We start from the raw sequence: 56805 nt of genomic DNA on the forward strand, positions 1-56805 counted from the left end.
TGAGGTGGGTGTGCCGAGGTTGCTGGCGGCGATGAGGTAATACACCCCCTGAGAATCAGGTACCGAAAAGAGAAAAGCCCAGCTGAAATCAGCTGGGCTTTTTAGTTCAAGGCCGCTAGAGCGTGTTTTTACACAGTCTCGTTCAGGGGCCTTTTTTCTATCTCTATCATCCATCCCCCGGCCGGGGGCCTGGCCATTCGCATTCGCAGTTGGAAAACCGGGCGCATGCCGGAACTTGAGCTATGCTTTCTCAGCTGGATAACCAATAACGGGATCAGATGATGGATATTTTACAGGCGGGTGCGCGATTGCTCTCGGAAGAGCTGGGATTGCAGGTGGACACTGACGCGGTAAGCAGCGCGCTATCCTCGCTGCTCGGTGACGGGCAGGGCAACATCGACCTGGGGGCGTTGACGAGCAAGCTGGCGGCCAATGGCAATCTGTCCAGCCTGGTCAACTCCTGGCTGGGCGATGGCGCCAACGCTCCGATATCGGCCGAGAGCCTGAAGAGTCTTTTGGGAGAGGGTGCTGTAGCCGATTTCGCCGCCAACATTGGTGTCAATACTGATACGGCGGCGAGAGGCCTATCCGATGTATTGCCTCAGATGGTCGACAAGGCCAGTAGCGGCGGCAGCCTGCTGGATGCCGCGGGCGGGATCGATGGCCTGCTTGGAGCCGCCAGGTCCTTCCTGAAATAGCGGCTCTAACGTGCCCGACGTCGCCCGGTCTGTGCTTACTGGGCGATGGCGGTCATGGCTACCTTTTGCACCACGCCTGCGCTGATCAGGCGCATCAGTTCAGCTTTCTGTATTTTGCGCACGACGATGCCGTTCTGGTTGCCCAGCACGAATTCTTCTGCCTGGGGGTCGTACATACTCAGGCTGGCCAATGTAGGTATGTCCTGGTCGTGAAATGCCAGCCAGGTGCCCATTGGCACTGGTGCGACGGATGACGGTTCAGTCAGGCGGCTGTTCAGAGCCAGCGATTCGGCCGCTGGCGATGCGCCACTCTCGGCAGGGTTGACGGGCTTCTCGCTGACAGCGACTTGCGATGGAATATCCATATCTGTGCCTCTTTCGGTTTGTTCGGGCAGGGCGTCCTGCTCTTCTGGTGTTGATGATTCATTCACGGGTTTCCCTGCTGAATAGGCAAGGGAAAGCGAGAGCGTTTCCAGCGCGCCATTCTGTTCCGGGCTGGTAACGGAAGGTTCATCTGCGATCGGCAAAGTTGCCACCGCGAGTTGTTCTGCATCTGCAACGGCGCTGGAGGGGCTCTCCGACGCCTGTTCTTCTTCGCATGCCTGCTCTTCTGCGCGTGCGTGTTCTACAGCGCCGGGTTCGTTCTCGGCGCCGCCTTCCTGCTTGTCCGACAAGTTGTCGTCCTCCCTGTCATCCTGTTCGAGGCTCGTCGTCGAGGCCTCTGTCTGCTCTTTTTCCATGGCCTCATCTACAGTGGCGATGGGATGCTCTGCTTCGCAGGTGTCTTCAGTGATCTGTGTGGAGATACGCCGTTGTGCGTAATTGGCGGCGCTGACACACATGGAGTGAGCGTCGCCGTCATCGCGCAGGGAGTTCAACCAGATACTGAATCCGTTGAGCGCATCCTTCACGGGTTCGGGATTGTTGCGCTCCAGGCTGGTTTCGATCGCGGTACAGAGTATGCGCGTGAACCACGTCATTCTTCCCCAGGCATCGGATTCATCGCCGTATTGATCGATAACGGCCTGTGCCACCAACCGCCATGGCCCATTGACCAGTCGCTGGTAGCTTTCCGGCAATCCGTAGTCGCACACGATTGCCTTCATGTGGCCGGCGGCGCAGTGGTCCTTGTCTATACTTTCGTCTGGCAGGTTTTCCGGAGTCATGGTTTGCCTTGGTTTCGTTGTGCGCCTTGTTGTGCAGCGCTCTGTCAACGAGTATCAGCAGGGGCCACCTGGCCTTCAATAAAAAAGCGGAGAAAAGTCGCGAAAGTGCTGTCCGGGCCTGCAAATGCAGTGGATTGTGTGACGCGCGTCACACTAAGGCGTGGTGAAGCTTTGCGCTTAAGTGCTTGCCCCGGGAGCCGCAGGTGCGCCGCTGTCGAGGCCGGGAACTACTGCGACTCTTCCGATGCAGGCGCGACTTCTCGCGGCCTGTCGCCCAGGTGATTGGAGAGTTGGCGCAAAAATTCCATAAAGTGCCAGGGCGCCAACATGGCCTCGAGTTCGCTTGCTGACACCGGTGCGCTGAACAGGTAGCCCTGCATATGGTGCACACCCTGGCGGTTGAGAAACTGGTATTGTTCGATTGTCTCCACGCCCTCGGCGAGTAGCCCCAGTTCCATGTTGCGTGCGATATCGATAATGGCTGCGACCAGGTTTGCTTCTTTTTCGTTTTCCAGTGATTTCACCAGGTAACTGCGGTCCAGCTTGATGGAGTCCAGTGGGAAGTTATTCAGGTAGCCCAGTGGTGAATAACCGGTGCCGAAGTCGTCAATACACAGGCTTATGCCCAGCTCCTTCAGGCCGTTGAGTATGTGGATGCTCTCACCGAGGTCTTTCATCGCCACGCCCTCCTGCAGCTCAAGCTGAAGGTGCGATGGATCAACGCCGGTTTCTGCGAGTACTTCCCTGACGGTATCGACAAACTCCATCTTGAACTGCAGCGCCGAGACGTTAACGGTCACCTTGGGCAGCTTCAGATTCTTCGCGTGATAGGCTTTAAGCTGCTGACAGGCCTGCCGTATGGTCCACCTGCCGAGCTCATCGATAATGTTCATTTCTTCCGCAACCGGGATAAACCGCATCGGTGGCACCAGCCCCAGTTCGGGGTGATTCCAGCGCAGCAGCGCCTCGGCACCGACTACCGTGGCAGTGCGCGTTTCCACCTGCGGTTGGTAGACGAGCTCAATCTCGCCGCGTTCCAGAGCGCCGCGCAGGTCCGCTTCCATGCGCAGGCGGGCCTGCGCCGGCTCTGTCATGTGTTCCTGGTAGTAGGCGAAGTGATTCTTGCCCTGACCCTTGGCGTAGTAGAGGGCAATGTCGGAGGCTTTCAGCAGGCCCTGTGCATCCGACGCGTCTCCGGGCGCTATCGCGATGCCAATACTGGGGGTCACAACGAGTTCCTGCCCCTCTATATTAAAGGGGGAACCAATGGCCTCCACGATGCGTTCAGCCACCACGCCGGCGGCTTCAACTCTCTCCAGCTGCGGCAGTACCACGGTGAATTCATCGCCGCCGATCCGGGACACGTTGATGGAGGGGCCCGTGTCGACATTGTGGGCGACCAGGTCACTATCGCGGACGCAGCTGAGTATGCGGCTGGCGACCTCCTGCAGCAGGTTGTCTCCAGCACTGTGACCGACGCTGTCATTGATGCGTTTGAAGTCATCCAGGTCGATGAAAAGAATGGCCAGCTGCTCACCGTGCCTCTCTGCCATCCGCAACAGCTGCTCCAGCTGTTCCCTGAACAGTCGACGGTTGGGCAATGAGGTAAGGCTGTCGTGATAGGCCATGTGATAGAGGTTTTCTCTCGAGGCCTCGATCTCACGCACTGAATCTGCAAGTTGTTGCTTCTGCTGTGCCAGCTCACTGGCATATGCCGCTTCCCGCTCCGCTGCTGCTGCTTCGCTGTCGGCGATCTGTGTGCTCAAGGATTGCAGCTTTGCGCCAGCCCGCGTCAGCAGCGTGCGCAGGTAACGGCTCTGCTGCGTCTCTGCCTCGCCATCCTCACTCTGCAGCCACTGCCGGTCGAAGTCCCTGGCCTGCGATGCGAGCTCTTTGTCGATGACGCGGCTGCGCTGCCGCGCCAGCCGCACGAGAGTCCATGCCAGCAGTCCGGCTATCAGCAGCAGAAGGCCAAGCAAGGCCGTCGTGGGTCCCGTCAATGTCATTGCAAGTGTGCGCCTGTCATGGGCCTGGTTGCGTCTTTATTATCAACTGACCCGGGATTATCGCATGGAAATCCATGATGACGACCGCCAATCTGTGTTGCGAACCGCGTTTCAGGCAAAAATTCTGCGTTAGAGGCCTCGCTGATACGCAACTTCCTGAGGTGATCAACGCGCCTCCTCCATGGTTACCCCGGCTGTGGCATCACTGGCGATGCTGACTTTGGCGGCATGGCCCGGTATGTCCCTGACCAGTCGCGGTACCAGATACCCCGGCAGCTGCGCGCTGATTGCCGAGTGCAATGTGCGGGCGCGATCTGTGGATACATCAAAGTGCGCTGCGCCCTGGACCTTGTCCAGCAGGTGCAGGTAGTAGGGCAGCACGCCGCTCTGGAACAGGCGCTCGCTGAGTTCGACCAGTGTCTGTGCATTGTCGTTGACGCCAGCAAGCAATACGGCCTGGTTGAGCACTGTAACGCCCGCAGCCCGCAGCCTGTGCATGGCTGCAGCCACGTCGCTGTCCAGCTCGTTGGCGTGGTTGGCATGGATGACGACCACCGCGTCCAGAGGTGTCGCGCCCAGTGTTTGCAGTAGCGCCGGCGTTACGCGTTCGGGGATGACGACCGGCAAGCGCGTGTGCACCCGCACCCGTTGCACATGCGGTATTCCTGCCAGGCGTTCCAGCAGCTGCCGGATCTGCCCGTCCGACACCAGTAACGGGTCGCCGCCACTGAGGATAACCTCGGTGATCGAGCTGTCCGCGGCGATCTGTTCAAGTGCCTGCAACCACTCGGCGTGACTCTGTTGGTGTTGTTGATAGGGGAAGTGCCGCCGGAAGCAGTAGCGGCAATTGATGGCGCAGCCTCCGGTGAGAATCAGCAACACGCGACCGTGGTACTTCTGAATGATACCCGGCTGCCGGATGGCGTCGCCGGTTTCTCCAACCGGGTCGTGGCCGAAACCAGGTGCTACCAACAATTCCCTGCCGCTGGCCAGCACCTGGCGCAACAGTGGGTCGGCCGGGTCGCCCTTGCGCATGCGTTGCGCAAAGGCGCGTGGCACCTTCAGTGGGAAGTCCTGGCTGGCGAGCTGCGAGAAGCCAGTCTGTGCTGCCTGCAACTGCAGGTACTGCAGCAGCTCCTCACCGGAGCGAATCACGTCGCGCAGTTGTGTTTGCCAGTCCTGTGGGCTGCAGTCTTGTTGAGGAATCACCTTGCGTTGGCCTGTGCATTGCAAAGTGCAGAGTTTAACAGCAGTGGCGGGTCCTGGTTCAGCCCAGTCTATCGCGGAGGCTGTAGAAGAGCATGCCCGCAACCAGCCCGGGGAAGCGCAGCAGGGTGCCCCCGGGGAAAGTTTTGGAGGGGACCGTGGCCATGACGTCAAAGCGCTCGGCGCTGCCGGAAATGACTTCCGCCAACAGCTTGCCCGCGAGCGTGGCGATGGGCACACCGTGGCCGGAATAGCCGTGGGCGTAAAAAACCTGCGATGACAGGCGGCCAAAATCGGGCATGCGGTTAAGCGTTATGGCCAGCGTGCCGCCCCAGCCGTAGTCGATGCGCGTACTTTCCAGCTCCGGATAGATGCGCAGCATGTACTTGCGCACGAAGCTGCCGATGTCTCGCGGAAAACGCCGGGTGTACGATTCCCCGCCCCCAAACAGCAGTCGATTGTCGGCAGAGAGTTTCCAGTAATCGATAACAAAAAGGCTGTCTGACATCGAGGTGTCGTCGCGAATCAGCTGCCTTGCCAGTGACTCTGGCAGTGGCTCGGTGGCCAGCATGTAATTATTGATAGGCATGATTCGACCTGCGGTGCGCGGTTCCAGTTTCTCCAGGTAACCGTTGCAGGCCAAAACCAGGTAGTCGGCTTTCACGCTGCCGCTATCGGTGTTCACGGTGACGTGCGCGCCTTCTGTATACGACAACACGCGGCTGCCCTCGTGCAGTGTAGCGCCGAGGTCACTGGCGGCACTGGCCAGTCCGAGGGCGTAGTTGAGGGGGTGCAGGTGACGGGCGCCGCTGTCGAGGGTGCCGCCATGAAAACCCTGGCCCGAGGTCATCTGCGCCAGCTCGTCCGGCTCCACGTAGCGGATATCCTCATAACCGTAAACGCTGCGCAGGTGGTCTACTTCTTCGATCAGCCAGGGTTGCTCCTTGGCCTTGGACGCCACATGGAGGTTGCCGTACTTGAGTTCGCAGTCGATCTGGTATTCGTCGATCAGGGAACAGACAGTCTCAACGCCTTCGAGGCCGAGTTGCCACAGGGCTTTGGCGTGATCCAGGCCGACCAGCTTTTCCAGCGTTTCCTGGTCCGCGCGCTGGCCGGTGCCAACGTGGCCGCCGTTGCGCCCGGAGGCGCCCCAGCCCACCTTGTTTGCTTCCAGCACGACGACGCTGTAGCCGCGTTTGCGCAGGTGGATGGCTGTCGACAGCCCGGTGTAGCCACCGCCAATAACACAGACATCGGCCGACACCTCCCCACGCAATGGGGGGAAGTCCAGTTGCTGGTTTGCCGAGGCGGCGTACCAGGATTCAACATGAGGAGTGTTTTGCATGTTGGGAATATACCGTTTTGCAGCGGCGGATGCGCATACCACCATAGGGTTAGCGCCAAGCAAAACGCTTGAATAGCCCCGGGTTCATCGCGATACTCGGGGCTTTGGGCAAAACGGACGCGGTATGAGCACCGACACGCAGGCGATCAAGGACTGGCTCAAGCAACACCAGATTTCAGAGGTGGAAGTGCTGGTGCCGGATATGACGGGCAATGCCCGGGGCAAGTTTATTCCCGCTCACCAGTTTCTGGACATGGGCGAGCCCCGACTTCCGGAAAGCATCATGGTGCAGAGCGTCACCGGTGAATACTGCGATGAACACTGGGACCTGGTTGAGCCTACTGACGCAGATATGATCCTCAAGCCCGATCCCGGAACCATGCGGGTCGTACCGTGGGCACGCGAGCCGACGGCGCAGATTATTCATGACTGCTACACCATGGACGGTAGCTTGCACCCGCTGTCCACCCGCAATGTGTTGCGCAAGGTGCTGGACCTGTACCAGGCTGCGGGATTGCGCCCGGTGGTGGCGCCCGAGGTGGAATTCTACCTGGTCAGCCGCAACACCGACCCCGACAACGTACTGGCGCCGCCAAAGGGGCGTTCCGGTCGCGCGGAAACATCACGCATGTCCTACAGCATGGACGCGGTTTCGGAGTTCGAGGACTTCGTGGAAGACATGTACGATTTCGCTGAAGCGCAGGAACTGCGGGTTGATACCCTGATCCATGAAAATGGCGCCGCGCAGATGGAAATCAACTTCCTGCACGGCGACCCCATGGATCTCGCCGACCAGGTATTCACCTTCAAGCGCACCGTGCGCGAGACAGCGCACAAACATGGCGTATACGCGACATTTATGGCCAAGCCCATGCAGGCCGAACCGGGTAGCGCCCTGCATATCCACCAGAGTCTTGAATCACTGGAGACGGGTCGCAATATTTTCGTCGATGAGCAGGGCGAGCACACGGAAGCCTTCCTCAGTTACATCGCCGGACTGCAGCACTACACGCCCGAATTGATAGCGCTCTACGCGCCCAATGTGAACTCCTACCGGCGGCTGGCGCCCGATATTTCTGCGCCCATCAACCTGAACTGGGGGCTGGACAATCGCACCACCGCGTTTCGGGTGCCCCAGAGCGGCCCGGCGGCCACGCGGGTCGAGAATCGCTTCCCCGGAGCGGATGCCAATCCCTACCTGGCGATGGCCGCGACGCTGGCCTCGGGTTACCTGGGCATGCAGCGGAAACTCACACCCACGCGGCCACACCAGGGCACCGCCAATGAAGACGAGGTTGAAGTCGCCCGAACACTCGAGGAAGGCCTGCGTAACCTGGGTGATTCCCCGGAAGTGGAAGAGGTGTTCGGCGCGCTGTTCCTGAAAGCTTATGCCGCGGTGAAGCTCGATGAATTCGAAGAGTTTAACCGGGTGATTTCTTCCTGGGAGCGGGAGCACCTGCTGCTGCAGGTTTAACCGGGAGCGGCTTCCCCAATGACCAAGGACAGCGACAACCTGCTTGCCAACAGCGCGGTCAACATGCGCCTGTTCACAGCAATAAAATACATTGTCTACCTGCTGCTGAGCTTCAATGTCTACCTGTTCCTGCAGGAAGAGCTATTAGCCCTTGAGCACACCTTTGTTGATGGTTTTGAACTGTCGCAGGTTATCCAGGTGTTCTCCGCAACCATCGATACGGCGGCCTGGGTTATTCTGCTGCTGTTGTTTGAACTCGAGACATCGGTGCTGGATGACCGCAGGATTCAGGGGCCCGTGAAATGGGGTCTGCACGGTATCCGGCTGCTTTGCTACGTCGCTGTGTTTTACGCCTTTACCGGTTATTACGCGGAACTGGTGACGCTGTACGAGGTTACGCCCATGGCCGGCTTCGATGCCTGCGCCAGCGTCGGGCAGGGGTGGTCGCTGCTGGTAGACCTGGACGAGTACATACCCTTGCAGGCGCAGAACTGCGCCGCCGTGGCTGGCGAAATCTATCGCGTCACCGGTTTTGATATTCTGGCGGAAGCCCAGGTTCTGGAGGCAGCACGCAGGCTGGCCTGGGTTGATGTGATCAATTCCGCGGCCTGGCTGCTGGTCGTCATCGTGCTGGAGATCGAGGTGAGGCTGCAACTGCGCGGTGACCTGTCCGATCGCATCATGAACGTGACCAAGTGGGTGAAGCTTATACTCTACGGCACGCTATTTTTGGCCGCAGGCTACTGGGGCGTTGCCGGCGATTTCCTGGATTTCTGGGACGCGGCGCTGTGGTTGTTTGCGTTTATCTTTATCGAGCTCAATGTGTTTGAATGGCAGGCCGAAACCAATCAGCAAGACCCGGCGACAGCCTGAGGATCCGCCATGTTCAGCAACGATGACCTGTCCAGCCTGCGCTGGGATCCGGTAGCCAATACCGTAGAGATCATCGACCAGACCCTGTTGCCGCACACCCTGCGCTGGGTCCACCTGGATTCCCTGGAAGCCTATTGCCACGCCATCGTGCATATGCAGGTGCGCGGCGCACCCCTGATAGGCGTTACGGCGGCCTTTGGCCTGGCGCATGCGGTGGCCCGTGATCCGTCGGACCAGTCCCTGCGCTCAGCCTGCGATGCCCTGCTCGCTACACGGCCCACTGCGGTAAACCTGCGCTGGGCACTGGAGCAGGTATGCGCAGAAATCCAGCCCCTGCTGCCGTGGGCAAGGGCAGAGGCTGCGCTGAACAAGGCCCTTGATCTGCGCTCTGGCGACATCCACAGCTGTTCACTTATCGGGGACAACGGCCTGGCGTTGCTACAGGACCTGTATGCCGGTAGGACCCTGAACGTGATGACGCATTGTAACGCCGGCTGGCTGGCGACCATTCAATGGGGCACCGCCCTGGCTCCGATCTACAAGGCTCACGCGGCGGGTATGCCGGTGCATGTCTGGGTGTCGGAAACGCGGCCCAGGAACCAGGGCGTCAACCTGAGCGCATGGGAGCTGCAGCAGGCCGGTGTGCAATGTACGGTGGTGGCAGATAACAGCTGTGGCCAGCTGATGCGCTCGGGGCAGGTGGATTGCGTTATTGTCGGCTCGGATCGAACGGCGGCCAACGGCGACGTGTGCAACAAGGTCGGTACCTATCTCAAGGCGCTGGCGGCACGGGACAACGAGATTCCTTTCTATGTGGCACTGCCGGAGTCGACGATCGACTGGCGTTGCCCCGACGGGGATGCAATCCCCATCGAACAACGTGATGCCGCTGAGGTGTTGTCCGTCGCCGGTGTTGATGCCGCGGGGCAGGCACTTGAAGTCAATGTGGCCGCCGTCGGCACCCGGGCACTCAACCCGGCCTTCGATGTGACACCAGCCGGGCTGGTGAGTGCACTGGTAACCGAACATGGCGTGTTTGCAGCCAGTGCGGCTGCACTTGAGACCCTGCGGTTGCAGTTGGACAGGTAATAGCGGCGCGGGCCTGCCGCCAGCCTGGCCTGGCGATCAGATTTTTTCGTCCAGGCCGATATGATCAATACGCGGATAGCTGCGCCACTGGAAGGATTGTTTGTGGTCGCAGATCAGGCAGCTGTGTTCTATGTCCCCGGTTGTCGGATCTATTTCGCCTGACTTGGCCATCATGCCCTGCCCACAGGCGTCGCATACATAATTGACCTCAACCGGCCTGACTTCTCGCTTTACTTCCGGCATGCCCCTACAACCTCTCGCGTGCTGTGTGCTGATGACTATCCGGCCGGGCAGCCCTGGCGGGCAGCACGCCTCGTGCATTTAGAGGGTAACAAAGACAATGCCGACCTGATAGCGACGGCAAACAAATCCGGGACCGGGCCTGGCGATATCAGGGCGCGGAGGCGCTAGAAATCATCCAGTTCCAGATCGTAGTAGCCCAGTTCATCCCTCAGGCGTTTCTCTTCCAGCCGCTGTTCAGCGCGGCGGCGTTTCTCCGCCAATCGCTGCTTGCCGCTGATTGCGGGTGCGAGCTCATCGAACTCCTCATCAGACAGATCCCCGAGCATGGGCTCGAAGACATCGTCGAAAGAGTCAGACGTCGCCGGCTCCTGGTTGCGCTCTGCCATAAACCACCTCCCGATGATTTATAAAACGTCACAGACAGAAACCTCTCTGTCTTCTCGCGGAGTAAATCAAAAAACCATTTGCATGGGAATAATTTTTTTGCCTGACATTTTTAACAAAATCGGGTGGCCCGCTGCCGTCCCTGGCTCTCCCTGCCCTCGCTGTGACATCCTTGTCGCGCCGTCCCTGGCATGCGGGTCGGCGGGCCACCCACTGATGGAACTGCAAGGGTCGTGCCAGCACATTCTGCCGGCCTGATGGGCTCGAATGCGGCGAAACAGCGATAATGGGCTGCGCGTGGACATGTCCGGTCGTGTCCGGCACCGTGTCGACTTCAGTCAGTCGCGGGATTTTCCAGGGCATCGCGGATGGCGGTGGCGACAGCCTCGGGGCCACCCTGGGTGGCATCTACCGTATGGTCGGCATATTGCGCATACAGCGGGGTGCGTTCTGCGTACACCTGGGCGAAGCTCTGCTTGCTGTCGCTGGCGATGCCGCGCAGGGGCGCGGCCGCGACACGCTGCTGCAGGGTCTGCAGGTCCGCCTGCAGGTAGATAACCGGTCCCGCCTGCTGCAGTCGCTGCATGCTGGCTGCGCTGTACACCACGCTGCCACCGGTGGAGATCAGTGCACCGCCGAGGTCAATATCCAGTAGCACCTCCTCCTCTACCCGGCGCAGGTAGCGGTAGTCGTGTTGCTCAATGATGGTCTGCAGGGTGGCTCCTTCCCTGACCTGGATGTCGAGGTCAGTGTCCACGAAGCGCAAACCGGTCTGTTTGGCCAGTATCACGCCGACGGTGCTCTTGCCCACGCCGGGCATACCGATGAGGCTGAGCGTATTAAAGCGATGCATGCTGTCGTCCCGGGAAAAGGGCAATTATCGGTGACGCGGCGCCGCGCCGGCAAGTCGCCTTGCAGCGCCTGCTCATGCTGGGTAGAGTTGCGCTTCCCCCACTTTTTCGGAACCGCCAATGAGCCTGTTGACCACCCCACTGGATACACTGCACCGAGAGTTGGGTGCAAAAATGGTGCCTTTTGCCGGCTATGACATGCCGGTTCAGTATCCGGACGGCATCATCAAGGAGCACCTGCATACGCGTGCCGCGGCCGGCCTGTTCGATGTCTCGCACATGGGGCAGGTGGTCATTGAAGGCCCGGGGGCGGCCGCCATGCTGGAGGGTCTGGTACCGGTTGATATCGAGGCACTGGAAAACAACAGGCAGACCTATGCCCTGTTCACCAACACGCGGGGTGGTGTACTGGATGATCTCATTATCACGCGTTGGGCGCAGGACCGCTTTTTCCTGGTGGTGAACGCCGCGTGCAAAGCACAGGACATCGAACATCTGCGCGCGCATCTCAGCGGCCAGTCCCTGCAGGTGCTGGAGCAGCAGGCATTGCTGGCACTGCAGGGCCCACGCGCACGCGAGGTGATGAGCGAGCTTTGCCCTGAGGCGGCGAAGCTGGTGTTTATGCAGGGTTGCCATACCGCTATTGACGGGGTGGATGTGTATATCACCTGCTCCGGATATACCGGGGAGGACGGTTTTGAGATATCAGTGCCCGCGGCGGAAGCCGAGGCTCTGGCACGCAAACTCCTGGCCTGGGAGCAGGTGGCACCAGTAGGCTTGGGTGCCCGTGATTCTCTCCGCCTGGAGGCGGGGCTGTGCCTTTACGGCAATGAACTGACCGAGGACATTGACCCGGTGCAGGCCGGGTTACTGTGGTCGATCAGCAAGTCGCGCAGGGAAGACGGCGAGCGTGCCGGCGGCTTTCCCGGCGCGGATGTCGTGTTCGAGCGAATTCGCAATCGCCCTGCCTTGCGTCGCGTGGGGCTGAAAGTAGAGGGCAAGCGCCCGGTGCGCGCTGGCCAGGCCGTCACGGACGCTGACGGTAACAAGGTGGGCGAGGTGTGTTCGGCCGGTTATGGTGCCAGTGTCGGTGGCCCCGTCGCCATGGCCTATGTGCAGCGGACTGTCGGTGAGCCGGGCACGGCGCTGGCCGTTGATGTACGCGGCAAGCCGGTATCGGTTACTGTGGCGCGGATGCCCTTCACTCCGCAGCGCTATTATCGGGGTTGAGCCGCTCCGGTAGTGCCGGCCTGCGCAGGTCCTGCACCTGCCGCCACAGCCGCAGCGCAGGGGCACGGTAACGCCCGAGCAGGCGCCAGGGGCGAAAACGCAACAGCAGCCAGCCGAGTAGCGCGACCAGTGCGACGCTGGCCCCAAGCACAATAAGATTTTGTCGCTGTAACAGCACCGGTGGGTCAGCGCTGGCACCAACGGCGCCGCCTGCGACCTCAACCTGCAACGCTGGCAGTGACAGCAGTTCCAGTTCGCCGGTAGTCGTATTCCACCAGAAGAAATCCTGCTGTGGCAGCAGGTAGCTGCCGGGTTTTTCGGCGACGTAACTGATCTCCTGTACGCGGCTGGCAGTGATTTGGCCGCGATTGGTGCTGTTTTCCAGCTCTGGCGGTGCCGGGTAGGCAGCGAGCCCGGAGACCGGATCCTCCGCAAACGCCGGCAGCATCATGGCCTGCACATCTCTGGCCGTGAATTCGATGCGCCTGGTGAAGGCGTCGCCGGCCTGCAGCGCGTCGATGCTGCGATCGACGCTCTGGCTAACGCTGAATTCGGGTGCGGCCACCCAGAAAGGAGCCTGCTCCAACTCTGCCGGCAATGACACTGTGAAGCTGACCGCCGGCGCCTCCAGCTCGCCGCTCAGGTTGCCGGCGTCGCCGCCATTTACCTGCACCGTCATGGCGATAGCAGGAATCGTGAATTCCCCGGCGCGCTGTGGGTATACATCCAGCGCCCAGCGCTGGATGACCCAGGTCTGCCCGCCGCGGGTCTCGCTGGCGTTGGCCGCAAACTGTTGTGTTTGCAATATCACCAGCCCGGGTATTTCGGGGATGCGAATGCGGGTGCCGCCGGTAAACCAGTTTTGCGTGGCCACCTCAACCACCAGTTCTGCCCGCTGTCCCGGTACCAGCAGTCCACTGTCCATGCTGCTGTTGACGCTGAGTTCGCCAGCGCGCACCAGTGCCTGCAAATCATCGTCGCCGAGTGCGGGGAACACCGCGGCGAGGGCGAGAATGCAGAACAGCAGCTGGCGCATCATGGCTGCTCCCGGCGCTGCAACTGCATGCTGAACTTGGTGGCGAGGAAGTTGGCCGGATCCTGCTGCACACCGCGCAGCCACATATCACGAGTGGCCTGGCTTTCCAGGATTTCCTCGGCGGTGTACTGTTTCAGTTCGATCTGGTCGAAGCTGATCTTCTCCGCACCCTCGGCGGGGATGGCATCGTCGCCACCCATTTGTTTTTCCTCGCTGCTGCCCTCTTCACCCTGCTGTGACTCGCTCATGCGGTTGATCTCGTCGATGACGGCCTGCACCGTGTCGCGGTTTTCGCGGGCGCCCGGGTAGTCGGGGTTGCGCGCCAGCAACTGGTCATAGCGTTTTACCGCCCGCAGGAAATCCCTGGCATGGGCGCGTGCGTTGGCTTCATTGAACAGGGCGTCATCACTGTCAGTACGGGAGAAATACTCCGCGGCCTCCATGAAATCCTCGTTGTAATAGAAAGCGATGCCTTTCCACATCGGGTCCTGGAAATGCCGGGCAGCGGCGCGGTAATCGCCGCGCTGCAAAAGCCACCGGCCCTGCTGGTCAGGCGTCATCCACAGGTCTGCAAACCACTGGCCAAACGAGAATCCAGCATCTGTGGTTGCGGCAGGCTGGTTGGGATCCTCTGCGGCCATACTGTGATCGGGCGTGCCCCATAACAGTACCGGCACCAGCAGCCAGGTCCAGGTCAGGGTCCAGCCCTTACGGAACCACATCAGGAATAGCGCCAGACACAGGAAAACCAGCGGGTAGCCACCGTCCAGCCATGGCAGCGCATCGTCGTCGATGATCACGTAATGGCTTTCCACGCGGCGCTCCAGCGCACGCACGTCCTTGTCGTCCACGGTGAGGCTGAAATAGTGGCCGCCGCTTGCCCTGGCCAGTTGCTCGAGGTTGCGACGTTCGAGCGGGATCAGCCCATCCTCGTCGCGCTCCGAGCCTACCCCGAGCACCAGCAACTGGTGCTGCCGGGCGTCAAAATAGCCAGCAAACGCGGCCAGGCTGTCGGCGCCCAGCCCGTCCGTGAGTAACACCACCGATGCAGGCGCGGTGGTATCGCGCAGGATTTCATCCACCAGTGGCAGGGCGTATTCGGGGAACTTGCCGGGCCTGGGCATCATCTGAGGGGTAATTGCGGCAAGGTACTGGTCGAGAATCTCGCGATCCGCTGTCAGGGTGAGCACCGTATGTGCGCTGCCCGCGTAGACCACCACGGCCGACTGCTTGTCCGGGCGCAGTGCCAGCAGGTCGGAGGCCTTTTGCTTGGCCCGCTGCAGTCGCGAGGGCTGGATGTCTGTCTGCTCCATGGAAGACGATACATCCACCAGCACGACCATCGCCGCCTCATCCTGGCTCAGCGGTGATGGTTGCTGTCGCCAGCTGGGCCCGGCGACGATGAGGGTCATCGCTATGGTCAGCGCCACGGTAAAGGTGGTCGGACTCAGCCAGCGGGATTCTGTGCGATCCAGCCGCAGGTGCTCCAGCAGGTGGGGGGCGATGATGCCGCCAAACATGTCTTTCTGCTGCTGCCGTTTGAGCAGCATGACGACCAGCCAGAGACCGGGAACCAGCAACAGCAACGCCCAGGGCCTGAGCAGGTGAAAGTGCTCCAGCGCAGCGAGGTCAGGCAGCATCAGCAGCCCTCCTGGCGCGCGCCGTGATCAGCGCCATGGTGACGTGGTAGAGCAGGTATAGCACCATGGCCAGCGCTACAGGCAGCCAGTGCAGGCTTTGCCTGGGGCGGAAACTGATGCTCTCATAGAGCTCCGGTTCCAACTCGCCGATCGTCAGGTAGGCGTCACGCATCTGCTGCTGGTCCAGGGCTTCGAAGGAGCGCCCTCCGGTCAGTTCGCTGACCCGCCGGATCGTCGCCATGTCCAGTGCGTCCTCGCCTACGGTGGTGGGGTCACCGATGGCGATGGTATAGATGCGTACGTCATAACTGGCCGCCACCTTGGCCGCGTCTACCGGTGGCACGGTGCTGCCGGTGTCGTTGCCGTCCGTCAACATGATCAGCACGCGATTGTCAGAATCGCTCTGGGTGAACTGGCGGATGGCCAGGCCGATGGCATCGCCGAAAACCGTGCTTGGCCCTGCCATGCCAATTTCAGTCTCGTCCAGCAACTGCTGCCAGACCTGGTGGTCGTCTGTAAAGGGTGTCTGCAAATAGGCAGCGGCGCCAAATACAATCAGGCCGAGACGGTCCGAGGCGCGCCGATTGGCGAGATCGGCCAGCACGCGCTTCACTGCCTGCAGACGATTCACGCTGCTGCCATCGGGCAGGGTGAAGTCCTGTGCTTCCATGGAGCCGGACAGGTCTACCGCGATCATCAGGTCGCGACCGGATTTCTGTTGTTCAATCGGTGGGCCGATCCACTGTGGCTTTGCCGCGGCCAGCACCAGGCACAGCCAGGTCAGGTTGACCAGCAGCCGCTGCAAGCGATCACGGCGCAATACGCGCGCTCCCTGCTCCGGGCGCTGCTCACTCAGTTCTACCAGCTTCCTGAAGAAGGGCACACGCACCGAATCGCGGCTCTCCTTATATGCCGGCAGCAAGCGCATCAGTAGCGGCAGTGCCAACAGCAGTAACGCGAACGGGTAGGTCAGCTCAATCATCGAAGCGATTCTTGTGTTGTGTCACCCAGTCCAGGCTCGCGCGCAGCAACCGCGAGCGCGCATCCGCCTCCACGCTGGCAGTCCGGTAGACAGTGTCCTCCAGCAGCTTGCACTCGTGCTCATCGAAGGGCGGCGAGTCGCACTGGCTGTTCAGGAAGCCGGTCCAGGCGGTACCGGAAAGGCTGGCCACCTGCTCCCTGGAAAAGGCTTCCATCGCGGCAAGCTTCAGCAGCCGGTTGATTTCTACCACGGCGTTTTCCGCATTTTCCGCCGCGCGCAATCGACGCAGCGCCTCGCTTCGATAGCGGTTGTGATACCAGTGCCGGGCCCGGCGCGCCAGCCGGCGCCCGAGTATGACCAGCAGTGCCGCCGCGACCAGGTACCAGCCGGGTGTTTGCGGCAGCCAGTCGATGGCCGGTGGCGAGACCACTTCATTGAAATCGCCCAGTACATAGTTGCCGAAGATGTCTGGCAGTGCCGGCAGGCTCATCGCACTACCCGTTGGCCGCCCAGCTTTTCACGCAGCTGCTTTTCCGCCGGACGGGCGGTGTGTACCGGGACCACGGGGATGTCATGGCGCAGCAACTCGCTGCGCACGTGCGCCAGTGAGCTTTTGAAGCTGGCTTCGAAGCGCCCGCCAAGATCCTGGTGGGTCGGGTCAATTTCCAGCTGGTAGAAGCCGTCGCTGACCACCAGTTTGTCGGCGCGCGATATGTCCCGTTCCAGCGGGTCGTAAACCAGGCAGCTGATCACGTCATTGTGTTGCGAAATGCGGCGAATACTCTGCAGTGTCCTGTCATTCCAGCCATGGAAATCGGATACCAGTACCACGAGGTAATCATGGCTTACCATGCGCTGTGTTGCCCGCAGTGCCTCCTCCAGTGCCTCCGGCCGGCTGTCGATGCCGGAGTTGACTGACAGTGCGTTATTCATATCAGCGAGGTCGCCGAGCCACCCCATCACCTTCTTTTCACTGCGTGCCGGGCGAGCCTCTGCCAGCCGCTCATCATTGAACACAATAGCGCCTATACGATCGCCCACACCCAGGACTCGCCATGCTGTAATCGCCGCCACCTCGGCGGCAATAACCGACTTCATCTTGTATTCGCTGCCGAAAAACATGGGCAGGCGCTGGTCCACCACCACGATGACCGGGCGGTCGCGCTCTTCGGTATACACGCGAACGTGGGGCTTGCCCGTGCGGTTGGTTACGCGCCAGTCCATGGTGCGGATATCATCACCCGGGCGATAGTGTCGCAGTTCATCGAAGTCCAGCCCGCGGCCGCGCAGCTTGGAGCGTTTGCGCCCCGCCAGCAGTGATCGCACTGGCTGCTGCGGCAAATAGCTGAAACCGCCCGCGGTATAGCGCAGCCTGACCAGCGCGTGCAGGTTGGTATAGATCTGTTCGCTATCCGGGGTGCTCACGGTTCAGCCCACGGCGACCTGGGTGATAATTTCATCGATGACCTGGTCGGGTGAGATGCGGTCAGCCAGCGCATCGTAACTGAGGATCAGGCGATGGCGCATCACCGCGTGCAGTACCGAACGCACATCTTCCGGGGTGACGTGATCACGACCCTCCAGCCAGGCGCTGGCCCGGCTGGTGCGATGCAGGGCGATGGTGGCGCGGGGGCTGGAGCCGGTGTCGATCCAGGCGCCCAGCTTGTCCCCGAACAGGTCGGGCTGGCGGGTAGCCATCACCAGGTCAACGATATATTGCTCAACCGGTTCGGCAATCGTCATGGCGCCAATAACCTCGCGGGCTGCGAAGATGTGTTGCTGGGATATCTGTGTCAGTTCTTCCTGCTGGTGGGCCTCCTCCTCCTGCAGCATCTTTACGATAGCCAGCTCCGCTTCCGTGTCGGGGTAGTTCACGGCGATTTTCATCAGGAAGCGGTCCATCTGCGCTTCCGGTAACGGGTAGGTGCCTTCCTGCTCGATGGGGTTCTGTGTTGCCAGCACCATGAATAATTCGGGCAGCGTGTAGGTCTTCCCGGCCACCGTGACCTGGCGCTCCTCCATGGCTTCCAGCAGCGCCGCCTGTACCTTGGCCGGGGCCCGGTTGATTTCATCGGCGAGCACCAGTTCATTGAATATGGGACCCTGCTGGAAGATCAGTTCCGATACGCCCTGGTTGTCCTGGTAGACCTCGTTGCCGGTCACGTCAGAGGGCAGCAGGTCGGGGGTGAACTGGATACGTCCCAGGCTTGCCTGCAGCACCCGCGAAAGGGTCTTGATGGAACGGGTCTTCGCCGTGCCGGGAAGACCTTCCAGCAGCACATTGCCGTTACATAGCAGTGCCAGGGTCAGAGTGCGTACCACTTCTTCCTGGCCTATCACCGACCGGGACATCTGCTGCATCATTGAGTGAACGGCATTCAGGTCTTCAGTGGACAAGGTCAAACTCCTCATTTGGCTTGAAGTGCGTGCCGGGTGCGCGCAGCACAAATTATAGTGGGTCTGGCGAGATAACCAGAACAGTTAACGCCAGTGTTTCAGTGGGCCCAGTCGCGCTGGGCCCTGAACTGCTGGGACAGGTAGTCCATCTGGTCAGCGAGGATGCGCTCCTTGGCCAGGAAATGCCACTCGTGGGAGTTGGGGCGAAACGGCACCGCCAACAGGGGCATGCCGGCTTCCTCCGGGGTCAGGTTGTCTTTCTGCCAGTTGCAGCGACGGCAGGCTGCCACCACGTTCTCCCAGCGGTCGCGACCGCCCCGGGATGTCGGTAGCACATGGTCACGAGTCAGTTCCGAGCGACTGAACTGGTTGCCGCAGTACAGGCAGCGATGATCATCGCGACGGAACAGGGTGCGGTTGCACAGGGGTGGGGTAAAGCCGCTGACGACCTTGCCGGAGATGGCGATAATGGGTTGCATGTCGATGCGGGAGCGCACGCCGGTGACGCGCTGGATGCCGCCAAATACAGGGGGTAGGGTATCCCCGATGCCCCAGATAACATCGCCTTTGGCGTAGGCAGAGATTGCCTCGTTGACCGTGATCCAACCCCGGGGCTGCCCGGCCATATCCAATCGCAGGATCGCTTGCATTGGCTCCCACTCACGAACTCAGTGGTTACGCTACTGCAAAACCGCGACAACTACAATCGCCCCGCCCGCTATCCGGTGCGCCGGGGTCAGTTGATCGGGTGGCTGTATACCTCTTTCCTGGCTCCGTGCGTGGGCCGCTGGATGCCGTAGCTGGCCTCGAAGGTGTCCACTTCCAGTGGCCTATCGAAGAAAAAGCCCTGCAGGATGTCGCAGCCCAGTTCCTTGAGTCGCTCGGCGATGGCGCCGTCTTCTACACCTTCAGCCACGACGCGCATGGAAAAGTTGTGTGCCAGGTCAATTACAGCCTTGACGATGGCGTGGTCCTTGCCGCATTCGAGCATGTTCTGGACGAAGCACCTATCGATCTTGATCTCGTCCACGGGCAGATCGCGAAAGTAGGACAGTGAGGAGAAGCCGGTACCAAAATCGTCCAGGGAAATCTTGACCCCGGTATTCCGCAGTCGTGCCAGTTGTTCCAGCATCATGTCCTGCTCATCCACCATAACCCGCTCGGTAACCTCCAGCACCAGTCGCCCCGGCATGACTTCGTAAATATCCAGTGCGTCTGCGACCACGGTCAGGATCTGGTCATCCAGCAACAACTGCGGTGCAATATTCACCGCGATACTCAGTTCCTCGGGCCAGCGTGCCAGTCGTGCCACCGCATTCTTGATGGCCCAGAAGGTCATCGGGCGGATGACTTCGTTGGATTCGGCCACTTCAATAAATTCGCCGGGAGGAATAATGCGGTTATCGCGGGTATGCCAGCGCATCAGTGCTTCTGCACCCGCCAGGGTGTGGTACATGGTGTGAATCTTGGGCTGGTAATAGAGCCGCAGTTCGCCGGCGCCAACGGCGTTCTCCAGGTGTTTCAGCAACTCCCGCTCGGCGTCTGCCCGGGTGACTTCCTCCGGTGTGTACACGTCGAACAGGCGCGAGGTCTTGCGCGCCTTGCGCAGGGCCTTCTTGGCCTGGCGCAGTGCCAGTTCCATGTCCTTTTCGGGATCGTCCACCTGGGTGAAGCCGGCCTTTATGTTCAGTTCAACCGGGTTGCCGAACTGGTAGTGCGGTTCGGCGAACAGGCGCTCCAGTTTGGCGGCGGCGAGTTCCAGTTCACTGCGCGTGGTAATACCCCGGAGCACCACGCAGTAGCTGTTTTCTTCCACCTTTTCCCAGCGGTCCCGGCTCCGCACCCAGTCTTTCAGGCGCTGCTGGAAGGCGCGCTGCAGGTCACCGAAACCCAGTTTGCCGTAGCGATCCATAAGGTCTTCGGCGTCGGCCAGCTCAACCAGCCCCACGACATTGTGATAGGCCGTTCTCATATAAAATACTCTTCACTGTTCACGTCGTAGCTGCCGGGGAGGAGTTCGCGGATGATCCAGCGCTCCATTGGCGATTCCCGGTCCTGGTTGGCGAGGTCGACGATTTCCAGCGGATCCTTGCGCACCTTCTCGCTGTCCAGCACGACCACGATCTCCGGTTTCAGGCGCCGGGTATCGTTCTGGCGGGAAACGATGGCCACTTCATGAGTATTCAGCTCCACCAGTGTGCCAGTGGGGAACAAACCGATGGCCTGGATGAATTGCTCCACCAGGGAGTCCTGGAACTGGGTGCCCTTGCCATCCAGCAATTCCAGCACTGCCTCGTGCGATGTGCGTGCGGGCGCCCAGGGGCGAGGTTTGATCATGGCGTCATAGGTATCGACCAGGCCGGCGATGCGCGCCAGCAGGGGAATGGCGCCGCCGCGCACGCCGCGCGGGTACCCGGAGCCGTCCATGCGTTCATGGTGGTTCTCGATGATCGCCAGAACTTCAAAGCTGATGCGGGTGGACTCCGAAACCAGTTCCGAGCCGACGATAGGGTGGGCGCGAATGATGCGTTTCTGGTCGCTCGAGAGTGCGCCTTCCTGCATCAGCAGATCTGCCGGCAAGCGGGTCATGCCGATGTCACACATGGCGCAGCCCAGGGCCAGGGTTTCCAGCTCATCCTTGTGCAGGCCGATCTGGCGGCCCAGTATGGAAGCCCAGGCCGCCATGGAAATGCCGTGCTCGAAGCGGTAATCGCCGCTCTCCTTCAGGCGTAGCAGTGCGCCAACGGCTTCCTGGTTGCGGAACACCGATTCGATAAGCGGGTTGATCGAGTCCTGCACCACTTCGATGTCGGTGCCGCGCCCGGCACGCAGTGAAGCGAAGACCCTGTCCAGCGCCTGTCCGGCATTGTCGAAGCAGACTCGCGCTTCCGCCATGTCGGCCTTGAGTTCCAGCCGGTCGCGCTTGGCCTCGTTCTCGAAGGTAGGGGCTGTATCCAGTGACGTGAACCTGCGTTGGGCCTTGTACTCGGCATCGACATAGACGTGTTCGACATACCGCGACACATAATGCGCGTCGGCCGGGTCGCGCACCACGAAGCCCTGCAGCGCAAACGGCGTCTCCAGCCAAGGCCGGTCCAGCTCGACAACGAACATGCCGGGCTCCAGACTGGCTGCAGGTATCTTGACCAGACGCATGGTTTTTTTCCCTCAGGGCGCAATAACTGACCCTGAAAGGCTATGTCCAATGCTCGTGCGAGTCGACCTAAGACAATGAAAATGTAAAGATTTTCACCTCGCGGTGGATGAAAATGTGATGCGGTTCGCGTTTGCCGTGCTTATTCGGCCTGCCAGGTGCCGGAGGTGATGACCTGGTCACCACACAGCACCTCGCCAGCGAAGCGGTCCTGCGCATTCACCTCACCGACCCCGGCCGGTGTGCCGGTCATGATGATGTCGCCATCTTCCAGTGTCGTGAAGCGTGCCAGCTCTCCCAGGATGATGTCCGGCGGATAGAGCATCAGCTCAACGCCACCCTGCTGGCGCAACTCGCCATTGATATGCAGGCGCAGGGACAGCTTGTCGGTCCCGTTCTCCAGCCGGGTGAATGGCGAGAACAGGGCGGCGCCGTCAAATGCCTTGGCCCGCTCCCACGGCAGCCCTTTTGCCTTCAGTCTGGCCTGCAGCTGGCGCCGGGTGAGGTCCAGCCCGAAGCCGGCGGCTACAGCGCGGCCCTGTTGCACCAGCAGGGCGATTTCACCCTCGTAGTGCAGCGTTTCCCCGCCTGATCCGGCGTGCAGGGTCTCCCCGATCGCGGAGTTGGGTTTGTTGAACACCACCATCTCTTCCGGGACCTCGTTGCCGAGTTCCTCAATATGCGCCACATAGTTGCGACCGATACAGACAATTTTTGAAGGTGTGACAGCCTTGCCATCAACGAGCACAGTATTCATGCGTGGGCGTTTCCTCGGGTCCGGGCGGCCAGTATACCCGCGCACGCTGGAGCGTCGAGATTCCTGTGCTAGGCTGCTTCAACAAGGCTAAAAAGAACAGGAGGGTGCAAGATGAGTCTGGCAGACGTCAATTGGATCGCGGTACTGGTATCCGCTGTGGCCGCTTTCGTGTTGGGAGGGCTCTGGTACGGGCCGCTGTTCGGCAAGACCTGGCAAGGATTTGTGGGCCTGTCGGATGAGGATCTCGCCAGCAAGGGCCACCCCGCAGTGATCATGGGCAGCGCATTCTTGCTGACCGTGGTGCAGGCTGCTGTGCTGGGTGCGACCCTGCCGGCCGGCGCAGGCGTGGCGGGCGCTGTCGGTCATGCGCTGGTTATCGCTATTGGTTTCGTGGCCACCGCTTTTGCCGTGAACTACCTGTTCTCCCGACATCCGCGGGCGCTGTACGGCATCGATGCGGGTTACAACGTGCTCCAGTTCGCGATAATGGGGGCAATACTCGGCGTTATGGCCTGACCGGGAGTTCAGCCCCGGTCACTGGCGGGCGGTGAAAACACCTCTTCAGGCCGGGCCTGTGCTTCCAGTGAGTAGATACCCTGCCGGGGCTCGACGAAAAGCGCGTTGCAGCTGGCGGTAAGTGCATCGCCGGCATACATTTTGCCCTCCATGAAGGTCTTGCGACCTTCTGCGGAGGTAATGCGGGCTTCCAGCTGAAGGTCGGTGGTCAATGGCGTGCGCTGGTGATAGTCAACGTGAAGATAGCCGGTCATACCCGGCCGTTTGCCGAGTTTCTGTGCAAAACCCATGAACTGGTCGAAAATGGCCGCTACATAGCCACCGTGGACGCTGCCGGGGGGGCCCTCATAGGCCCAGCCGCAGAAACAGTGGCCGTAGGCCACGTCTCCCTCAATGCGCGTGGTCACGGGCGGCGCCAGTGGGTTGCTGTATCCGGCCAGTGGGTTCAGCTCATGGCTGACCTGCCCATAGGAGCCGTGCTCGCCTGACCTGATCCAATCCAGCCGGCCGTAAACCCGCGGCGAGGCGGCGAAATCAGCGGCCGTGGTCTCCAGCTGTTCGGCGATGTCATGCATCTTGGAGGTGTCCGGCGAACTGGTGACCAACACTTCAGTGAGCAGGCGCACTGCCGCTGCTACGCGGCGCTTGGCCTGCCATTCGTCATTGAACGCAGGGGTGATTTCTTCGCTGGCAAAGGGGTTTTTCAGTTCATTCATGCGCAGTTGTCCGCTGTTGACGCGCGCCAGTGTACTGCAAAGCAGGGTCAAGCGTGGTTTAGTTAGTCAGGCTTGCCGCGCTGGCGCTGGCAGACTGCGACAGAGCGCAACTCAGGTCTGCAGCGCTTCCTCGATAAAATCCAGGCGGTCCTGGCCAAAAAACATGTCATCGTCGAGGAAAAAGGTTGGCGCGCCGAAACAGCCGCGTGCAACAGCCGCTTCGGTCGCCTCAACCAGCTTCGCCTTGATCTCGGGGGCCTGGCTGAGCTCAAGCAGTTGCGCGCTGTCGAGGCCCGCTGCCTCGAGGGTGGCGGTGACCACCTGCGGGTCGCCCATGTCTTTCCCGTCCACCCAGATGGCCTTGAACACTGTGTCCAGGTAGGGCGCGAGGCAACCGAGTTGTTCAGCCGCGATGCAGCCTCGCATCAGGTTAAGCGTATTGATGGGGAAGTGCGGGTTGATGTTCAGGGGCACATCGTAGCGGCGGCTGAAACGCGGCAGGTCGTGTTGCAGCATGTAGGCGCCCTTGGCGGGTATTGCCACTGGCGAGGTGTTCGCAGTGGCCTTGAATACTCCGCCCAGCAGCATTGGCCGGTAGTGCACGCTAAGCGGGTAGCGCTGACAGAGCTGCCCCAGGCGACAGTAGGCCAGGTAGGCGGTGGGGCTGCCCACATCAAAATAGAAGTCCAGCTGTTTATTCATGTTGTTCTCCTACCAGCGCTCCATCCAGGGGCGCAGGTCCAGTTCGAATGTCCAGGCGTTGCGCGGTTGCTCGTGCAACATTACATAATTTGCGGCGAGATCGTCCGGGTTAACGATGCCGTCTTTTTCTTTCAGTGCAGCGGCGTCGGCAAAGTTCTCGGCGATCCAGGCAGTGTCTACCGCCGCATCGATGACGATATGGGCCACGTGGATGTTCTGCGGCCCGAGTTCCCGCGCCATGCTCTGCGCCAGTGCCCTGAGGCCGTGCTTGGCGCTGGCAAAGGCCGCGAAGCCGGCAGCACCGCGCACGCTGGCCGTGGCGCCGGTAAACAGTATGCTGCCCCGACCTCGCTGACACATGTAGCGCGCCGCTTCGCGGCCGGTCAGGAAGCCGGCAAAGCAGGCCATCTCCCAGATCTTGGTAAATTTGCGGCTGTCTGTTTCGAGAATTCCCATGGGCACGTTGGCGCCGACGTTGAATACCACCACATCAAGGGCCCCGATTTGCTCCTCTATGCGGGCGAACAGGCCGGTGATAGCGTCCTCGTCGCGCGCATCGCAGCTGAAGGCGTGCGCGGAGTGCCCCGCAGCAGCCAGCGACTTAACCAGAGGTTGCAGTTTGTCGCCGTTGCGCCGGGCACCGCAAACCACAAAGCCATGTTCGGCAAACTTGCGCATGATCGCAGAGCCGATAGCATCACCCGCGCCCACTACCAGGGCCACACGGTCAGTCATGCTGGCTACTCCCACTCCAATTCCAATTTAGAACTAAATATAGCGGGCGTCGCTGCCAGCGCAAGTGAGGCTAGCGTATTGGCCCGCGACTGTGGGTGGTGCGCTGGCGGTGGACGCCAGGGGGATCACCCTCAGGGCCCAGCAATTTGCGCTCCAGAAACTCATAGATATCGCGGCTGAGAACATTCCGTCCTACCGGTGTCATGGACAGGAACGGCTGCCAGTGATTGTAAGGGTAGAGTATCCGCTCCGGCTTGCCGGTGGCCTCGTACAGGGCTGCGCGGGACGCGGCGGGAATACAGTCATCCTTGCTACTCTCAATGATCAGCGTGTTTTCTGCCCGATAGCGGCCGCGCCAGCGCCAGGGATCACCGTCACGCAACTTGTCGCGGAAAAACGCCCGGTACTCGTCCTGGGTCCAGCCGAGGCTGTCGCTCACCTGCTTGCGCATGTATTCCACAACCAGGTTGCACTCCGCCATCATGTCCCCCGGCCGCGCGCCGCCCAGCACATACACGGCGGTGTGTATGCGCGGATCGTTACCGGCCACGTTGGCGCCCACCAGTGCGCTCATGGAAAAACCGATAATGCCGATGCGACTGCTGTCTATTTCCGGGCGTGTTTCGGCCCAGTCAATCAGCCGGCGCGTGTCGATAGCGACGGCGCGGAAGCGATCTGCAGAGGTTTCCACCGCCTGGTTGAAGGCGGTTTCGTCGTCGATGTCGGCCAGTTCGAACCAGTCGAACAACGGGCCATCGCCCTGCATCCACAGGATGTTGGCGCCACCTTTTGAATGGCTCGCGAAGCCGTTGGCGATAACCGTGGACGGGAAAGTGTGGGTGGCCCAGATCGGTAACACGATAAGCAGTGGCTTTTTGCCGCTGGTGCTACTGCGGAAGTAGCGGGCATCAACCTGGTTCCCGGGCTGTCCGTTTTTTTCACTGGAGTCGAAACGCAGCCCCTCTACCCGGTATCCGGGAATCTGCTGGAAGGGGAGGGCATAGAATTCGGGTTCCGGTGTGGGCGCGCTGTAGTGGTAATAGCCGGTGTCGAGGCTGGCATGGACAGTGTGGGCAACCGGGGAGCCGTCGTAGGCCTGGTGCTGGTGCGCCGTACAGGCACTGAGCAGGAGTAGCAGCACCAGTCCGAGGCCGACGTGACCCGCGCAGTGTGATCTGCGCGGCGTTGCGCGGATGCACCGGCGATTGGCGGGCCTGCTGTTGCTGTGGAATATCAATGCGTGTGAGACCCGACTGGCCGGGGCTTCCCCTGTTGACTGTGCGTGGACATTATAGACGCGGTGGCAAAGGGGTGCGAAGGCACGGCCCTGTCGGCTTTTCGCCGGGCAATGCCATCAGTTACACTGGGTGCGATAAAAATACCTTAAGGGGACAGCATGTACGATATCGCCCGCACGGTTTCCAGGGTGGCCAATGAGACCTACAGCCATAGCCGCCGGATTATGCCGCCACAGCCCTGGTGGGAGCACCTGGAAAGCAGTTTTCACAAGTTCCCCGACGATTTCGAACTGGATCTGCGTACCGAACTGACCGTGGATGCGACCGCCGTGGGCGACCTGCTGCTGCGCACTACCGGCGCGGGCATGCTCAATGCACTGGCGCTGCCGAGCAGCCTGCAGCCGATGCAGTTGCAGCGCGATGCCCAAATGCGCCCCTATTACCAGCGCAAGGCCAACAAGGCCGACGCCGATGCTTTTTTCAAACGTCCCAACTCATCGCGGGTTGAGGTGAAGGAGTCCAGCGCGGGGCTGTTCCGCTTCAGGCCGAAAGACGGCACCTGTCGGCTGCTGAGTTTCGACAGTCCGTTTAAACCGGTGAACCCGAAGATGCGCGACAAGTATCCACGGCAGAAGCGCAATATGCGGGCGGTGGCGCAGCACTGGCGACATAATGATGGCCCGCGCCCGACCATCGCGGTGATACACGGGTTTATGGCGGACCCATACTGGCTGAATCGCATGTTTTTTGCGCTGCCATGGTTTTATCAGCAGGGCTACGACATTCTGCTGTATACGCTACCTCATCACGGCAGGCGGCAGTCGCGCCTGTCCCCGTTCAGTGGCCACGGTTTCTTCGCCAATGGTACCGCGCACATCAATGAGTCCTTCGCCCACGCCGTGCATGACTTCCGCATATTCCTGGACTACCTCGAGTCCGAGGGGGTGAGCAAGGTCGGGGTAACGGGTATCAGCCTCGGTGGTTACACGTCGGCCCTGTTGGCTTCAGTGGAGGAGCGCCTGGAATTCGCCATTCCCAATGTGCCGGTGGTGAGCCTTGCTGACCTGGTGCTGGAGTGGTTTCCCCTGAACCTGTCGATCAAGGCGATGCTGAAAGCAACCGGCACCAGCGTGCGCGATATCAGGCACGAACTGGCCGTGCATTCGGCGCTGACCTATCAACCCAAACTGCCGCGTGAGCGCCTGATGGTGATCGCCGGGGCGGGCGACCGGCTCGCGCCGCCCAAGCATGCCAGGTTACTCTGGGACCACTGGGAGCGGCCGCGCATTCACTGGTTTCCGGGTAACCACCTGGTCCACCTGGACAAGGGCAAATACCTCAGGGAAATGGCTGCCTTCATGCGTGAGATCGGCTTCAACCGGATGTAAATGGTGTGCAGCCGTGTTGTCATTCCCGCGCAGGCGGTGGGTCGCTATCACGGAATCCAGAGGATTCAGCCATTTAACTGGATCCCCGCCTGCGCGGGGATGACCTGGAGAGCCCGAAGCGACTAGTTCGGCTCTCGACTGAATCCCGCGGAGGCGGACCACCACCCATGCGGGAATGACGGTTGCGGTGCAGTACTCCGGTTTGCGGACGGTTACTGTTTGGACCTTGGGCGCGGAGTGAGCGCTAACTGACGAGACAGGGCAACCAGGCGCCCACTGCTGTCCCAGATTTCGCCGTCTTCCTCCAGTACGCCGCCGGTGACGAAGCGTGTGCTGAATTTGCAGCGCAACCAGCCCGGCTCGGGTACGCCGCGCACCTGCGTGGTCATCTCCAGTGTCGGCACCCAGGTCATCGGCAGTTTGGCGTTGAACACGGTAGGTGGGAAGGCGTCGGCTATCAGCATGAGGGCAAAAGCGTCTGCCGGTTCGTCTTCCAGGAGTCGAATCCAGCCGCGTACCACCGGTTGCCCGCTGGGTTGGCCACTGGAGAAGCCGGCGTCTTCCGGGTGCAGCCGCATATCCACCTGGCCCATCATCGGCGGCGGGAAGCCGCGCTCGTGAGGCACAACGCGTACACATTCATCCGGGGGCGGCAGTGTCGGTGGTTCTGCGTCAACCAGTACCTCACCGTCCACATTTTCGACATCCCCGAAGCTGCCCAGCAGTTCGATAATCTGCTTGTCCGGCCCGTGCATCGACGCGCGCACCGTAGTGAACGTGCGACCCTGCTTGATCACGTGGGGCGTTACGGAGATGTCGCCGACCTTGCCCGGTGACAGGAAGTGCGCGGTGACAGACACGGGATGTGGGCGGCTCGCGTCCGCCATGGCGCGCGCGCCAATCGCCATCAGGTAGCCGCCGTTGGCGTTACCGCGGATATCCCAGCCGGGCCGGATTTCGCCCACGTAGTGGTCGCCCGCCAGGCGCACCGCTGAATCCTTGCTGAACTTCATCACATTGGTCCTTGTCGCGTGCAGGGTTCTACTTTGAAACCATATTTCCGGCAGGTCAAATAGCCGCCCTGGCGCGCCGGTAGCGGTAAATCGACAGGCCACTACTTGCACCCAGCACGATGGCGCAGCCAATGAGCTTGTTGGGGGTGACTTCCTCACCCAGGAAAATCACGCTGCCCACCAGGGCGCCCGGGAGGTACAGGTAGTAGATCATGCTTGAATAAATTGCAGGCAGTTCCGTGCTCGCCTTTACCCACAACCCGTGGGACACCACCGTACACAGCAGTCCCAGTACCAGTAGCTGGTAAATGTCGGTGCGCGACAGATCCCAGTTTGCCTCGCCCCAGAACGGCAGGAACACCACCAGCGCAAAAAAGAACTGTGCCCAGGTGCGCTCGAGTGTGCCGACCGCCCGCGCTCGCTGGTGCAACAGGGGCATGGCCGCATAAAGCAAGGCGCTGAACAGTCCCACCGCGATACCCAGCGCAGTGTGGTTACCAAGGGAGAATTCCGGTGCCACGATGATGCAGCCGACAAAACAGGCCAGGATGGCCAGCCACTCTACCGGGGTAACGCGCTCACCATTGAAAATATAGGCCAGCACCAGGTACTGGCCGCTGTAGGTGATGATGGTAAGGGCGGCGATAGCGGCGGTGGCCAGTTTGATACTCATGAAATACGTCAACCAGTGCAGCCCGAAAACAGCGCCGATAACAAGCAACTGTAACCACTGGGTCGCTGACAGGCGCCGCAGGCGGTGGCGCAGCAGGATTACCGGCGTAAACGCCAGCACGGCAATACCGAGCCGGGCGATGCCCACGGCGTACTCGTTGGCCGCGGTAGACTTCACCAGCACAGGCACCGCGGACATGGTCAATACGGCGATGACACCGGTGAGTATGAGTTTTGCCTGTGGCATGGTGAGTCGGCGTCGCCGTTGCGCTGGGGGGTCGATGATAGCGCGCCCGCACAGCGGGGCAAGGGGAATGTCCTGACTACATGCCAGTGAATGGTTTACTACTGCCACGGCGGCCCTATACTCGGGTGCGAAGCAAGCTAACGAAAGACCTGGAGACTGCCATGACCCTGACCATTACGCCCAGCGGGCAGGCCTGTGGTGCGGAGGTGCGGGGAGTCGACCTGTCGCAGCCACTGAGTGCGCAGCAGGTGTCGGCCATCCGCGAGGCCTGGTTGCAGCACCTGGTGCTCGCCTTCCCGGAGCAGCAGCTCAGTGATGACGATCTCGAACGCTTCACCCTGTATTTCGGCCCATTCGGTGACGACCCGTTTATCGCGCCGGTGCCCGGTCGCGAGCACATCATTGCCGTGCAGCGCCGGGCGGATGAAACCACCTCCATTTTCGCCGAGCAATGGCATACCGACTGGAGTTTCCAGGCGCAGCCGCCACAGGGCACCTGTCTCTACGGCATTACCATTCCGCCAGAGGGCGGAGATACCCTGTTTGCCAACCAGGTCAGCGCACTGGCGCAGATGCCCGCCGCCATGCGCGCAAAGCTCGCCGATAAACAGGCCGTGCACTCTGCCGTGCTGGGCTACTCCCCGGACGGTGTGTTCGGCGAGCAGGACCGTGACTCCGGACGCAGCATGGACATTCGCCCGTCCGCCGAGGCCGCGGAGACGCACCTGCACCCCCTGATCCGCACCCACCCGGAGACGGGACAGCGAGCTATTTATGGCACCATCGGCTACATCATCGGTCTTGATGGCGTAGAGGGGGACGAGGAAATGGCGCTGCTGACGGAACTGCACGACTGGCAGACCCGAGAACAATTCCAGTATCGGCACCGCTGGCAGCCCGGCACGCTGCTGATGTGGGACAACCGTAGCGTGTTGCATCGCGCCACCGGCGGCTACGAAGGCCATGATCGATTGTTGCACCGCACCACCATCGGGGCTGCCTGAGCTTATCAGTGCAGCGCGATCTTTACAGGGGAACAGCAGAGCTGATGGCAGAGCAACAGGCAACAGGGATGGATGCATTCACCCGGCGTTATATCGCGATACTGGCAGGGGCCGTTCTGGTCGGCCTGCTGTGGTGGCTGCTAAGTGGCGATTCCCGCGTCAGTGAACTCAACGCCGGCCTGGCTGACGACGCTACCATCTCAGCGTATCCCTACCCGTTCCGGGTGTTGTCACTGGAGAACGGTGTCGCCAGAGTGAGCAGCCCGCGCTCCGCGCAGATGTCAGCGATCCAGGGCCTGCGCATCCTGTTCCCGGAACTGGTCAATGCCAGCGCTATCTCACCCGAGATGATGGCAGCGCAGGAGCAACTGGCTGCGGTGCAGTCCCGCGTCGGCACGGTCGTTGGCGAGCACCCCGACGTGGCCCGTGTACAGTGGGTCCTCGATGAGACCTGGCTGGCGCGTCACGGCGTGTATGTGCAGTAGCGAGGAAGCGGGATGAAGGTATTTGGTATCACCGGGTGGAAAAATAGCGGCAAGACAACGCTGGTGGCAAGCCTGGTTGAGCACCTCAACGGGAGAGGCCTGCGCGTCTCTACCATAAAGCACGCCCATTGTGACTTTGATATCGATAAGCGGGGCAGCGACAGCTACCTCCACCGCGCCGCAGGTGCGCAGCAGGTTCTGCTGGCGTCCAACCGAAGGTGGGCGCTGATGAGCGAACTGCGCGATGATGCGGAACCGGAGTTGCCGGACCTGTTGGCGCAGATGCAAGCGGTTGACCTGGTCATTGTTGAGGGCTTCAAAATGGGCGACCAGCCAAAAATCCAGGTGGTCAGGCCACAGAACAACACAGAGGTGCTGCCGATGGATGCGCAGCCAATCGTCGCTATCGCCAGCGATGAAACCGTTGATCCGGCCACGTACAACTGTACCGGGCCGCTGCTGCCGTTGAATGATGTGCCTGCCATCGCCGATTTCATCCTCGCCTATTGTGATATTGAAGTAGGTCAGTAATCGGCATTTCGGCTGACCTGTGTCATTGCCCTTAAGGGTGACTTTTGGCAGTGTTTGAAGAATGCGTAAGACTAGCGAACTCATATGGCAGGATACCCAACATCAGGAGTTGTTCGCGATACTGGATGACCTGGGCCGGGCTGGCTCTGGCGCGGATGTCATTAAGCGTTTGCAACTGTATACGGAAACGCATTTCACCCTGGAAGAGCGCTACATGGAGATGCTGAACTACCCGGGAATCGCAGTACACCGAAAAGCGCACGATGATTTCCGTGAAGAAATCTCGTTGTTGGCACGCGAGGGTGATGCGTTTGACGACGACTTCCGCAAGCTTGTTTCCACCTACCTAAGCGAATGGCTCAAACTGCACGTATTTGGAATTGACAAGAAGCTTGAGGAATTCATTCTTCAGTCAGCGTGCAAGTAAACGCCTCAAGCTGGCTCGGTTTCTCCTTTCTTTATCCAGTCCTGAAGCGTTTTTCACCGTTATTTCTACACTTGATCCGCATCAATGGTCGCGGCCTGTTCACATGCTAGGGTGCAGTGGCGAGTTGAAATACCCGACAGCGTTTATAGGGTAATTGGCCGGCAGCCAATCACTGCGGGCCCAGGGAGTTTGATATGAATATGTTGCTCAAAGCGGTTGTTCTGGGTTTGGCTATCGCCGCTCTTGCTGCCTGTGGCAAGGACCCAAAAAGTGCGGCCGGATTCACATTACCGGAAGGGGATGCCGAGCAGGGCAAGGCGAATTACATCGCGTTTGGCTGCAATGCCTGTCACCAGCATAGCGAGGTGCCGCAACTGCAGTCGCCCCTCGCTGACCAGGTATCCATCAAACTGGGCGGAGAAACCGCGCGAGTGCGGACCTATGGCGAATTGGTCACGTCGGTGATCAACCCATCTCATCGCATCGCCAAACACAAGCCAGGGGCTGTTGACGCTTCCGGTGAGTCGACGATGGTGACCTTCAACGACGTCATGACGGTTACCCAGATGATCGACCTGGTTGCCTTCCTGCAGCAGAGCTACGAGTTAAGCCCCTATCGCCACACGGTCTACCCGGTTTACTGGCAGCCTGAGGTCAAGGGCAAATAAACCCGCCCGCGCCGGACTGAGCTGAGGTCGGCGGATCGCGCTAGTTGGCCCACCACAGTACCAGTACGGCGATCAGCAGCGACAACCAGAAAAACGACAACGCCTTCCAGAAGAACACCGTATCGGCAGCGCCCTCGGGGGTTCGTCCCGCTTTGATGAATTCCGGGTTGGGATGCTGCAGGTCATAGATGAACGCGTCCAGGGTGTCGTAGCGCAAGTCGGGGTCGTTACAACAACCCTTCTGTAACGCCTGGTCGAACCAGACGGGGATGATATCGCGGTGTTCGAAGCTGGGCGTGTACTCCAGTTCATAAAATTCCTGCAGCGTCTTGCAGCGCTCCATTTTGTTGCCGTAGGGCAGCTGTCCCCCGGTAAACATCTCGTAGGCAATTACGGCCAGCGAGTAGATATCACCCTTGACATAGGTATTGATGCCGAAGCGGTAGGAAGGGTCTGCATAGTCCAGCGTGCCCAGAGCAATTTCCCGCTCGAAGGGGTTGAAAATCTCCTGCAGGCCGGGGGCATACACAGCGCCAAAATCGACAATCTTGATTTTTCCATCCGGCAGGATCATGACGTTTCCGGGCTTCAGGTCCTGATGCACGATCTGTTGTTCGTGCATGGCCGAAAGTCCGGCGGCGATATCGAGAATAATTCTGGCAACAGCGCTGGGTCGCGGTTCAGGATTTTCAGCAATCCATTGTTGCAGAGTGATGCCCGGTACCTTTTCCATCAGGTAATAGAGAAAGGTTTTGCGCCCGTTGCGCGGCGTAATAATACGCACCACCCGCGGGTCGCTGATGCGGCTGCCTATCCACTCTTCGGCTATAAACCGCTCGATGTAAGCGGGGTCGTCGACGTAGGAAGCAGAGGGCGTCTTCATCACCAGCTCTTTGCCGGTGGTTTCGTCACGGACGACGTACAACTGGGAGCGTTCGCTGGCCCACAGCTCTTCGAGTACCTCGTAGCCATCCAACTTGAGACCGGGATACAGCTCCGGAGGAAAAGGCAGCCTGGTAAGGCGTTCGCTGAAGTCAGCCTTTTCCTCAACGCCCAGATTGTCGACCCGCAACACGCAGGCACTGAGATTGTCGTCGCTGCCGGCTTCCAGTGCCTGTTCAATCAGCAGGCGACAGGCCTCATCCGGATTATCCCGGTGTTGGTCAACTATGGATTTGATTGTCTCGTCGTCGACAAAATCGTGTATACCGTCGGAGTCGATGTAGAAAATATCGCCCTGCTGCACCTCCACCGTACTGCAGTCGATGTTCAGTGTGGTGTCCATGCCCATGGCGCGGATCAGATACTGCTTTTCGTCGGAAATGCTGGCAACGTGGTCCCGCGTCAATTGCTCGAAACGGCCGTCCGCGGAGAGCCGATAGATACGACTGTCGCCAGCGTGAAACAGGTAGGCGAGGTGCGACTTGATGACGACGAGGCTGAGGGTACAGATATAACCCCTGGATTCATCGGGCATGTGGCGCCCGAGGTCGTAAAGCTCACGATTGAGCGCGGCGAGGGTTTTCTGTACCGCGTGTTTGACACTCCAGAGCTCAGGCGTCTGGAAGTAATCCTTCAGTACGACTGCTACTGACCTTTGCGCCGCTTCACGGCCCGCCTCTGCGGAGCTGACGCCGTCGGCAACAACGGCAACCGCGCCTTTACTGGCGAGGAGCGCATCTTCGGGAATCAGAAAGCCCACTGCGTCTTCGTTGAGCTGTTTCTTGCTGCCCTTGTCCGTCCGGGCGGCGAAGCTTGCGCTGAACTTGTGAGCACTTTCCAAGGCATCAGCCCCCGATCTGGCCGGCCCGCGCGAAGTGGGCCGGTATGGGTCTACTCAGGTCACATCAATCAGTTGCACGGTACCATCGGGCAGCACCTCGGTCATCTTGCCCCTGGGTTCGTCGAGGAACATCACCAGTGCGAACACTACACCTGCGGAGGCGGCAATGACGAGGAAGAAGGTGCTGTAGTCCACGAAGGAAAGCACGGTGAGGTAAGTCACCGCACCGACGTTACCGTAAGCGCCCACCATGCCGGCGATCTGCCCGGTCATGCGCCTTTGCACCAGGGGCACCATGGCAAACACGGCACCCTCACCGGCCTGCACGAAGAACGAGCAGCTCATCGTGGCCATCACCGCCAGTGGTATCCACCAGCCGCCATCTATCTGACTGAGCAGGAAGTAGCCCGCAGCCAGTCCGCAAATCAGCACGATCATGGTCTTGCGACGGCCGAAGTGGTCGCTCATCCAGCCGCCCGTAGGCCTGGCAACAAGGTTCATGAAGGCAAAGCCGGAAGCAAGCAGGCCGGCTTTTACCGGGTCAAGCCCCTCAAAGGTTTCGAGGAAGAACAGCGGCAGCATTGACACCACCGCCAGTTCAGAGCCGAAGGTCGCAAAGTAGGACCAGTCCAGGATCGCCACCTGCTTGAACTTGTAGCGCTGCATTTCCGGCACGCCTTCCTTCAGGTGTTCGTAGTTCACTTTCCATATCTGACTGGTCTGGAACAGGTAGAGCGCGAACAGGCCGGCGTAGATGCCATAGCAGGCATTGTCGGTCAGCAGCCCCAGGTTAGACGGCGAGAGTTTCCAGGTAAGCACGGCGAGGGCAACGTACATCGGGATATTCATTGCCAGCAGGAACCAGAAATCACCCCAGTTGCTTACCTCGAGCCCACCAGATTTCTTTGGCTTGAAGTAGGTCGACCCCTTGGGAGTGTCACGTACATTGATGTAATAGATCACGCCGTAGATGGCAGCGATGACGCCGGTGAGGCCAATGGCGTAGCGCCAGCCATCTTCCCCGCCGAACAAAAGCGCGATAGTCGGTAGGGTCATGGCGCCGGCGGCTGATCCGAAATTACCCCAGCCGCCATAAATGCCTTCGGCGAGGCCCACCTGTTTGGCGGGGAACCACTCGCCCACCATGCGGATGCCAATCACGAAACCGGCACCGACAAAGCCCAGCAGGAAGCGGAATATCGCCAGCTGTTCGTAGCTGTTGGCGGTGGCAAACAGTACGCACATAAACCCGGACAGTATCAGCAGTCCACTGTACACATGACGGGGCCCAAACTTGTCTACCAGTATGCCGATTACGATGCGTGCAGGAATGGTCATGGCGACGTTGAGAATCATCAGGGCCTTGATCTGTTGCCCGCTGAGGTCGAACGCCTCTTTGATAAAGGCCAGCATCGGCGCGTGACTGAACCAGACCACGAAAGTGAGGAAAAATGCGAACCAGGTGAAGTGCAGCGTCCTGATACTCGGATTCTTCAGATCCGTTAGCGGTATACGATGCTCGGACATCATTTATGCTCCCAATGGAAAAAATCTGGCTGCAATATATTTTTTCAGCGGGACAGGGATGTTGATGTAGATCATGTGGCGTTTGCAGCCGGCAATGCGAGCACCGCGCAGCTACCACTAAAGGAGTAGTGTTGTACTTGCGGAAAAACGTATTGCTGACAGCGTGTTAGCGTTCGGATGCCAAAGAAAAAACAGCGATGAGCGCAGGCCGCTGTTTTTGGTGGTAGTGGCCCGACGGCGGGCTATTTCTGTTGGTCGACCATCCACACCGCGGCTTCCACGCGAGAGCGGAAGCCGAGCTTCTTCAGCAGGTGCTTGACGTGTACCTTGACCGTGGATTCGGCGATGTCCAGGCGCCGGCCAATCAGTTTGTTGCTGAGCCCCTCGGCAATGTATTTGAGTATCTGCAGTTCGCGACGGGTCAGTTGGTTGAGGTCCTGTTGTTGCTTGTCCTGGCGAAAGGAGGAGGCCAGAATCTCGGTCAGCTGTTCGCTCAACACCATCTTGCCGGAGCAGGCCTGGTGAATGCTGTCTACCAGCAGCTCGGGTTCAGAGTCCTTGAGCAGATAACCGTCGGCGCCGGACTTCAGTGCGGCTATGACGTCGGCGCGATCGTCGGACACCGTGAATACAACGATGTGCGCGGCGATGCCGGCGTCGCGCAGGGTGGAAAGGGTTTCGATACCGTCCATACCGCGCATGCTCAGATCCAGCAGTATCAGGTCCGGGTCCAGTGCCTGGGCCATCTTCACCGCGTCGTTGCCATTAGCCGCCTCGCCGATCACTTCGAGTCCATCTTCCAGTTCCAGCAACTGGCTGACGCCCTTGCGCAGCAGAGGATGATCATCCACCAGGAGGATAGTGTTTACCGCTTCAACCATCGCTTTGTCTCTACCGGTCCTCGTTGTGCTCAGTGATAGGCGACGCCCGTCGCCGCGGGCACACGCAATTGTACACGGGTGCCGCCGCAATCGCGCACGCTATATTCAAGACTGCCCTCCAGCCGTTGGGCGCGCTCACGCATCGTATATAGCCCGTAATGGTGCTCCTTCTCCGGCTGCTCGGGTATGCCCACACCGTTGTCATCAATAGTGAAAACAAGGTCACCAGTGCTACCTTGCTCACAGCGCAGGGCAATTGTGCTGGCGCCGGCGTGCTTCACCGCGTTGTTGAGAGCCTCCCGTACCATGTGCAGTACATGGATATCACCGTTGGGTCCCAGGCTGGCACTCTCGATGTTGTACTCCAGCGTTACCCGGGCGGGGCTCTGCTCGTCGAATTCCTGCACCGCGTGCTGTAGCGCCGTGCGCAGGTCTGGGGCGTCCAGCTTGACCCTGAAGGTGACGAGCAATTCCCGGAGATGCTTGTAGGCGGCGTTGATGCCCTCCTGCAGATCGGCGATGGCTTCGTCGACCCGCTCCTTCTGAAAGTCTCCATCGACGAGTTTTTTAAGGCGGGCGGTCTCCATCTTCATGTACGACAGTGACTGCGCCAGTGAGTCGTGCAATTCCCGCGCTATGGTACTGCGCTCTTCCAGCAGCATAACCCGGTGTTCCTGTCCCAGGTTGCGATGGAAGGCAAAGGATGTTGACAGGGTTTCGGCGACCGTGTTGAGGAGCTGGTTCTGCCAGGGTAACAGTTTCTCGCCCTCGTGCGGCTTGATGTACAGGAATCCGTAGTTGTCATTACGACTGCCGATCGGCAGTGAGATACCCGGCGTGTGGGATTTTTCCAGATGCGCAGGGGATAGCGCACAGACGGCGCAGTCGCCGTTGCAGTGGTTCTCCTCCTCGGCACTGGTACCGAGGTGGTTGTAATTGAGGTAGTTGGGCTCGGCATTCACGCAGAGGTTGATGGTTTCTACGTTGGCAACCTTCTGCAGTTCCGAGAGGAATACCCGCAGCAGTCTCTCATCATAGGGGCTGGAGGAGATTTCCCGCGAAGTCTTGTAGAGAAAATACAGTGCCTGGTTGGAGCGATGCAATTCCCGGGTACGCTCCTCAACCTGAACTTCAAGGGTTCGATACTGCGCCTGCAAGCTGGCGGTCATGGTATTGAATGAGGCAGCGAGTACACCCAACTCGTTTTCCGGGTAGTGGCTTACGCGGTGACTGAGGTTACCGCGCTCCACGTCCTCGGCCGCTTTGACCAGCCTGCGCAATGGAATCACGAAATTGTTGTCTGCGCGCATGATCAGGTAAAGCACGATAAACACGATAAGGAAAATACTAATCGCCTCGGTCATGCCCAGCAGTTCGATCTTGCCTTCGTTCTCGCGCTGCAGGTGGGTCACCATGGTGTCGATGTCCGCCACCCAGCGGTCCAGTTCACTGTTGTAGCGGGTGTAGCTGTCCTGCCAGGAAAGCCCGCCCTGCAGTGTCGCCTGTAGCAGGGGTGACATACTGAGTTGCCAGTTGTCGCGAACTTGTTGGTAGCTCTTGCTCAGTGGCACGTTGTTGGCGTCGTGGACGACCAGGGGAATGATTGACGTGCCGAGTTTTTGCGCAAATTCGTCCATTTCCGCGGTGAGTTGCTGCAGTGTCTCTTTTTCGCGGCCCAGGGCGGCCAGCGCCAGATGATTGCTGATGCGATAGGACTGCATGCGCAATGAGCCGGCGAGGTTTATCGCCTCCGCATCGTTCTGGGTATTGACGGTCACGTAGACCGACAGGCTCATGCTGGCCAGGGCCATACCGGCGATCACCGCCATGGCCAGAAATACCTGAAAAATTACTGAGCGGTAGATCCGCTTCCCTGTAAGGGGCATTTATCCATCCTCGCTGGCCGTCTACCACCAATAACTCGAACTCCCCTCGGAGCTGGACAGGTATAGGGCTGGCAATCCGTATCTGACTGTTATTTAAGAATAAAAACAAAAACAGGCAACTACTACCTTGGGGGTAATTTGCGCCGTTGCCGTGTGTCACTGGCGTTGGGCGCTTGATCCAGATCAACCCTCGGCATGGGGAAGATATTAGTTTATGCGTCGACAGATTGAAATTGACTATGACGACCAGACGCCAACAACAGCAAGTTTCCCTTACCGCCAGCACCGTGGCTTTTGCCGCGTCGTTTGCTGCATGGACCCTGTTTTCGATTCTCGGCCTGGAAATTCGCGAGCAGTTGCAGCTCAACTATACCCAGTTTGCGCTGTTGCTCGTGGCCCCGATCCTCAGTGGCGCGTTGGCGCGCCTGCCCTCCGGCATACTGGCGGACATCTATGGCGGCCGCCGGGTGATGTTCCTGGAAATGGCCATCGTCGGCGTGGCGTTGCTGTTCTATCCGCTGGCTAGTGTTTACTGGCACTACCTGTTGTTCGGCGTGGTCATCGGCCTGGCTGGCGCGACATTTTCCGCCGGCATCGCATTTGTTTCGTCCTGGTATGACAAGCGGCGGCAGGGAACAGCGATGGGCATATTTGGCGCCGGCGATGCAGGCGCCGCCATTACCAATCTGGTCGCGCCGCTGGCTGTTATCCAGTTTGGCAGTGACTACGTGCCGGTGGCATACGGCGCGGTACTGTTGTTCACTGCCGTGACGTTCCTGTTTCTCAGCAGCGAAGATCCGATTCACCAGGCGCAGGCCAAAGTGTCGCGCCCTCTCGCCGAGGAGTTGGCCCCGCTCGGCAAGCTGCGGGTCTGGCGTTTCGGCCTCTATTACTTTTTCGTTTTCGGGGCATTCCTTGCCCTCACCCTCTGGCTGCCGCAATTCTATGTGGAGCAGTATGGCCTGGACCTGAAAGCCGCATCCTTCGCCACCCTCCTGTTTACCGTGCCCGCGGCGTTGGTGCGCGCGCTGGGGGGTTGGTTCGCGGATTATTTTGGTGCTCGCACTATCAACTGGATGGTGTTCTGGATCTGCCTGGTCTGCCTGTTCTTTCTGTCTTATCCGCCGACCACCATGACCATCCATGGTATCGAAGGCGACCTGTCACTGAATATTGCAACGCCGATGTGGTTATTCACCGCGCTGGTGTTCGTGATGGGCGTGGCTATGGGCTTTGGCAAGGCCAGCATCTACAGAATCATTTACGACTACTTCCCGGGGCATATGGGTGCCGTGGGAGGGGCGGTAGGCATGATCGGCGCACTGGGCGGTTTCGCGCTGCTGCTCCTGTTTGGCGCGGCCAACGACATCACCGGTATTCGCACCTCATGCTTCATGCTGCTTTATGGCGGCCTGGCGGGCTGCATGATCCTGATGCATTTCGCCATTAAGCGCGACGAGTTTCGCCAGCGCTATGCGCAGGCCCAGGCCGACGAATTTTTATCCCTTTAGTGCATAAAGGAAAACAGAGGAAAGACTATGTCTGATATCAAAGAGTGGAACGTCGAGGACGACCAGTTCTGGGAGTCGACCGGCAAGAAGGTTGCCAATCGAAACCTGTGGATTTCCATACCCAGCCTGTTATGTGGTTTTGCGGTGTGGCTGTACTGGGGCGTGATCACTGTACAGATGCTGAACATCGGGTTTCCGTTCGCCAAGTCGGAACTGTTCACCCTCATGGCAATAGCGGGCCTCACCGGCGCAACCCTGCGCATTCCCAGCAGTTTTTTCATCCGCCTGTTTGGTGGTCGTAACGCCATCGTCTTCACCACTGCGCTACTGATGTTGCCAGCCCTGGGTGCGGGTATCGCACTGCAGGACAAGAACACGCCGCTCTGGGTATTCCAGCTGCTGGCGCTGCTCTCGGGCTTTGGCGGCGGTAACTTTGCCTCCTCCATGTCCAACATCAACTTCTTCTTCCCCAAGCGCCAGCAGGGCCTGGCGCTGGGCCTGAACGCTGGTCTGGGCAACTTCGGTGTGACCACCATGCAGATTCTGGTGCCGCTGGTCATGACCTTCGGGCTGTTCGGTGCGCTCGGTGGCGATTCCATGACCCTGCAACAGACCTCGGGCACCCTCATCGGCAAAATCCCCGAGGGCACTGAAACCTATATCCAGAACGCCGGTTTCGTCTGGTTGTTGTTCCTCGTACCCCTCGCCTTTATCGGCTGGTTTGGCATGAACAACATCCGTACCGAGGAAGTCTCTCCCGATATTCCTTCGGCTCCTGTCGGGTTCGCACTGATGTCCGGCATGCTGCTGATCGGCTTTGTCATGGCCGCCATTGGTCTCTGGCTGATGCTGCCGGAGGCGGCCAACGGGTCCGGATTCGGCGTGCCCAAGGAGGTCGTACTGGTGCTGGTTATTGCCGGTACGGTACTTGCACTGAAGATGCTGCCCGGCCAGATCAAGGGCAATTTGCAGCGTCAGTACAAGATCTTCAACAACAAACACACCTGGGTGATGAGCATCATCTATACCATGACCTTTGGCTCGTTCATTGGCTTCAGCGCTGCCTTTCCGCTGGCGATCAAGGTGATATTCGGCTACCAGCACATCATGGTGGAAGGGGTGATGACGCATGACACCGTCAATGTTAACGGCCCCAGCGCCCTGATGTTTGCCTGGATGGGGGCGTTTATCGGGGCCCTGATTCGACCTGTGGGTGGCTGGATTTCGGACAAGGTCGGTGGTGCGCTGGTTACCCAGATCTGCTCCGCGGTGATGGTCGGCAGTGCCCTCGGCGTAGCCTACTACATGAAGGCCGCATATAACTCCGCGACACCGGAAGAGTTCTTTGTGCCCTTCCTGGTTCTGTTCCTGCTGCTGTTTGCCGCGACCGGCATCGGCAACGGTTCCACGTTCCGTACCATCGCCATGGTGTTCCCGAAAGAACAGGCCGGTCCCGTGCTGGGATGGACATCGGCAGTAGCCGCCTATGGCGCCTTCTACATTCCCAAAGTTATCGGTGAGCAGATCAAGGCCACCACACCGGAAGTCGCCCTGGTTGGATTCGCAATTTTCTATGCAATTTGCCTGGTTATTAACTGGTGGTTCTACCTGCGCAAGAGCGGCGAATTCTACAACCCGTAGTACGAAGCAAGATTAACGCCGGGGCTTGCGAGCGTCGGCCAAAACACGAGAGAGAGTAAAGCCATGAGTCATTTTCTTGATCGACTGCAGTTTTTCAAGAAGACCCGGACCGGAGAGTTTGCCGACGGGCACGGTGAGACACGCAACGAGAACCGCGAGTGGGAGAACAGCTACAGACAACGCTGGCAGCACGACAAGATCGTGCGATCCACCCACGGCGTAAACTGTACCGGCTCCTGCAGCTGGAAGATCTACGTCAAGAACGGGCTGATCACCTGGGAAACACAGCAGACGGACTACCCGCGTACGCGCCCCGACCTGCCCAATCACGAGCCACGGGGCTGTCCTCGCGGCGCGAGTTACTCCTGGTACATCTACAGCGCGAATCGGGTCAAGTATCCGAAGGTACGTAAACCCTTGCTCAAGTTGTGGCGCGATGCGCGGGCAAAGTACAGCAACCCGGTAGAGGCCTGGGGTTCTATAGTCGAGGATGAAGAGAAAGCCCGCTCCTATAAGAGTGCGCGCGGGCTGGGCGGATTTGTGCGCTCATCCTGGGATGAGGTAAACGAGATTATTGCCTCGGCCAATGTCTACACCGCCAAACAGTATGGCCCGGACCGGGTGATCGGCTTCTCGCCGATTCCGGCCATGTCCATGGTGTCCTACGCCGCCGGTTCGCGCTACCTCTCGCTGATGGGCGGTGTGTGCATGAGTTTCTATGACTGGTACTGCGATCTGCCGCCGGCGTCGCCCATGACCTGGGGTGAACAAACCGATGTGCCGGAGTCGGCAGACTGGTACAACTCCAACTACATCATAGCCTGGGGTTCCAATGTACCCCAGACCCGCACCCCCGATGCTCACTTCTTCACCGAGGTGCGCTACAAGGGCGCCAAAACCGTTGCCATTACCCCGGACTATTCCGAGGTCGCCAAGCTGACGGACATGTGGCTCAACCCGAAGCAGGGTACCGACGCTGCCCTGGGCATGGCCTTCGGCCATGTGATTCTGAAGGAGTTCCACTTGCAGAAGCCCAGTGAGTACTTCACTGACTACGTGCGACGTTATACCGACAGTCCCATGCTGGTGCTGCTGGAAGACTTCGACAAGGGCGTCAAAGCCACCCGTTTCCTGCGCGCCTCCGATCTCGGTGGCGAGCCCGGCGGTAACAACAACCCGGAATGGAAAACCATTGCCCGGGACGAGATCAGCGGTGAACTGGTATCGCCAACCGGGGCCATTGGCTATCGCTGGGGCGAGCAGGGCAAGTGGAATATCGAGCAGAAGAACGGTTCCACGGGAGCCGAGATCAAGCTGCAACTCTCGCAGATCGAGTCCACCGATTGCGTCGCCTCGGTGGCCTTCCCTCACTTCGCGGCTGACGACTCCAATGAATTCTGGAACGCCTGTGATCAGGAAAAAATCCTTTATCGCAATGTGCCGGCCTCGGAGATCACATTGGCCGACGGTTCCTCCGCACGTGTCGCCACGGTCTATGACCTGATGATGGCGAACTACGGCATTGATCGCGGGCTGGGGGGTGAAGATGTCGCCAGTGATTACAACCAGGACATCGCCTATACCCCGGCATGGCAGGAAAAAATCACCGGTGTCTCCCGGGAAAAAGTCATCCAGGTCGCTCGCGAGTTTGCCGACAACGCAGATCGCACGCGCGGCCGTTCCATGGTTATCGTCGGCGCGGCGATGAACCACTGGTACCACATGGACATGAACTACCGTGGCCTGATCAACATGTTGATGATGTGTGGCTGTGTCGGCCAGACCGGCGGTGGCTGGGCGCACTATGTGGGCCAGGAAAAGCTGCGGCCTCAGACCGGCTGGTTGCCACTGGCCTTCGGCCTGGACTGGAGCCGCCCGCCGCGGCAGATGAATTCCACCTCCTTCTTCTACAACCATTCCTCCCAGTGGCGTCACGAGAAAGTGAGTGTGCATGATGTGCTTTCGCCGTTGGCTGACAAGGGCGAGATGCCGGAGCACATGCTGGACTACAACATCCGTGCTGAACGCATGGGTTGGTTGCCCAGCGCACCGCAGCTGAACTGTAATCCGCTACAGGTAACCCGTGATGCAGAAGCCGCAAGTATGGATCCCAGGGATTACCTGGTAGAGAAGTTGAAGGACGGCGGTATCCGCTTTGCCGCGGAACAACCGGACAACCCGGACAACTTCCCGCGCAACCTGTTCATCTGGCGCTCGAACCTGTTGGGCTCCTCCGGCAAGGGGCACGAGTACATGCTCAAGTATCTGCTGGGTACCAAGAACGGGGTAATGAACGACGATAACGGCATGACCGGCGGTCTCATCCCCGAGGAGATCGACTTCGAGTCACGGGGGCATGAGGGCAAGCTTGACCTGGTGACCACGCTCGATTTCCGCATGTCTTCCACCTGCGTGTATTCGGATATCGTGTTGCCGACGGCGACCTGGTACGAGAAAGACGATCTCAACACCTCCGACATGCACCCCTTCATCCACCCGCTGTCGAAAGCCACCGACCCGGCCTGGGAGGCCCGGTCTGACTGGGATATCTATAAAGGCCTGGCGAAAAAATTCTCCGAGATCGCGGCCATCGAGGGCAATCTGGGCGTGGAAAAGGATATCGTCACGGTCCCCACACTGCATGACACGCCTGGAGAACTCGCCCAGCCATTCGAAGTACAGGACTGGAAGCGTGGCGAATGCGATCTCATACCAGGCAAAACTGCTCCCAATATGGTGGTGGTTGAACGCGACTACCCGAATCTCTACAAGAAGTTCACCTCGGTCGGCCCTTTGCTGGAGAAGCTGGGGAACGGTGGCAAGGGCATCAGCTGGAACACCGATGAAGAGGTGGAACTGCTGCGCCAACTGAACTACACGGTCGAGGAAGAGGGTGTCAGCAAGGGACAGCCGGCTATTAACACCGCGATCGATGCGGCAGAGGTCGTGCTGACGCTGGCCCCGGAAACCAACGGCAACGTGTCAGTTAAAGCCTGGGACGCGCTGGGTCAGTTCACCGGCCGTGACCACAAGCACCTGGCCGAACCCAAGCACGATGAGAAGATCCGTTTCCGCGATATCCAGGCGCAGCCGCGCAAGATCATCTCCTCACCAACCTGGTCCGGCCTGGAGGACGAGCATGTCAGCTACAACGCCGGCTATACGAATGTGCATGAGTTTATTCCCTGGCGCACCATCACTGGCCGCCAGCAGTTTTACCAGGACCATACCTGGATGCAGGCTTTTGGCGAGCAATTTGTTTCCTATCGCCCGCCCATCAACACCAACACCATTCACCAGGTGAAGGAAAAACGCGCCAACGGTGAAAAGGAGATTGTGCTGAACTGGATTACACCGCACCAGAAGTGGGGCATCCACAGTACCTACTCCGACAACCTGTTGATGCTGACGCTGTCACGGGGTGGCCCCATTATCTGGCTCAGCGAGATCGATGCCGGGGAGGCCAACATAGAGGATAACGACTGGGTAGAGGTGTTTAACGCCAACGGCGCAATCACCTGCCGTGCGGTGGTCAGCCAACGCGTGAAGCAGGGCATGGTGATGATGTATCACGCCCAGGAGCGCATCGTTAACGTGCCGGGTTCCGAGACCACCGGCACACGCGGCGGGCATCACAACTCGGTGACCCGTACGGTGATGAAGCCAACACACATGATTGGCGGTTACGCACAACAAAGCTACGGCTTTAACTACTACGGCACCGTTGGCTGCAATCGCGACGAATTTGTGGTGGTCCGCAAGATGAGCAAGGTGGACTGGTTGGACGGTTCCGATACCGACGACCTGCCCCAGCCTTTACCCCAGGATATTTAAGGAGTTGCCGCAATGAAAATTCGTTCACAAGTCGGCATGGTGTTGAACCTCGACAAATGTATTGGCTGTCACACCTGTTCGATCACCTGCAAAAACGTCTGGACTTCCCGCGAAGGCGTGGAATACGCCTGGTTCAACAACGTTGAGACCAAGCCTGGAGTGGGTTTCCCCAACGAGTGGGAAAACCAGGAAAAATGGAACGGCGGCTGGGTGCGCAAGGGCAATGGCAAGATCGAGCCGCGCATAGGGGGTAAGTGGAAGGTACTGTCAAAGATTTTCAACAACCCGGATATGCCGAAGATCGAGGACTATTACGAGCCCTTTGATTTCGACTACCAGCATCTACACACAGCGCCGCAGGGAAAGCACCAGCCAACAGCGCGGCCGCGCTCGCTGGTGAGTGGCGAGCGTATGGAGAAGATCGAGTCCGGGCCCAACTGGGAGGAGATCCTCGGTTCGGAGTTTTCCAAGCGCTCCCGCGATGCCAATTTCGAGAAAGTGCAGAAGGACATCTATGGAGAGTATGAGAATACCTTCATGATGTATCTGCCGCGCCTGTGCGAGCACTGCCTCAACCCGACCTGCGCGGCCAGCTGTCCGTCCGGCGCGATCTACAAGCGGGAGGAGGACGGTATAGTCCTGATCGACCAGGACAAGTGCCGCGGTTGGCGCATGTGTGTGTCCGGTTGCCCCTACAAGAAGATTTACTACAACTGGAAATCCGGAAAATCGGAAAAGTGTATTTTCTGTTATCCGCGAATCGAGTCGGGGCAGCCCACCGTGTGCTCCGAGACCTGTGTTGGACGCATCCGCTACCTCGGTGTGTTGCTCTACGACGCGGACAAGATACAGGAAGTTGCTGCAACCGAATCGGAACAGGACCTTTACAAGAAGCAGCTGGAAATCTTCCTTGATCCCAATGATCCGGAGGTCATTGCCCAGGCACGTCGGGATGGTATCGACGATTCCGTGATCGAGGCTGCGCAGCAGTCGCCGGTGTATAAGCTGGCAGTGGACTGGCAGCTTGCACTGCCACTGCACCCCGAGTACCGCACATTGCCCATGGTCTGGTATGTGCCCTCGCTCTCGCCCATTCAGCAGGCGGCCGACGCGGGCCATATCGGGAACGACGGCGTTATTCCCGACGTTGACAGCCTGCGTATTCCGCTCAAGTACCTCGCCAATCTGCTCACCGCCGGCGATGAAGAGCCGGTAAAACTGGCCCTGAAACGATTGCTGGCCATGCGCGCCTACAAACGCGCAGAAACCGTGGATGGGGTCACTGACTTGCAGGTGCTGGAGAACGTCGGTCTCAGCGAGGCCCAGGTAAAGGAGATGTATCGCTACCTGGCCATCGCCAACTATGAGGATCGCTATGTTATCCCCAGCGCTCATCGTGAAGAAGCCATGTCGGATGCCTTCGCGGAGCGCGGCGGTTGCGGCTTCAGTTTCGGTAACGGCTGCTCCTCTGGCAACAACGAGGTAAATATGTTCGGCGCCAAGCGCACCAACCGTCGCGACATCATTGACACGGTCCAGGTAGAGGAGTGGAAACCATGATTGAACTTAAAGTAATTGCCCGGCTGCTCGACTACCCGTCGGTGGAAGTACATGATCACGTGGACGAGTTGAAGGCAATTCTGTTGGACAACAGAATTCTCGGTTTCAAACTCAAGGCCAAGCTCTGCGCCTGGCTTACCGCGTTCTCGGGCAAAGACCTGATGGAGTTGCAGGAAACCTACGGCGGATTGTTTGACCGCGGTCGTGCCACATCACTGCTCCTGTTTGAACACGTACACGGAGAGTCCCGCGACCGCGGACAGGCCATGGTTGACCTGATGGAGCTCTACGGCAGCCATGGCTTTGAACTCAATGCCCGGGAACTGCCGGATTACATTCCGATGTACCTCGAGTACCTTTCCTGCCGGCCGCGGGAGGAAGCGGAAAACGGCCTACTGGATGTCGCCCATATTCTCGCCCTGGTCGGTGCAAGACTGGAAGACCGTGGTAGCGAATACGGGCTGTTGTTTCGTGCTTTGCTGGAAATTTGCCAGGCCGACATCACTGTCGACGAGTTCCTGAAACAGGCCTCCAGTGAGGAACGGGATGACAGTCTCGAGGCCCTGGACAAAATCTGGGAAGAAGAAGCCATCACCTTTGGCCTGGACGATGACGCGGAGCCTTGTCCGTCTGCGCACCCCAGTGCCGAGGTGAACGAAAATCAACATACCACGCCGGTGCACTTTGTCGATGCCAGTTCACCGCCTGTCAGCGCCAACCCTTGAGGACCTCGCCATGAACACAATGAACTTTCTGCTTTTTGGCATCTATCCTTACATAGCTGTGACCACCATGATCGTGGGCTCCTGGGCCCGCTACGATCGGGAGCAGTACACGTGGAAAACCGGATCCAGCCAGATTCTGAACGACAAAGGCATGCGATGGGGAAGCAATCTGTTTCACATCGGCGTACTGTTTATTATATTCGGCCATTTTGTTGGCCTGCTTACGCCGGAGTCAATTTATCACTACGTGATATCCACACCTCAAAAGCAGGTACTGGCGATGGCGTCCGGCGGGTTCTTCGGCGCGCTGGCCTTTATCGGCCTGACTATATTGATCAAGCGACGTTTCACCGATGTGCGTATCCGCAAGAGCAGCAACCCGTCTGACCTGCTCGTGCTGCTTCTGCTGTATGCCCAGCTGATACTTGGCCTGCTTTCGATCGGCGTTTCTGCCGGACATATGGACGGGTCGGTGATGGTGCTGTTAGCCAACTGGGCACAGGGCATCGTCACTTTCCGTCCGGAGTGGGCCTCGGCGAACATTGCCAATGTCCACATCATCTACAAGCTGCACGTGTTCCTGGGCATGACCCTGTTCGTGGTCTTTCCTTTCACTCGCCTGGTGCATATCGCCAGCGGCTTCGCGGCGCCGGTGAAATACCTGACACGGAATTACCAGATCGTTCGCAGCAAGTAGTGCAGACAACGCGGCGGTCCACTGTGACCGCGGCGATCTTTATAAAATAATAATGACAAGCCAGGCAACGGGGAGGAGTGGTACTCCCCGCCCATTATTATTTACAGGAGTGACTCACACTATGACAAACGGAACAGGGTACAAGGTGATCATCGGCGGCGTTCTGGCTGCTGGTCTGGCTGCAGGCGCGCAGGCGCAAGATGGTTTTACCGAGCAATTTTCCAAAGCGGTAAGCGAGGGCAACATCAAGCTTGACCTGCGCTATCGGTTTGAAAACGTGGACGACGACGCCTTTGACAAGGATGCCAATGCATCGACCCTGCGCACCCGGGTGACCGTGCAATCAGGCATGGTAGGCGCGTTCAGCGCGTTGGCGGAATTCGACAATGTCAGTGAAATCGGCAGCGACGATTACAATTCCACCGCTAATGGCAATACCGATCGTCCGGTTGTAGCCGACCCGAAAGGCACAGACATTAACCAGGCCTGGCTGCGTTATGGTCAGCAAGATGCGTATGGCGCTTACGGGCGGCAACGCATACTGCATGGCAGCGAGCGCTTTATCGGCGGAGTCGGCTGGCGCCAGAATGAACAGACCTATGACGGCTTCCGCCTGTTTTACAAGGGTGGCAGCGGCCTAACCCTGGACTATGCCTACGTTTATAACGTCAACCGCATCTTCGGTCCCGATGACAGTGCGGCGCAGCCGGCAGATCTGCATGGCGAGAACCATTTTGCCCGGGCTGACTACCGCTTTGCCGAGAACCACACACTCAGCGGCTTCATCTATGCCCTGGATATTGATGACAACGGCGACTACGCGCCGGGCAAGTCGGTTGGCAATTCCTCGGATACCTACGGCGTTAAGTACGACGGCAAATTCGGCCCCGTCGGATTGAAGGCCGCCTATGCGAAGCAATCGGATGCCGGCGATAATCCGCAGGACTATGACGCTGATTACTACATGGTGGAGGCGGCACTGGGATTTTCCGGTCTCAATGCCAGCGTCGGCTACGAGGTGCTGGGTTCTGACAATGATGTGGGTTTCAAAACGCCTTACGCGACTCTGCACAAGTTCCAGGGTTGGGCTGACAAGTTCCTGGTAACACCCGGAGACGGGATCGAGGACATGTACCTCGGTGTAACCGGCAAGCTGGGTCCCGTTAAGCTGGGCGCGTTCTACCATGATTTCGCGGCTGATGACACCAGCGAGGACTACGGCAGCGAATGGGATCTGGTCGGCACCTGGCCGATCAACAAGCAGTTCAGCACGCAGCTTAAGTACGCCAACTTCTCCGCCGACAGTGATCGTTTCAGCGATACACAGAAGATCTGGGTAACGCTGCAACTCAAGCTCTAGCGGGTGACAGGCCGGGCCACTCGCGCTCCGGCGCGGGTGGTTCTATCTTTCTATACAGGCGTTTTCAGCCAGGTGGCCAGAACATGAGTAAATTGTTGAGTAACGGGCAAATCGTGGACCGCGAGGTGCCCCAGGGCCTGCCGTTTTTCCGTTTGGCGTTTCGGCCCTTTTTTCTTCTCGGTTCACTGTTCAGCGTTGTCAGCCTGATGCTGTGGGCAGCGGTAATGGCCGGCACGGCGGAACCGGCGCTCTATGGTGGCGCGCTATGGTGGCATGTGCACGAGATGCTGTTCGGCTTCGTCGCGGCCATAGTGGTTGGCTTTCTGCTGACAGCGGTGCAGACCTGGACCGGGGTGCCGGGATTGCACGGGCCCGGGCTGGCTGCTCTGGTGGCATTGTGGTTGTCGGCAAGGCTCGGCTTCGCCTTCAGCGATGTCGTGCCGCACCCGGTGCCCGTTGTGCTCGATCTTCTGTTCCTTCCGGTCGCAGCCGCCGTTCTGGCGCGCTCTGTGGTCAAGGTACGCCAGTGGCGCAACATCGTTTTCGTACCGGTGTTGCTGTTGATGACTCTTGCAAATGGCGTGATGCACTGGTCCGCAGCCGCGGAAAACGGCGAATTGCTGGCCGTAGCAGGGCGGGCGATGGTGTTGCTGGTGACGTTGTTGATGACAATTATTGCTGGTCGCGTGGTGCCAATGTTTACCGCCAACGGTACTGGCACTGAACGGGTAGAGAGTCTCCCTTGGCTGGAAAAAGCCAGCATGATATCGATATTGCTGGCGGTGCCGGTTGGCCTGGCCGTGGCGAAGCTGCCCTCCACTCTGGTAACGGTAGTATTGCTGGTTACCGCCGCGATACACGGTCTGCGTGTTTTTCGCTGGCGTTTTCGGGTGACGCTGCGCACGCCGCTGGTCTGGTCGCTGCACTTGAGTTACTGGTGCATACCCCTGGGGCTGCTGCTTTACGGCCTTAGCGGCGTGCCCGGCGCTGTGATCACCCAGACCCAGGCGATCCATACATTAACCGTCGGTGGCATGGGCATGATGATATTGGCGATGATTTCACGTGTGTCCCTTGGTCACACGGGGCGACCGATCAGGGTGGGGGCGATAATGGCGTTGGCGTTTGTGGCTGTCTACGCGGCGTTTATCGTGCGGGTATTCGGCATCGTGATTACCGGCGATTATCTCAGCACGATTATCACGGCGGTGGTGTTGTGGGCGATCGGCTATGGCTGTTTCGTAGCTTGTTACCTGCCTATTCTGGTGCGCGGGAGAATCGATGGCCGTCCGGGTTAGGTCGCCAGTATAAGCCAGGCCAATTGAGCAGTAGCGCGCTATCGGGGCTGGCTATCACAGTCTTTTTTTGCCGCAATGCGTAGATACGGTTTGCGCACTCGCAGCGTTCCCTCTGCCTGGTGCAGGAAGCCTGCGCGCACGAAGTCTGTACCCCGCGGTATCTTCAGGGTGATGCTGACCGGCGTCCAGTCGGTTTGGCCCAGGCGCGGTTCATGCTCCAGGCTGGAATTTATCACCACATTGCTGCCACGCCTGGCGAGGAAGGTGAGGCCGCCGCCGGGGGTGAAGGTGTGATCCTGCGGCAGGCTGAGGTCCAGTTTTACCTCGGCGCCAAAGGTCACCCGCTTGCCGGCAACGGTACCCGGGTCAACGCTCTGGGTGAGGATGAACCAGGGTTCTCCGCCTGTCTTCACAATCTCCAGTTCCCCGTTCTGTGCCTGGTACTCAAAGGTCTGGCCGGCTGCATGCTCGGATGATGACCATTTGCGCTGGGCACGCGGGGCCGTGATGGACAGAAAGGAGGGGTCCTGCAGCAGGTTCTTGCCGCGCGGTGCGCAGGCATCAGCGCTGTCTTTGGCTGGCTGGTTATCGGCAGTGCATCCGGTAACCAGCAGTGCGGTCACGGCAACAACGGCAAGTCTTGGTATGGTCATATAAGTTGGTCCGGTTTTGTCGGGCGCTGCCGGCGACTCTAACATAAATGTTGTCGCTGCATGCTCCCGGAACATAGGCTATATTCCTGATGCCAATCGTCACAACCAGAGGACAATAACAATGTTGTACGCAATGCCCGGCAGCGAGAATGCGCTGTTCCAATTCAAGGACCGCTACGCCAATTTTATCGGGGGCGAGTGGCTCGCTCCGCTGGAAGGTAAATACTTCGACAACACCACGCCGGTGACCGGTGAGGCCTTTTGCGAGGTGCCCCGGTCCACGCCGGCTGACCTCAACAAGGCGCTGGATGCAGCGCACGCGGCCGCAGAGAGCTGGGGTAAAACCTCGGTGCAGGAGCGCTCCAACCTGTTGTTGAAAATAGCCGATCGCATGGAGTCCAACCTGGAGACGCTGGCCTATGTGGAGACCTGGGAAAACGGCAAGAGTATTCGCGAGACCCTGAACGCGGATATTCCGCTGGCTGTAGACCACTTTCGCTACTTCGCCGGCTGCATCCGTGCGCAGGAGGGTTCTGCCGCGGAAATCGATGCCACCACTGTCGCCTACCATTTCCATGAGCCCCTGGGTGTGGTGGGGCAGATCATCCCCTGGAACTTCCCGCTGTTGATGGCGGCCTGGAAGCTGGCACCGGCACTCGCCGCGGGGAACTGCGTGATACTCAAGCCCGCGGAGCAGACGCCGATTTCCATTCTGGTGTGGATGGAGATGGTACAGGACCTGCTGCCGGCTGGCGTGGTCAACATCCTCAACGGTTTTGGCGGCGAAATCGGGCAGGCGCTGGCTTCCTCTGACCGTATTGCCAAGATCGCATTCACGGGCTCCACCGCGGTGGGGCACCAGATCCTCGCCAATGCGGCCAAAACGCTGATTCCCTCCACCGTAGAGCTGGGTGGCAAGTCTCCCAGTATCTATTTCGAAGACGTGATGCAGCAGGAAGAGGAGTTTGTCAGCAAGTGCATCGAGGGCGTGCTACTGGGCTTCTTCAACCAGGGTGAGGTGTGTACCTGCCCGTCGCGGGCGCTGGTGCAGGAGAGCATCTACGATGACTTCATCGAGCGCGTGCTGGAGCGGGCCGGGCAGATCAAGCAGGGCAATCCCTTTGACACCGAGACCATGATCGGCGCGCAGGCGTCCAAGGAACAGTTCGACAAGATCATGAGCTATATGGACATTGCCAGGCAGGACGGCGCCCAGTTCCTGCTCGGCGGCAACAAGGCCACCGTGGGTAGCGATATCGCCGGTGGCTACTACGTGGAGCCCACCCTGCTCAAGGGCAGTAACGACATGCGCGTGTTCCAGGAGGAGATCTTTGGCCCGACCCTGGGCATCACCACCTTCAAGGACGAGGCCGAGGCACTGCAGATTGCCAATGCCACCGAGTACGGCCTCGGTGCCGGCGTGTGGACGCGCGACACCAACCGCGCCTTCCGCGTGGCCAGGGCCATCCAGGCCGGCCGTGTATGGATGAACTGCTACCATGCTTACCCCGCGCATGCGGCCTTCGGTGGCTACAAGAAATCCGGCATAGGGCGTGAAACCCACAAGATGGCGCTGGACCACTACCAGCAGACGAAAAACATGCTGGTCAGCCACGACATCAATCCACTGGGCTTTTTCTGAGTCACAACAATACAGGCCTGGCCGTCGCCTGGATGGCGGCGGCGTTATTCGGCTTCTGCCTGCTGGCGATCGCCAGTCGCGAGCTGACCCGGCACATGGCCACCCTGGACATCCTGTTCTGGCGCAGCCTGCTGGGGTTTGGTGTGGTCAGCCTGGTGCTGATGCGGGCGGGCGTGCTGAACCCGGCTGGCCTGCGGCCGCAATTGATAGGTTGGCACCTGCTGCGCAACAGCACGCACTTCTGTGGCCAGTGCGCCTGGTTGATTGCCATTGCGGCGCTGCCGCTCGCTGAAGTGTTCGCGCTGGAGTTCACCACGCCACTGTGGGCCGCGCTGCTGGCTGCGCTGTTCATGGGCGAACCGATGAACCGTGGACGCTGGCTGGCCCTGCTGCTGGGCCTGTTGGGTATCCTGGTGATCCTGCGCCCCGGTGCCGCAGCGATTAATCCGGCCAGCCTGGTGATGCTGGCGGGAGCCGCCAGTTTCGCGGTCAGCGTGATCGTCACCCGCAAGCTGACGCAGCTGTTGCACGGCCACCCACAGACTTTTTTCCTGGTCCTGTTTTACATGACGCTGATGCAGGGCCTGTTCGCTTTCCTGCCGATAGCCACGGAACTGCAGGTTCCGCCCGCTGAGGTCTGGCACTGGCTGCTGGTGGCAGCGCTCACCGCGCTGGCGGCGCACTATTGCCTGAGCCGCGCCCTGTCCTATGCCGATGCCGCCGTGGTCATGCCCATCGATTACCTGCGCCTGCCGTTGATCATGGTGGCGGCCTGGTGGCTTTACGGTGAGGCCGTCAGTCTGTGGCTGCTGCTGGGCGCCGCGCTGATTATTGCCGGTAATGCGCTGGGCCTGTACCTGGAAACGCGGAAGCTGCGCCGGGCCCTGCAGTCAGCTCAGGCGTAGCCGTTGGCGCGAAACCACTCTATGGAGTCGCGCACCGCCGTCTCCACGGGTGTTTGCGGCAGCCCCAGTTCACGTACCGCCTTGCTGGAGTCCACGTAGAAGTGCTCCATGGTGTAGGTACTGTTTTTCACCGTGGTGATGGGCGCTTTGCCGGTCAGCTTGGAAAACAGCTCGGCCAGTCGCGCCACCCGCAGCATGGTGTTGCGGGAGATCTCCTTGACGCCGACGTTGTCGATGCCGGCGACGCGACCAACCAGTTGCAGGAACTCCTGGTTGCTCATGTTGTTGTCGGTGTTGCCGAGGATGTAGGACTCGCCGACGCGCCCCTTGTCCATGGCCAGCACATGACCGGCTGCGACATCGCGCACATCCACGGGGCAGACACCGCCGTCCCAGTAGTTTTTCATCTTGCCCTGCAGGGCGCCGATAATCATGGTGCCCGTCGGCGTGGGTGCCCTGTCGCCGGGGCCGAAGGGAAGCCCTGGCATTACCATGGTGACCGGCAGGCCATCCTTGACCATCCCCTTCACTTCCAGGTGGCTGATGTACTTGGACAGGATATAGGGGCTGGCAAAGTGCCAGCTGGCAAAGGGAGTCTCTTCTGTTGAGGGCGTTCCCTTGCCGTCTGTGCCGATGGCAGCAATGCTGCTGGTGTAGACGATTTTCTCCAGCCCCGCTGCCAGCGCCGCGCGCATCAGGTGGCGGGTGCCTTCCACGTTGATCTTGTAGTGCAGGTCGGGGTCTTTCGTCCATACCGCAAACAGGGCGGCCAGGTGATACAGTTTGTCTACACCCTGCACCGCTTGGGCGAGGGACTGCGGGTCCAGCAGGTTGCCCTCGACAAATTCCACCTCCATGCCGGCGAGTGGCGAACGGTCTTCGCCCGGCATTACCATGGCCCGGACTTCATCGCCCTGGTCCAGGCAGAGACGCGCGACGTGGTTACCAATAAAGCCGGTGGCACCGGTAATCAGGACTTTGCTCATGAATCATCCTCTTTGCTGGTGGCGTTTGCTGGCGAGGCTCGCTCGCTGGTGGTTTGTTCTACTCGCTCCATCCACGCTACCACCGCGCTGTATCGGGCGATTTGCGCTGCAGCCATGTCGGCGTCGCGCAATGCATCGAACATGCCGTACACGGCGAGATCGGCAAGGCTGATCCGGTTGCCGACCAGCCACTGCGCCTCCGACAGCAGGTCATTTACCGCCTCGATATGCCGGGTCACGTCGATCATCAATTGTTCCGGGCTCTTGCGGCCAATACCCTGGCTGGCAGTGATTTTGGCGATGCCGCCAGGCACAACTTTGGGCAGCAACCAGCGCAGGAAGGCGCTCTCGTGCTCGACCATGCGCGGAATATTGCGTTCCCTGTTGCCTGGCGTGGTAAAGCGCAGGTGCATTTCGTAGAAATAGAGGCTCTCGTCCGCCCAGTCTTCCAGCACGTGCACCTGGCCCCGCAGGGCGGGATCGGCCGGAATCAGTGGCGGCTCGGGAAACGCCTGCTCCAGGTAATGCGCGACGTCGGTGGAATCACATATCACCCGGCCGTCGTGTTCCAGGGCGGGCAGTTTGCCAATGGGGTTCAGCGCGGCCACTTGCTTGCGTTCACCCAGCTGCCAGTACTGCTCGGTAAACGCGATGCCCTTGAAGTTGAGCATGCGCTGCAACTTCTCGTTGTACGGAGATAAATGGTACTGGTGCAATACGAGCATTGATTTGTATTCCGGGAACGGGGGTCAGGACAGGTGTCCGGCGTGCTCAGCCATGGTGGTTTTCAAACAACTCCACCAGCAGCGGATCGCCCTCTCTTTCGAGATAGGCTACGGCCAGTCCTTCCCCATAGCGCTTGTGCCAGATGGCTGTGAAACCCAACTCCTGAGCCGCGGCCACGGTCTGTTCCAGCGAGTCCACGGTAAAGCGCAGGTGGTGCATGCCCTCGCGACCGGCATCGAGAAATTCCTTGTGCGGGCAGCCACCGCTCAGCCACTGGATGAGTTCGATTTCCAGGTCGCCACTGCGCGCAAAGGCCA

Annotated in this window: 53 protein-coding genes (1 of these 53 only partly in view); 22 read left to right on the top strand and 31 right to left on the bottom strand. The window is 59.7% G+C overall.

Features of this window, described 5'->3' with window-relative positions:
- Positions 1-281 precede the first annotated feature (281 nt).
- Positions 282-698: a YidB family protein gene (locus F0M18_RS09490; protein WP_149611509.1), complete on the top strand. Its 417-nt coding sequence runs from the start codon at positions 282-284 to the stop codon at positions 696-698.
- A gap of 35 nt (positions 699-733) precedes the next feature.
- Here the strand turns inward: F0M18_RS09490 and F0M18_RS09495 are convergent, their stop codons facing one another.
- From F0M18_RS09495 to F0M18_RS09510, 4 genes are all read right to left on the bottom strand, one after another.
- Positions 734-1864, bottom strand: a complete 1131-nt coding sequence (locus F0M18_RS09495; protein ID WP_149611195.1) for a hypothetical protein — start codon at positions 1862-1864, stop codon at positions 734-736.
- A gap of 227 nt (positions 1865-2091) precedes the next feature.
- Complete coding sequence (locus tag F0M18_RS09500; protein ID WP_149611196.1) at positions 2092-3870, bottom strand: putative bifunctional diguanylate cyclase/phosphodiesterase; 1779 nt, start codon at positions 3868-3870, stop codon at positions 2092-2094.
- Positions 3871-4035: 165 nt separating this feature from the next.
- The gene (gene epmB, locus F0M18_RS09505; protein ID WP_149611197.1) at positions 4036-5079 is read right to left on the bottom strand and encodes an EF-P beta-lysylation protein EpmB; all 1044 of its coding nucleotides are present in this window, start codon (positions 5077-5079) and stop codon (positions 4036-4038) included.
- A gap of 58 nt (positions 5080-5137) precedes the next feature.
- A complete protein-coding gene (locus tag F0M18_RS09510; RefSeq protein WP_149611198.1) occupies positions 5138-6421 on the bottom strand; it encodes an NAD(P)/FAD-dependent oxidoreductase in 1284 nt (427 codons plus the stop codon).
- Positions 6422-6545: 124 nt separating this feature from the next.
- On the opposite strand from F0M18_RS09510, the gene F0M18_RS09515 reads away from it, so the two are divergent.
- Genes F0M18_RS09515 through mtnA form a run of 3 tightly spaced genes read left to right on the top strand, consistent with a single transcriptional unit; the run spans position 6546 to position 9857 of the window.
- Positions 6546-7895 (top strand): glutamine synthetase family protein, encoded by a 1350-nt coding sequence (locus F0M18_RS09515; protein WP_149611199.1) that lies wholly within the window; start codon positions 6546-6548, stop codon positions 7893-7895.
- Positions 7896-7913: 18 nt separating this feature from the next.
- Positions 7914-8768, top strand: coding sequence for a hypothetical protein (locus F0M18_RS09520; protein WP_149611200.1), 855 nt, complete (start codon positions 7914-7916; stop codon positions 8766-8768).
- A 9-nt stretch (positions 8769-8777) separates the two neighbouring features.
- The gene (mtnA, locus tag F0M18_RS09525; RefSeq protein ID WP_149611201.1) at positions 8778-9857 is read left to right on the top strand and encodes an S-methyl-5-thioribose-1-phosphate isomerase; all 1080 of its coding nucleotides are present in this window, start codon (positions 8778-8780) and stop codon (positions 9855-9857) included.
- A 36-nt stretch (positions 9858-9893) separates the two neighbouring features.
- On the opposite strand, the gene F0M18_RS09530 is transcribed toward mtnA, so the two are convergent.
- The 3 genes from F0M18_RS09530 to F0M18_RS09540 form a co-directional block, all read right to left on the bottom strand.
- Positions 9894-10100: a type II citrate synthase gene (locus F0M18_RS09530; RefSeq protein WP_149611202.1), complete on the bottom strand. Its 207-nt coding sequence runs from the start codon at positions 10098-10100 to the stop codon at positions 9894-9896.
- 164 nt (positions 10101-10264) lie between these two features.
- Positions 10265-10486: a PA3496 family putative envelope integrity protein gene (locus F0M18_RS09535; protein WP_149611203.1), complete on the bottom strand. Its 222-nt coding sequence runs from the start codon at positions 10484-10486 to the stop codon at positions 10265-10267.
- 332 nt (positions 10487-10818) lie between these two features.
- Positions 10819-11337, bottom strand: a complete 519-nt coding sequence (locus F0M18_RS09540; RefSeq protein ID WP_149611204.1) for a shikimate kinase — start codon at positions 11335-11337, stop codon at positions 10819-10821.
- Positions 11338-11455: 118 nt separating this feature from the next.
- On the opposite strand from F0M18_RS09540, the gene gcvT reads away from it, so the two are divergent.
- Positions 11456-12565 (top strand): glycine cleavage system aminomethyltransferase GcvT, encoded by a 1110-nt coding sequence (gcvT, locus tag F0M18_RS09545; protein WP_149611205.1) that lies wholly within the window; start codon positions 11456-11458, stop codon positions 12563-12565.
- On the opposite strand, the gene F0M18_RS09550 is transcribed toward gcvT, so the two are convergent.
- From F0M18_RS09550 to F0M18_RS09595, 10 genes are all read right to left on the bottom strand, one after another.
- Positions 12537-13604, bottom strand: coding sequence for a BatD family protein (locus F0M18_RS09550; RefSeq protein ID WP_149611206.1), 1068 nt, complete (start codon positions 13602-13604; stop codon positions 12537-12539). The genes gcvT and F0M18_RS09550 overlap by 29 nt on opposite strands.
- A complete protein-coding gene (locus F0M18_RS09555) occupies positions 13601-15241 on the bottom strand; it encodes a vWA domain-containing protein (protein ID WP_149611207.1) in 1641 nt (546 codons plus the stop codon). Before F0M18_RS09555 ends, F0M18_RS09550 begins: the two co-directional genes overlap by 4 nt.
- Positions 15231-16223 carry a vWA domain-containing protein gene (locus F0M18_RS09560; protein WP_149611208.1) on the bottom strand — a complete coding sequence of 331 codons (993 nt, stop codon included), beginning with the start codon at positions 16221-16223 and terminating at the stop codon, positions 15231-15233. The genes F0M18_RS09555 and F0M18_RS09560 overlap by 11 nt, the downstream gene beginning before the upstream one ends.
- Positions 16216-16713, bottom strand: coding sequence for a DUF4381 domain-containing protein (locus tag F0M18_RS09565; RefSeq protein ID WP_149611209.1), 498 nt, complete (start codon positions 16711-16713; stop codon positions 16216-16218). Before F0M18_RS09565 ends, F0M18_RS09560 begins: the two co-directional genes overlap by 8 nt.
- Positions 16710-17648: a DUF58 domain-containing protein gene (locus F0M18_RS09570; RefSeq protein ID WP_149611210.1), complete on the bottom strand. Its 939-nt coding sequence runs from the start codon at positions 17646-17648 to the stop codon at positions 16710-16712. Before F0M18_RS09570 ends, F0M18_RS09565 begins: the two co-directional genes overlap by 4 nt.
- A gap of 3 nt (positions 17649-17651) precedes the next feature.
- On the bottom strand, positions 17652-18620 hold the full coding sequence (locus F0M18_RS09575) for an AAA family ATPase (RefSeq protein WP_394349398.1): 969 nt from the start codon (positions 18618-18620) through the stop codon (positions 17652-17654).
- A 98-nt stretch (positions 18621-18718) separates the two neighbouring features.
- Positions 18719-19270: an HNH endonuclease gene (locus F0M18_RS09580; protein ID WP_149611212.1), complete on the bottom strand. Its 552-nt coding sequence runs from the start codon at positions 19268-19270 to the stop codon at positions 18719-18721.
- An 86-nt stretch (positions 19271-19356) separates the two neighbouring features.
- Entirely contained in the window at positions 19357-20592 is a 1236-nt protein-coding gene (locus F0M18_RS09585; RefSeq protein WP_149611213.1) for a putative bifunctional diguanylate cyclase/phosphodiesterase, read from the bottom strand.
- Positions 20589-21776, bottom strand: a complete 1188-nt coding sequence (locus F0M18_RS09590) for an HD-GYP domain-containing protein (protein ID WP_149611214.1) — start codon at positions 21774-21776, stop codon at positions 20589-20591. The genes F0M18_RS09585 and F0M18_RS09590 overlap by 4 nt, the downstream gene beginning before the upstream one ends.
- 140 nt (positions 21777-21916) lie before the next feature.
- The gene (locus F0M18_RS09595; protein ID WP_149611215.1) at positions 21917-22531 is read right to left on the bottom strand and encodes a fumarylacetoacetate hydrolase family protein; all 615 of its coding nucleotides are present in this window, start codon (positions 22529-22531) and stop codon (positions 21917-21919) included.
- Between the two features lie 111 nt (positions 22532-22642).
- Here F0M18_RS09595 and F0M18_RS09600 point away from each other — a divergent pair, with 111 nt between their 5' ends.
- Positions 22643-23047: a DUF1761 domain-containing protein gene (locus tag F0M18_RS09600; protein WP_149611216.1), complete on the top strand. Its 405-nt coding sequence runs from the start codon at positions 22643-22645 to the stop codon at positions 23045-23047.
- Positions 23048-23055: 8 nt separating this feature from the next.
- Here the strand turns inward: F0M18_RS09600 and F0M18_RS09605 are convergent, their stop codons facing one another.
- From F0M18_RS09605 to F0M18_RS09620, 4 genes are all read right to left on the bottom strand, one after another.
- Complete coding sequence (locus tag F0M18_RS09605) at positions 23056-23763, bottom strand: PaaI family thioesterase (RefSeq protein WP_149611217.1); 708 nt, start codon at positions 23761-23763, stop codon at positions 23056-23058.
- A 111-nt stretch (positions 23764-23874) separates the two neighbouring features.
- Positions 23875-24465 carry a 2-hydroxychromene-2-carboxylate isomerase gene (locus tag F0M18_RS09610; RefSeq protein WP_149611218.1) on the bottom strand — a complete coding sequence of 197 codons (591 nt, stop codon included), beginning with the start codon at positions 24463-24465 and terminating at the stop codon, positions 23875-23877.
- 9 nt (positions 24466-24474) lie between these two features.
- Positions 24475-25200, bottom strand: coding sequence for an SDR family NAD(P)-dependent oxidoreductase (locus F0M18_RS09615; RefSeq protein WP_149611219.1), 726 nt, complete (start codon positions 25198-25200; stop codon positions 24475-24477).
- A gap of 70 nt (positions 25201-25270) precedes the next feature.
- Positions 25271-26341, bottom strand: coding sequence for a dienelactone hydrolase family protein (locus F0M18_RS09620; RefSeq protein WP_149611220.1), 1071 nt, complete (start codon positions 26339-26341; stop codon positions 25271-25273).
- Positions 26342-26596: 255 nt separating this feature from the next.
- Here F0M18_RS09620 and F0M18_RS09625 point away from each other — a divergent pair, with 255 nt between their 5' ends.
- On the top strand, positions 26597-27826 hold the full coding sequence (locus F0M18_RS09625; RefSeq protein ID WP_149611221.1) for an alpha/beta hydrolase family protein: 1230 nt from the start codon (positions 26597-26599) through the stop codon (positions 27824-27826).
- 212 nt (positions 27827-28038) lie between these two features.
- Here F0M18_RS09625 and F0M18_RS09630 read toward each other — a convergent pair whose 3' ends face one another.
- Together F0M18_RS09630 and F0M18_RS09635 are read right to left on the bottom strand one after the other, a co-directional pair.
- The gene (locus tag F0M18_RS09630; protein WP_149611222.1) at positions 28039-28839 is read right to left on the bottom strand and encodes a thioesterase family protein; all 801 of its coding nucleotides are present in this window, start codon (positions 28837-28839) and stop codon (positions 28039-28041) included.
- A gap of 55 nt (positions 28840-28894) precedes the next feature.
- The gene (locus F0M18_RS09635) at positions 28895-29758 is read right to left on the bottom strand and encodes a DMT family transporter (protein WP_149611223.1); all 864 of its coding nucleotides are present in this window, start codon (positions 29756-29758) and stop codon (positions 28895-28897) included.
- A 161-nt stretch (positions 29759-29919) separates the two neighbouring features.
- Between F0M18_RS09635 and F0M18_RS09640 the strand changes: the two genes are divergently transcribed.
- The 5 genes from F0M18_RS09640 (at position 29920) to F0M18_RS09660 (ending at position 32873) form a co-directional block, all read left to right on the top strand.
- Positions 29920-30762, top strand: coding sequence for a TauD/TfdA dioxygenase family protein (locus tag F0M18_RS09640; RefSeq protein ID WP_149611224.1), 843 nt, complete (start codon positions 29920-29922; stop codon positions 30760-30762).
- Between the two features lie 44 nt (positions 30763-30806).
- Entirely contained in the window at positions 30807-31247 is a 441-nt protein-coding gene (locus tag F0M18_RS09645; protein ID WP_223177947.1) for a hypothetical protein, read from the top strand.
- Positions 31248-31259: 12 nt separating this feature from the next.
- Positions 31260-31778 carry a molybdopterin-guanine dinucleotide biosynthesis protein B gene (gene mobB, locus F0M18_RS09650; RefSeq protein WP_149611225.1) on the top strand — a complete coding sequence of 173 codons (519 nt, stop codon included), beginning with the start codon at positions 31260-31262 and terminating at the stop codon, positions 31776-31778.
- A 61-nt stretch (positions 31779-31839) separates the two neighbouring features.
- Positions 31840-32205, top strand: coding sequence for a hemerythrin family protein (locus tag F0M18_RS09655; RefSeq protein ID WP_149611226.1), 366 nt, complete (start codon positions 31840-31842; stop codon positions 32203-32205).
- Positions 32206-32399: 194 nt separating this feature from the next.
- Positions 32400-32873 carry a cytochrome c family protein gene (locus F0M18_RS09660; protein WP_149611227.1) on the top strand — a complete coding sequence of 158 codons (474 nt, stop codon included), beginning with the start codon at positions 32400-32402 and terminating at the stop codon, positions 32871-32873.
- Positions 32874-32913: 40 nt separating this feature from the next.
- Here the strand turns inward: F0M18_RS09660 and F0M18_RS09665 are convergent, their stop codons facing one another.
- The 4 genes from F0M18_RS09665 to F0M18_RS09680 form a co-directional block, all read right to left on the bottom strand.
- Positions 32914-34656 (bottom strand): bifunctional protein-serine/threonine kinase/phosphatase, encoded by a 1743-nt coding sequence (locus tag F0M18_RS09665; RefSeq protein WP_149611228.1) that lies wholly within the window; start codon positions 34654-34656, stop codon positions 32914-32916.
- A gap of 54 nt (positions 34657-34710) precedes the next feature.
- Positions 34711-36183: a NarK family nitrate/nitrite MFS transporter gene (locus F0M18_RS09670; RefSeq protein WP_394349399.1), complete on the bottom strand. Its 1473-nt coding sequence runs from the start codon at positions 36181-36183 to the stop codon at positions 34711-34713.
- Positions 36184-36425: 242 nt separating this feature from the next.
- A complete protein-coding gene (gene narL / locus F0M18_RS09675; RefSeq protein WP_149611230.1) occupies positions 36426-37064 on the bottom strand; it encodes a two-component system response regulator NarL in 639 nt (212 codons plus the stop codon).
- Positions 37065-37093: 29 nt separating this feature from the next.
- Complete coding sequence (locus F0M18_RS09680; protein WP_149611231.1) at positions 37094-38950, bottom strand: histidine kinase; 1857 nt, start codon at positions 38948-38950, stop codon at positions 37094-37096.
- Between the two features lie 239 nt (positions 38951-39189).
- On the opposite strand from F0M18_RS09680, the gene F0M18_RS09685 reads away from it, so the two are divergent.
- The 8 genes from F0M18_RS09685 to F0M18_RS09720 all read left to right on the top strand — a co-directional run bounded on the left by F0M18_RS09685 (position 39190) and on the right by F0M18_RS09720 (position 51576).
- Positions 39190-40461, top strand: coding sequence for a nitrate/nitrite transporter (locus tag F0M18_RS09685; RefSeq protein WP_149611232.1), 1272 nt, complete (start codon positions 39190-39192; stop codon positions 40459-40461).
- A gap of 27 nt (positions 40462-40488) precedes the next feature.
- The gene (locus F0M18_RS09690) at positions 40489-42102 is read left to right on the top strand and encodes an MFS transporter (protein ID WP_149611233.1); all 1614 of its coding nucleotides are present in this window, start codon (positions 40489-40491) and stop codon (positions 42100-42102) included.
- 63 nt (positions 42103-42165) lie between these two features.
- Positions 42166-45936, top strand: a complete 3771-nt coding sequence (locus tag F0M18_RS09695) for a nitrate reductase subunit alpha (protein ID WP_149611234.1) — start codon at positions 42166-42168, stop codon at positions 45934-45936.
- Between the two features lie 12 nt (positions 45937-45948).
- Positions 45949-47496: a nitrate reductase subunit beta gene (gene narH / locus F0M18_RS09700; RefSeq protein ID WP_149611235.1), complete on the top strand. Its 1548-nt coding sequence runs from the start codon at positions 45949-45951 to the stop codon at positions 47494-47496.
- A complete protein-coding gene (gene narJ, locus F0M18_RS09705; RefSeq protein WP_149611236.1) occupies positions 47493-48221 on the top strand; it encodes a nitrate reductase molybdenum cofactor assembly chaperone in 729 nt (242 codons plus the stop codon). Before narH ends, narJ begins: the two co-directional genes overlap by 4 nt.
- 10 nt (positions 48222-48231) lie before the next feature.
- The gene (narI, locus tag F0M18_RS09710) at positions 48232-48918 is read left to right on the top strand and encodes a respiratory nitrate reductase subunit gamma (RefSeq protein ID WP_149611237.1); all 687 of its coding nucleotides are present in this window, start codon (positions 48232-48234) and stop codon (positions 48916-48918) included.
- Between the two features lie 121 nt (positions 48919-49039).
- Positions 49040-50278 (top strand): alginate export family protein, encoded by a 1239-nt coding sequence (locus tag F0M18_RS09715; protein ID WP_188109665.1) that lies wholly within the window; start codon positions 49040-49042, stop codon positions 50276-50278.
- An 83-nt stretch (positions 50279-50361) separates the two neighbouring features.
- The gene (locus F0M18_RS09720; protein ID WP_149611239.1) at positions 50362-51576 is read left to right on the top strand and encodes an NnrS family protein; all 1215 of its coding nucleotides are present in this window, start codon (positions 50362-50364) and stop codon (positions 51574-51576) included.
- A 38-nt stretch (positions 51577-51614) separates the two neighbouring features.
- Here the strand turns inward: F0M18_RS09720 and F0M18_RS09725 are convergent, their stop codons facing one another.
- Positions 51615-52229 carry a hypothetical protein gene (locus tag F0M18_RS09725; RefSeq protein ID WP_149611240.1) on the bottom strand — a complete coding sequence of 205 codons (615 nt, stop codon included), beginning with the start codon at positions 52227-52229 and terminating at the stop codon, positions 51615-51617.
- Positions 52230-52350: 121 nt separating this feature from the next.
- On the opposite strand from F0M18_RS09725, the gene exaC reads away from it, so the two are divergent.
- Both exaC and F0M18_RS09735 read left to right on the top strand, forming a co-directional pair.
- Positions 52351-53871 (top strand): acetaldehyde dehydrogenase ExaC, encoded by a 1521-nt coding sequence (exaC, locus tag F0M18_RS09730; protein ID WP_149611241.1) that lies wholly within the window; start codon positions 52351-52353, stop codon positions 53869-53871.
- Between the two features lie 32 nt (positions 53872-53903).
- Complete coding sequence (locus tag F0M18_RS09735; protein ID WP_149611242.1) at positions 53904-54776, top strand: DMT family transporter; 873 nt, start codon at positions 53904-53906, stop codon at positions 54774-54776.
- Here the strand turns inward: F0M18_RS09735 and F0M18_RS09740 are convergent.
- The 3 genes in view from F0M18_RS09740 to F0M18_RS09750 are tightly spaced (at most 46 nt apart) and all read right to left on the bottom strand, a layout consistent with a single transcriptional unit that may run on beyond the window.
- Positions 54767-55762: an SDR family oxidoreductase gene (locus F0M18_RS09740; protein ID WP_149611243.1), complete on the bottom strand. Its 996-nt coding sequence runs from the start codon at positions 55760-55762 to the stop codon at positions 54767-54769. The genes F0M18_RS09735 and F0M18_RS09740 overlap by 10 nt on opposite strands.
- Complete coding sequence (locus tag F0M18_RS09745) at positions 55759-56487, bottom strand: glutathione S-transferase family protein (RefSeq protein WP_149611244.1); 729 nt, start codon at positions 56485-56487, stop codon at positions 55759-55761. Before F0M18_RS09745 ends, F0M18_RS09740 begins: the two co-directional genes overlap by 4 nt.
- 46 nt (positions 56488-56533) lie before the next feature.
- Positions 56534-56805 carry the 3' portion of a VOC family protein gene (locus F0M18_RS09750; protein WP_149611245.1) on the bottom strand. The gene runs 181 nt beyond the window's last position, so only the last 272 of its 453 coding nucleotides appear in the window; its start codon lies off the right edge, out of view — the gene reads right to left on this strand; the stop codon is at positions 56534-56536.

The organism is Pseudohalioglobus sediminis (assembly GCF_008370495.1).
Classification (GTDB): Bacteria; Pseudomonadota; Gammaproteobacteria; order Pseudomonadales; family Halieaceae; genus Halioglobus.

Bases quoted from the DNA above. Each gene is read 5' to 3' on its own strand.
- F0M18_RS09490 (WP_149611509.1), top strand. From the start codon at position 282: ATGGATATTTTACAGGCGGGTGCGCGATTGCTCTCGGAAGAGCTGGGA.
- F0M18_RS09495 (WP_149611195.1), bottom strand. From the start codon at position 1,864: ATGACTCCGGAAAACCTGCCAGACGAAAGTATAGACAAGGACCACTGC.
- F0M18_RS09500 (WP_149611196.1), bottom strand. From the start codon at position 3,870: ATGACATTGACGGGACCCACGACGGCCTTGCTTGGCCTTCTGCTGCTG.
- F0M18_RS09510 (WP_149611198.1), bottom strand. From the start codon at position 6,421: ATGCAAAACACTCCTCATGTTGAATCCTGGTACGCCGCCTCGGCAAAC.
- F0M18_RS09515 (WP_149611199.1), top strand. From the start codon at position 6,546: ATGAGCACCGACACGCAGGCGATCAAGGACTGGCTCAAGCAACACCAG.
- F0M18_RS09520 (WP_149611200.1), top strand. From the start codon at position 7,914: ATGACCAAGGACAGCGACAACCTGCTTGCCAACAGCGCGGTCAACATG.
- mtnA (WP_149611201.1), top strand. From the start codon at position 8,778: ATGTTCAGCAACGATGACCTGTCCAGCCTGCGCTGGGATCCGGTAGCC.
- F0M18_RS09530 (WP_149611202.1), bottom strand. From the start codon at position 10,100: ATGCCGGAAGTAAAGCGAGAAGTCAGGCCGGTTGAGGTCAATTATGTA.
- F0M18_RS09535 (WP_149611203.1), bottom strand. From the start codon at position 10,486: ATGGCAGAGCGCAACCAGGAGCCGGCGACGTCTGACTCTTTCGACGAT.
- F0M18_RS09540 (WP_149611204.1), bottom strand. From the start codon at position 11,337: ATGCATCGCTTTAATACGCTCAGCCTCATCGGTATGCCCGGCGTGGGC.
- gcvT (WP_149611205.1), top strand. From the start codon at position 11,456: ATGAGCCTGTTGACCACCCCACTGGATACACTGCACCGAGAGTTGGGT.
- F0M18_RS09550 (WP_149611206.1), bottom strand. From the start codon at position 13,604: ATGATGCGCCAGCTGCTGTTCTGCATTCTCGCCCTCGCCGCGGTGTTC.
- F0M18_RS09555 (WP_149611207.1), bottom strand. From the start codon at position 15,241: ATGCTGCCTGACCTCGCTGCGCTGGAGCACTTTCACCTGCTCAGGCCC.
- F0M18_RS09560 (WP_149611208.1), bottom strand. From the start codon at position 16,223: ATGATTGAGCTGACCTACCCGTTCGCGTTACTGCTGTTGGCACTGCCG.
- F0M18_RS09565 (WP_149611209.1), bottom strand. From the start codon at position 16,713: ATGAGCCTGCCGGCACTGCCAGACATCTTCGGCAACTATGTACTGGGC.
- F0M18_RS09580 (WP_149611212.1), bottom strand. From the start codon at position 19,270: ATGCAAGCGATCCTGCGATTGGATATGGCCGGGCAGCCCCGGGGTTGG.
- F0M18_RS09585 (WP_149611213.1), bottom strand. From the start codon at position 20,592: ATGAGAACGGCCTATCACAATGTCGTGGGGCTGGTTGAGCTGGCCGAC.
- F0M18_RS09590 (WP_149611214.1), bottom strand. From the start codon at position 21,776: ATGCGTCTGGTCAAGATACCTGCAGCCAGTCTGGAGCCCGGCATGTTC.
- F0M18_RS09595 (WP_149611215.1), bottom strand. From the start codon at position 22,531: ATGAATACTGTGCTCGTTGATGGCAAGGCTGTCACACCTTCAAAAATT.
- F0M18_RS09600 (WP_149611216.1), top strand. From the start codon at position 22,643: ATGAGTCTGGCAGACGTCAATTGGATCGCGGTACTGGTATCCGCTGTG.
- F0M18_RS09605 (WP_149611217.1), bottom strand. From the start codon at position 23,763: ATGAATGAACTGAAAAACCCCTTTGCCAGCGAAGAAATCACCCCTGCG.
- F0M18_RS09610 (WP_149611218.1), bottom strand. From the start codon at position 24,465: ATGAATAAACAGCTGGACTTCTATTTTGATGTGGGCAGCCCCACCGCC.
- F0M18_RS09615 (WP_149611219.1), bottom strand. From the start codon at position 25,200: ATGACTGACCGTGTGGCCCTGGTAGTGGGCGCGGGTGATGCTATCGGC.
- F0M18_RS09625 (WP_149611221.1), top strand. From the start codon at position 26,597: ATGTACGATATCGCCCGCACGGTTTCCAGGGTGGCCAATGAGACCTAC.
- F0M18_RS09630 (WP_149611222.1), bottom strand. From the start codon at position 28,839: ATGAAGTTCAGCAAGGATTCAGCGGTGCGCCTGGCGGGCGACCACTAC.
- F0M18_RS09635 (WP_149611223.1), bottom strand. From the start codon at position 29,758: ATGCCACAGGCAAAACTCATACTCACCGGTGTCATCGCCGTATTGACC.
- F0M18_RS09640 (WP_149611224.1), top strand. From the start codon at position 29,920: ATGACCCTGACCATTACGCCCAGCGGGCAGGCCTGTGGTGCGGAGGTG.
- F0M18_RS09645 (WP_223177947.1), top strand. From the start codon at position 30,807: ATGGCAGAGCAACAGGCAACAGGGATGGATGCATTCACCCGGCGTTAT.
- mobB (WP_149611225.1), top strand. From the start codon at position 31,260: ATGAAGGTATTTGGTATCACCGGGTGGAAAAATAGCGGCAAGACAACG.
- F0M18_RS09655 (WP_149611226.1), top strand. From the start codon at position 31,840: ATGCGTAAGACTAGCGAACTCATATGGCAGGATACCCAACATCAGGAG.
- F0M18_RS09660 (WP_149611227.1), top strand. From the start codon at position 32,400: ATGAATATGTTGCTCAAAGCGGTTGTTCTGGGTTTGGCTATCGCCGCT.
- F0M18_RS09670 (WP_394349399.1), bottom strand. From the start codon at position 36,183: ATGTCCGAGCATCGTATACCGCTAACGGATCTGAAGAATCCGAGTATC.
- narL (WP_149611230.1), bottom strand. From the start codon at position 37,064: ATGGTTGAAGCGGTAAACACTATCCTCCTGGTGGATGATCATCCTCTG.
- F0M18_RS09680 (WP_149611231.1), bottom strand. From the start codon at position 38,950: ATGCCCCTTACAGGGAAGCGGATCTACCGCTCAGTAATTTTTCAGGTA.
- F0M18_RS09685 (WP_149611232.1), top strand. From the start codon at position 39,190: ATGACGACCAGACGCCAACAACAGCAAGTTTCCCTTACCGCCAGCACC.
- F0M18_RS09690 (WP_149611233.1), top strand. From the start codon at position 40,489: ATGTCTGATATCAAAGAGTGGAACGTCGAGGACGACCAGTTCTGGGAG.
- F0M18_RS09695 (WP_149611234.1), top strand. From the start codon at position 42,166: ATGAGTCATTTTCTTGATCGACTGCAGTTTTTCAAGAAGACCCGGACC.
- narH (WP_149611235.1), top strand. From the start codon at position 45,949: ATGAAAATTCGTTCACAAGTCGGCATGGTGTTGAACCTCGACAAATGT.
- narJ (WP_149611236.1), top strand. From the start codon at position 47,493: ATGATTGAACTTAAAGTAATTGCCCGGCTGCTCGACTACCCGTCGGTG.
- narI (WP_149611237.1), top strand. From the start codon at position 48,232: ATGAACACAATGAACTTTCTGCTTTTTGGCATCTATCCTTACATAGCT.
- F0M18_RS09715 (WP_188109665.1), top strand. From the start codon at position 49,040: ATGACAAACGGAACAGGGTACAAGGTGATCATCGGCGGCGTTCTGGCT.
- F0M18_RS09720 (WP_149611239.1), top strand. From the start codon at position 50,362: ATGAGTAAATTGTTGAGTAACGGGCAAATCGTGGACCGCGAGGTGCCC.
- F0M18_RS09725 (WP_149611240.1), bottom strand. From the start codon at position 52,229: ATGACCATACCAAGACTTGCCGTTGTTGCCGTGACCGCACTGCTGGTT.
- exaC (WP_149611241.1), top strand. From the start codon at position 52,351: ATGTTGTACGCAATGCCCGGCAGCGAGAATGCGCTGTTCCAATTCAAG.
- F0M18_RS09735 (WP_149611242.1), top strand. From the start codon at position 53,904: ATGGCGGCGGCGTTATTCGGCTTCTGCCTGCTGGCGATCGCCAGTCGC.
- F0M18_RS09740 (WP_149611243.1), bottom strand. From the start codon at position 55,762: ATGAGCAAAGTCCTGATTACCGGTGCCACCGGCTTTATTGGTAACCAC.
- F0M18_RS09745 (WP_149611244.1), bottom strand. From the start codon at position 56,487: ATGCTCGTATTGCACCAGTACCATTTATCTCCGTACAACGAGAAGTTG.